59 protein-coding genes (1 of these 59 running past the window's edge) are annotated in these 55034 nt (G+C 71.2%); 31 read left to right on the top strand and 28 right to left on the bottom strand.

Annotated elements, in window-relative coordinates:
• From GTY47_RS06255 to GTY47_RS06245, 3 genes are all read left to right on the top strand, one after another.
• Window positions 1-734, top strand: the final stretch of a protein-coding gene (locus GTY47_RS06255) for an ABC-F family ATP-binding cassette domain-containing protein (RefSeq protein WP_010037792.1). 865 nt of this gene lie to the left of the window's left edge; the window shows 734 of its 1599 coding nt (coding positions 866-1599); its start codon lies beyond the left edge, outside the window; its stop codon occupies window positions 732-734.
• A 334-nt stretch (window positions 735-1068) separates the two neighbouring features.
• Entirely contained in the window at window positions 1069-1287 is a 219-nt protein-coding gene (locus GTY47_RS06250; RefSeq protein ID WP_010037790.1) for a helix-turn-helix domain-containing protein, read from the top strand.
• Between the two features lie 108 nt (window positions 1288-1395).
• Complete coding sequence (locus GTY47_RS06245; RefSeq protein ID WP_010037787.1) at window positions 1396-2199, top strand: enoyl-CoA hydratase/isomerase family protein; 804 nt, start codon at window positions 1396-1398, stop codon at window positions 2197-2199.
• A 65-nt stretch (window positions 2200-2264) separates the two neighbouring features.
• Here the strand turns inward: GTY47_RS06245 and GTY47_RS06240 are convergent, their stop codons facing one another.
• Complete coding sequence (locus tag GTY47_RS06240) at window positions 2265-2981, bottom strand: hypothetical protein (protein WP_010037785.1); 717 nt, start codon at window positions 2979-2981, stop codon at window positions 2265-2267.
• 87 nt (window positions 2982-3068) lie between these two features.
• Between GTY47_RS06240 and GTY47_RS06235 the strand changes: the two genes are divergently transcribed.
• Genes GTY47_RS06235 through amaP form a run of 5 tightly spaced genes read left to right on the top strand, consistent with a single transcriptional unit; the run spans window position 3069 to window position 5427 of the window.
• Window positions 3069-3542 (top strand): Asp23/Gls24 family envelope stress response protein, encoded by a 474-nt coding sequence (locus GTY47_RS06235; protein ID WP_010037783.1) that lies wholly within the window; start codon window positions 3069-3071, stop codon window positions 3540-3542.
• A gap of 46 nt (window positions 3543-3588) precedes the next feature.
• Window positions 3589-3771, top strand: coding sequence for a hypothetical protein (locus GTY47_RS06230; RefSeq protein WP_010037781.1), 183 nt, complete (start codon window positions 3589-3591; stop codon window positions 3769-3771).
• Window positions 3768-4151, top strand: a complete 384-nt coding sequence (locus tag GTY47_RS06225) for a hypothetical protein (RefSeq protein ID WP_010037780.1) — start codon at window positions 3768-3770, stop codon at window positions 4149-4151. Before GTY47_RS06230 ends, GTY47_RS06225 begins: the two co-directional genes overlap by 4 nt.
• Window positions 4148-4843 carry a DUF6286 domain-containing protein gene (locus GTY47_RS06220; protein WP_010037779.1) on the top strand — a complete coding sequence of 232 codons (696 nt, stop codon included), beginning with the start codon at window positions 4148-4150 and terminating at the stop codon, window positions 4841-4843. The genes GTY47_RS06225 and GTY47_RS06220 overlap by 4 nt, the downstream gene beginning before the upstream one ends.
• Window positions 4840-5427, top strand: coding sequence for an alkaline shock response membrane anchor protein AmaP (gene amaP / locus GTY47_RS06215; protein ID WP_029181024.1), 588 nt, complete (start codon window positions 4840-4842; stop codon window positions 5425-5427). The genes GTY47_RS06220 and amaP overlap by 4 nt, the downstream gene beginning before the upstream one ends.
• Window positions 5428-5447: 20 nt before the next feature.
• Here the strand turns inward: amaP and GTY47_RS06210 are convergent, their stop codons facing one another.
• From GTY47_RS06210 to GTY47_RS06190, 5 genes are read right to left on the bottom strand one after another with little or no spacing between them, the layout of a single operon-like run.
• Window positions 5448-6203 (bottom strand): SDR family oxidoreductase, encoded by a 756-nt coding sequence (locus tag GTY47_RS06210; protein ID WP_010037775.1) that lies wholly within the window; start codon window positions 6201-6203, stop codon window positions 5448-5450.
• Between the two features lie 5 nt (window positions 6204-6208).
• Entirely contained in the window at window positions 6209-8002 is a 1794-nt protein-coding gene (locus tag GTY47_RS06205) for a glycoside hydrolase family 15 protein (protein WP_010037773.1), read from the bottom strand.
• A gap of 33 nt (window positions 8003-8035) precedes the next feature.
• Window positions 8036-8368, bottom strand: a complete 333-nt coding sequence (locus GTY47_RS06200) for a hypothetical protein (protein WP_010037770.1) — start codon at window positions 8366-8368, stop codon at window positions 8036-8038.
• Window positions 8365-8994, bottom strand: coding sequence for a sigma-70 family RNA polymerase sigma factor (locus tag GTY47_RS06195; protein ID WP_010037768.1), 630 nt, complete (start codon window positions 8992-8994; stop codon window positions 8365-8367). Before GTY47_RS06195 ends, GTY47_RS06200 begins: the two co-directional genes overlap by 4 nt.
• Window positions 8991-10538 carry a sodium:solute symporter gene (locus GTY47_RS06190; protein ID WP_010037767.1) on the bottom strand — a complete coding sequence of 516 codons (1548 nt, stop codon included), beginning with the start codon at window positions 10536-10538 and terminating at the stop codon, window positions 8991-8993. The genes GTY47_RS06195 and GTY47_RS06190 overlap by 4 nt, the downstream gene beginning before the upstream one ends.
• A 236-nt stretch (window positions 10539-10774) precedes the next feature.
• Between GTY47_RS06190 and GTY47_RS06185 the strand changes: the two genes are divergently transcribed.
• Both GTY47_RS06185 and GTY47_RS06180 read left to right on the top strand, forming a co-directional pair.
• A complete protein-coding gene (locus GTY47_RS06185) occupies window positions 10775-12928 on the top strand; it encodes a carbon starvation CstA family protein (RefSeq protein WP_010037766.1) in 2154 nt (717 codons plus the stop codon).
• Window positions 12925-13113: a YbdD/YjiX family protein gene (locus tag GTY47_RS06180; RefSeq protein ID WP_029181023.1), complete on the top strand. Its 189-nt coding sequence runs from the start codon at window positions 12925-12927 to the stop codon at window positions 13111-13113. The genes GTY47_RS06185 and GTY47_RS06180 overlap by 4 nt, the downstream gene beginning before the upstream one ends.
• A gap of 78 nt (window positions 13114-13191) precedes the next feature.
• Here the strand turns inward: GTY47_RS06180 and GTY47_RS06175 are convergent, their stop codons facing one another.
• The 3 genes from GTY47_RS06175 to GTY47_RS06165 all read right to left on the bottom strand — a co-directional run bounded on the left by GTY47_RS06175 (window position 13192) and on the right by GTY47_RS06165 (window position 15375).
• Entirely contained in the window at window positions 13192-13989 is a 798-nt protein-coding gene (locus GTY47_RS06175; protein ID WP_029181022.1) for an SURF1 family cytochrome oxidase biogenesis protein, read from the bottom strand.
• 49 nt (window positions 13990-14038) lie between these two features.
• Window positions 14039-14272 (bottom strand): hypothetical protein, encoded by a 234-nt coding sequence (locus tag GTY47_RS06170; RefSeq protein ID WP_003989324.1) that lies wholly within the window; start codon window positions 14270-14272, stop codon window positions 14039-14041.
• Between the two features lie 107 nt (window positions 14273-14379).
• Window positions 14380-15375: a DEDDh family exonuclease gene (locus GTY47_RS06165; protein WP_010037761.1), complete on the bottom strand. Its 996-nt coding sequence runs from the start codon at window positions 15373-15375 to the stop codon at window positions 14380-14382.
• 268 nt (window positions 15376-15643) lie between these two features.
• Here GTY47_RS06165 and GTY47_RS06160 point away from each other — a divergent pair, with 268 nt between their 5' ends.
• Together GTY47_RS06160 and GTY47_RS06155 are read left to right on the top strand one after the other, a co-directional pair.
• Window positions 15644-16528, top strand: coding sequence for a sterol desaturase family protein (locus GTY47_RS06160; RefSeq protein WP_010037759.1), 885 nt, complete (start codon window positions 15644-15646; stop codon window positions 16526-16528).
• Window positions 16525-17205 carry a lysoplasmalogenase gene (locus GTY47_RS06155; protein ID WP_010037757.1) on the top strand — a complete coding sequence of 227 codons (681 nt, stop codon included), beginning with the start codon at window positions 16525-16527 and terminating at the stop codon, window positions 17203-17205. Before GTY47_RS06160 ends, GTY47_RS06155 begins: the two co-directional genes overlap by 4 nt.
• Before the next feature lie 3 nt (window positions 17206-17208).
• Here the strand turns inward: GTY47_RS06155 and GTY47_RS06150 are convergent, their stop codons facing one another.
• The 4 genes from GTY47_RS06150 to GTY47_RS06135 form a co-directional block, all read right to left on the bottom strand.
• Window positions 17209-18183 (bottom strand): CopD family protein, encoded by a 975-nt coding sequence (locus tag GTY47_RS06150; RefSeq protein ID WP_010037755.1) that lies wholly within the window; start codon window positions 18181-18183, stop codon window positions 17209-17211.
• A 52-nt stretch (window positions 18184-18235) separates the two neighbouring features.
• On the bottom strand, window positions 18236-18766 hold the full coding sequence (locus GTY47_RS06145; RefSeq protein ID WP_010037753.1) for a hypothetical protein: 531 nt from the start codon (window positions 18764-18766) through the stop codon (window positions 18236-18238).
• Between the two features lie 77 nt (window positions 18767-18843).
• Window positions 18844-20364 (bottom strand): S8 family serine peptidase, encoded by a 1521-nt coding sequence (locus GTY47_RS06140; protein ID WP_010037751.1) that lies wholly within the window; start codon window positions 20362-20364, stop codon window positions 18844-18846.
• Between the two features lie 59 nt (window positions 20365-20423).
• Window positions 20424-21953, bottom strand: a complete 1530-nt coding sequence (locus GTY47_RS06135) for a S8 family serine peptidase (protein WP_029181019.1) — start codon at window positions 21951-21953, stop codon at window positions 20424-20426.
• Between the two features lie 256 nt (window positions 21954-22209).
• On the opposite strand from GTY47_RS06135, the gene GTY47_RS06130 reads away from it, so the two are divergent.
• From GTY47_RS06130 to moaA, 3 genes are all read left to right on the top strand, one after another.
• Entirely contained in the window at window positions 22210-22566 is a 357-nt protein-coding gene (locus tag GTY47_RS06130; protein WP_010037747.1) for a DUF485 domain-containing protein, read from the top strand.
• Window positions 22563-24188: a cation acetate symporter gene (locus GTY47_RS06125; RefSeq protein WP_010037746.1), complete on the top strand. Its 1626-nt coding sequence runs from the start codon at window positions 22563-22565 to the stop codon at window positions 24186-24188. Before GTY47_RS06130 ends, GTY47_RS06125 begins: the two co-directional genes overlap by 4 nt.
• 171 nt (window positions 24189-24359) lie before the next feature.
• Complete coding sequence (gene moaA / locus GTY47_RS06120; protein WP_010037743.1) at window positions 24360-25349, top strand: GTP 3',8-cyclase MoaA; 990 nt, start codon at window positions 24360-24362, stop codon at window positions 25347-25349.
• On the opposite strand, the gene GTY47_RS06115 is transcribed toward moaA, so the two are convergent.
• Together GTY47_RS06115 and GTY47_RS06110 are read right to left on the bottom strand one after the other, a co-directional pair.
• Window positions 25346-25567 carry a hypothetical protein gene (locus GTY47_RS06115; RefSeq protein WP_029181018.1) on the bottom strand — a complete coding sequence of 74 codons (222 nt, stop codon included), beginning with the start codon at window positions 25565-25567 and terminating at the stop codon, window positions 25346-25348. The genes moaA and GTY47_RS06115 overlap by 4 nt on opposite strands.
• Before the next feature lie 216 nt (window positions 25568-25783).
• Entirely contained in the window at window positions 25784-26179 is a 396-nt protein-coding gene (locus GTY47_RS06110; RefSeq protein WP_010037741.1) for a DUF3099 domain-containing protein, read from the bottom strand.
• A gap of 245 nt (window positions 26180-26424) precedes the next feature.
• On the opposite strand from GTY47_RS06110, the gene GTY47_RS06105 reads away from it, so the two are divergent.
• Window positions 26425-26700: a GlsB/YeaQ/YmgE family stress response membrane protein gene (locus GTY47_RS06105; protein ID WP_010037740.1), complete on the top strand. Its 276-nt coding sequence runs from the start codon at window positions 26425-26427 to the stop codon at window positions 26698-26700.
• A 60-nt stretch (window positions 26701-26760) separates the two neighbouring features.
• On the opposite strand, the gene tyrS is transcribed toward GTY47_RS06105, so the two are convergent.
• From tyrS to GTY47_RS06090, 3 genes are read right to left on the bottom strand one after another with little or no spacing between them, the layout of a single operon-like run.
• The gene (tyrS, locus tag GTY47_RS06100; protein WP_010037739.1) at window positions 26761-28029 is read right to left on the bottom strand and encodes a tyrosine--tRNA ligase; all 1269 of its coding nucleotides are present in this window, start codon (window positions 28027-28029) and stop codon (window positions 26761-26763) included.
• 56 nt (window positions 28030-28085) lie between these two features.
• Window positions 28086-29480, bottom strand: a complete 1395-nt coding sequence (locus GTY47_RS06095) for a metallopeptidase TldD-related protein (protein WP_010037738.1) — start codon at window positions 29478-29480, stop codon at window positions 28086-28088.
• Entirely contained in the window at window positions 29477-31000 is a 1524-nt protein-coding gene (locus GTY47_RS06090) for a TldD/PmbA family protein (protein WP_010037737.1), read from the bottom strand. The genes GTY47_RS06095 and GTY47_RS06090 overlap by 4 nt, the downstream gene beginning before the upstream one ends.
• Before the next feature lie 271 nt (window positions 31001-31271).
• Between GTY47_RS06090 and fabG the strand changes: the two genes are divergently transcribed.
• From fabG to GTY47_RS06075, 3 genes are all read left to right on the top strand, one after another.
• A complete protein-coding gene (fabG, locus tag GTY47_RS06085; protein ID WP_010037735.1) occupies window positions 31272-31991 on the top strand; it encodes a 3-oxoacyl-[acyl-carrier-protein] reductase in 720 nt (239 codons plus the stop codon).
• Between the two features lie 5 nt (window positions 31992-31996).
• The gene (gene fabI / locus GTY47_RS06080; protein ID WP_010037733.1) at window positions 31997-32764 is read left to right on the top strand and encodes an enoyl-ACP reductase FabI; all 768 of its coding nucleotides are present in this window, start codon (window positions 31997-31999) and stop codon (window positions 32762-32764) included.
• A 161-nt stretch (window positions 32765-32925) separates the two neighbouring features.
• A complete protein-coding gene (locus GTY47_RS06075; protein ID WP_010037730.1) occupies window positions 32926-33282 on the top strand; it encodes a hypothetical protein in 357 nt (118 codons plus the stop codon).
• On the opposite strand, the gene GTY47_RS06070 is transcribed toward GTY47_RS06075, so the two are convergent.
• A complete protein-coding gene (locus GTY47_RS06070) occupies window positions 33260-33952 on the bottom strand; it encodes a FadR/GntR family transcriptional regulator (RefSeq protein WP_010037725.1) in 693 nt (230 codons plus the stop codon). The genes GTY47_RS06075 and GTY47_RS06070 overlap by 23 nt on opposite strands.
• A gap of 79 nt (window positions 33953-34031) precedes the next feature.
• Between GTY47_RS06070 and GTY47_RS06065 the strand changes: the two genes are divergently transcribed.
• From GTY47_RS06065 to GTY47_RS06055, 4 genes are all read left to right on the top strand, one after another.
• On the top strand, window positions 34032-35429 hold the full coding sequence (locus tag GTY47_RS06065; RefSeq protein WP_040902901.1) for a CynX/NimT family MFS transporter: 1398 nt from the start codon (window positions 34032-34034) through the stop codon (window positions 35427-35429).
• Window positions 35430-35497: 68 nt separating this feature from the next.
• Complete coding sequence (locus tag GTY47_RS41570) at window positions 35498-35614, top strand: SGM_5486 family transporter-associated protein (protein ID WP_086012488.1); 117 nt, start codon at window positions 35498-35500, stop codon at window positions 35612-35614.
• Between the two features lie 166 nt (window positions 35615-35780).
• A complete protein-coding gene (locus GTY47_RS06060; RefSeq protein ID WP_010037722.1) occupies window positions 35781-35987 on the top strand; it encodes a hypothetical protein in 207 nt (68 codons plus the stop codon).
• A gap of 65 nt (window positions 35988-36052) precedes the next feature.
• Entirely contained in the window at window positions 36053-36571 is a 519-nt protein-coding gene (locus tag GTY47_RS06055) for a histidine phosphatase family protein (RefSeq protein WP_010037720.1), read from the top strand.
• A 56-nt stretch (window positions 36572-36627) separates the two neighbouring features.
• Here GTY47_RS06055 and serB read toward each other — a convergent pair whose 3' ends face one another.
• Both serB and GTY47_RS06045 read right to left on the bottom strand, forming a co-directional pair.
• Window positions 36628-37842: a phosphoserine phosphatase SerB gene (gene serB / locus GTY47_RS06050; protein WP_010037719.1), complete on the bottom strand. Its 1215-nt coding sequence runs from the start codon at window positions 37840-37842 to the stop codon at window positions 36628-36630.
• 131 nt (window positions 37843-37973) lie between these two features.
• Complete coding sequence (locus tag GTY47_RS06045) at window positions 37974-40007, bottom strand: streptophobe family protein (protein WP_029181016.1); 2034 nt, start codon at window positions 40005-40007, stop codon at window positions 37974-37976.
• Between the two features lie 241 nt (window positions 40008-40248).
• Between GTY47_RS06045 and GTY47_RS06040 the strand changes: the two genes are divergently transcribed.
• Window positions 40249-42777, top strand: a complete 2529-nt coding sequence (locus GTY47_RS06040; RefSeq protein ID WP_010037715.1) for an FHA domain-containing protein — start codon at window positions 40249-40251, stop codon at window positions 42775-42777.
• 92 nt (window positions 42778-42869) lie between these two features.
• Here the strand turns inward: GTY47_RS06040 and GTY47_RS06035 are convergent, their stop codons facing one another.
• From GTY47_RS06035 to GTY47_RS06025, 3 genes are all read right to left on the bottom strand, one after another.
• On the bottom strand, window positions 42870-43622 hold the full coding sequence (locus tag GTY47_RS06035; RefSeq protein ID WP_010037710.1) for a transglycosylase SLT domain-containing protein: 753 nt from the start codon (window positions 43620-43622) through the stop codon (window positions 42870-42872).
• 366 nt (window positions 43623-43988) lie between these two features.
• Window positions 43989-45068, bottom strand: coding sequence for an S-adenosylmethionine:tRNA ribosyltransferase-isomerase (locus GTY47_RS06030; protein ID WP_010037709.1), 1080 nt, complete (start codon window positions 45066-45068; stop codon window positions 43989-43991).
• Entirely contained in the window at window positions 45065-45763 is a 699-nt protein-coding gene (locus tag GTY47_RS06025) for an SDR family oxidoreductase (protein ID WP_010037708.1), read from the bottom strand. Before GTY47_RS06025 ends, GTY47_RS06030 begins: the two co-directional genes overlap by 4 nt.
• A gap of 236 nt (window positions 45764-45999) precedes the next feature.
• On the opposite strand from GTY47_RS06025, the gene GTY47_RS06020 reads away from it, so the two are divergent.
• From GTY47_RS06020 to GTY47_RS06010, 3 genes are all read left to right on the top strand, one after another.
• Window positions 46000-47145 carry a GAF domain-containing sensor histidine kinase gene (locus GTY47_RS06020; protein WP_010037707.1) on the top strand — a complete coding sequence of 382 codons (1146 nt, stop codon included), beginning with the start codon at window positions 46000-46002 and terminating at the stop codon, window positions 47143-47145.
• On the top strand, window positions 47138-47779 hold the full coding sequence (locus GTY47_RS06015) for a response regulator transcription factor (RefSeq protein WP_010037706.1): 642 nt from the start codon (window positions 47138-47140) through the stop codon (window positions 47777-47779). The genes GTY47_RS06020 and GTY47_RS06015 overlap by 8 nt, the downstream gene beginning before the upstream one ends.
• Before the next feature lie 156 nt (window positions 47780-47935).
• On the top strand, window positions 47936-48178 hold the full coding sequence (locus GTY47_RS06010; protein WP_010037704.1) for a chaplin: 243 nt from the start codon (window positions 47936-47938) through the stop codon (window positions 48176-48178).
• Between the two features lie 234 nt (window positions 48179-48412).
• Here GTY47_RS06010 and GTY47_RS06005 read toward each other — a convergent pair whose 3' ends face one another.
• Window positions 48413-49198 carry a hypothetical protein gene (locus GTY47_RS06005; protein WP_040902894.1) on the bottom strand — a complete coding sequence of 262 codons (786 nt, stop codon included), beginning with the start codon at window positions 49196-49198 and terminating at the stop codon, window positions 48413-48415.
• A gap of 161 nt (window positions 49199-49359) precedes the next feature.
• Between GTY47_RS06005 and GTY47_RS06000 the strand changes: the two genes are divergently transcribed.
• The 3 genes from GTY47_RS06000 to GTY47_RS05990 all read left to right on the top strand — a co-directional run bounded on the left by GTY47_RS06000 (window position 49360) and on the right by GTY47_RS05990 (window position 51774).
• The gene (locus GTY47_RS06000; protein WP_010037699.1) at window positions 49360-50157 is read left to right on the top strand and encodes an ABC transporter ATP-binding protein; all 798 of its coding nucleotides are present in this window, start codon (window positions 49360-49362) and stop codon (window positions 50155-50157) included.
• A 94-nt stretch (window positions 50158-50251) separates the two neighbouring features.
• The gene (locus GTY47_RS05995; RefSeq protein ID WP_010037694.1) at window positions 50252-50683 is read left to right on the top strand and encodes an NfeD family protein; all 432 of its coding nucleotides are present in this window, start codon (window positions 50252-50254) and stop codon (window positions 50681-50683) included.
• Between the two features lie 131 nt (window positions 50684-50814).
• On the top strand, window positions 50815-51774 hold the full coding sequence (locus GTY47_RS05990; protein WP_010037690.1) for an SPFH domain-containing protein: 960 nt from the start codon (window positions 50815-50817) through the stop codon (window positions 51772-51774).
• 79 nt (window positions 51775-51853) lie between these two features.
• Here the strand turns inward: GTY47_RS05990 and GTY47_RS05985 are convergent, their stop codons facing one another.
• The 3 genes from GTY47_RS05985 to GTY47_RS05975 form a co-directional block, all read right to left on the bottom strand.
• Window positions 51854-52360, bottom strand: coding sequence for an HNH endonuclease (locus GTY47_RS05985; protein ID WP_010037688.1), 507 nt, complete (start codon window positions 52358-52360; stop codon window positions 51854-51856).
• Window positions 52361-52570: 210 nt separating this feature from the next.
• A complete protein-coding gene (locus tag GTY47_RS05980; protein ID WP_010037686.1) occupies window positions 52571-53110 on the bottom strand; it encodes a YbhB/YbcL family Raf kinase inhibitor-like protein in 540 nt (179 codons plus the stop codon).
• Window positions 53111-53162: 52 nt separating this feature from the next.
• Window positions 53163-53945 (bottom strand): sporulation protein, encoded by a 783-nt coding sequence (locus GTY47_RS05975; protein ID WP_010037685.1) that lies wholly within the window; start codon window positions 53943-53945, stop codon window positions 53163-53165.
• 145 nt (window positions 53946-54090) lie between these two features.
• On the opposite strand from GTY47_RS05975, the gene GTY47_RS05970 reads away from it, so the two are divergent.
• Entirely contained in the window at window positions 54091-54741 is a 651-nt protein-coding gene (locus GTY47_RS05970; protein WP_010037683.1) for a DNA-3-methyladenine glycosylase, read from the top strand.
• Window positions 54742-55034 lie beyond the last annotated feature (293 nt).

Genomic DNA, 55034 nt, shown 5'->3' with positions numbered 1-55034 from the left:
ACATGGCCCGCCGCGCGGACAAGCTGCTGTCCGGCCTGGAGGCGGTACGCCAGTCCGACAAGGTCGCCAAGCTGCGCTTCCCGGAGCCCGCCCCCTGCGGCAAGACCCCGCTGATGGCCGAGGGCCTGTCGAAGTCGTACGGCTCGCTGGAGATCTTCACCGACGTCGACCTGGCCATCGACAAGGGCAGCCGTGTCGTCATCCTGGGCCTCAACGGCGCAGGCAAGACGACCCTGCTGCGGCTGCTGGGCGGCGTCGAGCAGCCCGACACGGGTGCCGTGGTCCCCGGCCACGGCCTGAAGCTCGGCTACTACGCGCAGGAGCACGAGACCCTCGACCCCGACCGCACGGTCCTGGAGAACATGCGCTCCGCCGCGCCCGACATGGACCTCGTCGAGGTCCGCAAGGTGCTCGGCTCGTTCCTGTTCTCCGGTGACGACGTCGACAAGCCGGCCGGTGTCCTCTCCGGCGGCGAGAAGACCCGCCTGGCGCTCGCCACCCTGGTGGTCTCCTCGGCGAACGTGTTGCTCCTCGACGAGCCGACCAACAACCTCGACCCGGCCAGCCGCGAGGAGATCCTCGGCGCGCTGCGCACGTACAAGGGCGCGGTCGTCCTCGTCACGCACGACGAGGGCGCCGTCGAGGCGCTCCAGCCGGAGCGGATCATCCTGCTGCCGGACGGCGTCGAGGACCTGTGGGGCGCCGACTACGCGGATCTCGTCGCCCTGGCTTGATCGAATACGTGATCAACGGCGTATGGATCATTCGGCCTAGCGGTGATCCATCATCTGTGTGAGATCTCCTCGTACCGAGGTGTGTCCTACATCGATTTCGCGGCCGAGCCCCGATTCTTCCGGGCTCGGCCGCGACGCCTTTCTGACCTGGCGTTTCCCGGGGGAATCCGTTCGGCCGTACGGACGCCACACTTCGGAATTCCGTATTCCGTTTGTGGGGACGCGCTCCCGTCGTCACAACCTTGTCTCACGGACCTTGCCGAATGGGTGGCCATCAAGGCCCGGAGGGGTGATCATGAGGAGACCAGAGCGCACTTCCCATGAGGAGGCACGGGTGGCCGAGACTCTGAAGAAGGGCAGCCGGGTGACCGGCGCCGCGCGCGACAAGCTCGCGGCAGACCTGAAGAAGAAGTACGACGCCGGTGCGAGCATCCGGGCGTTGGCCGAGGAGACCGGCCGCTCGTATGGCTTCGTGCACCGCATGCTCAGTGAGTCGGGCGTCACGCTGCGAGGGCGTGGCGGGGCGACGCGGGGCAAGAAGGCCACGGCCTGATCCCCGGGTGGCCCCTCGGCTTCGATGGTGGCCACCCGGTCGGTCGGCTGATCGGCCGGGTGGTTACTGTGCAGTCACTTAGCTGACCGCACACATCGGAGGCGTCCCATGGCTTCGCCCGACAAGGACCTCGTTCCCGTACTCGACAAGGACGGCGTACGGCTCACCGTCGACGACGCGATCGCCACGGTGACGCTGACCAACCCGGCCAAGCGCAACGCGCAGAGCCCCGCTCTGTGGCGGGCGCTGACCGAGGCCGGGCGGCAGCTGCCGGGCTCCGTCCGCGTCGTGGTGCTGCGGGCCGAGGGCAAGTCCTTCTCGGCCGGTCTCGACCGGCAGGCGTTCACGCCCGAGGGCTTCGACGGGGAACCGTCGTTCATCGACCTCGCGCGTGGCAGCGACGCCGAGCTGGACGCGACCATCGCCGAGTACCAGGAGGCGTTCACCTGGTGGCGGCGCAGCGACATCGTCTCCGTCGCCGCCGTCCAGGGGCATGCCATCGGGGCGGGCTTCCAGCTCGCCCTCGCCTGCGATCTGCGCGTCGTCGCGGACGACGTGCAGTTCGCCATGCGCGAGACCAGCCTCGGACTCGTGCCCGACCTGACGGGCACGCACCCGCTGGTGGGACTCGTCGGATACGCCCGCGCGCTGGAGATCTGCGTGACCGGGCGCTTCGTCACGGCCGAGGAGGCCGTGAACACCGGGCTGGCCAATGTGGCCGTGCCCGTCGGCCAACTCGACGACACGGTCCGCGACCTCGCATCGGCCGTGCTCGCCGCGCCCCGCGACGCGGTCATCGAGACCAAGGCACTGCTGCGCGGCGCGCAGGACCGCACCTACGAGGACCAGCGCGGCGCGGAACGCCAGGCCCAGGCCCGACGCCTGCGGGACCTCGCCGGCGTCGGGGACTGAACCGGCCGGATCAGGGGATGGCCAGGGGAGTTGCCGCCGGCTGCGCGATGCCCCGCTGCCGCCCCTCAGCCGATCCCGCTCACCAGGACCGCCACCGTCGGGTGGTCCGCCAGTGACGTCCGCACTGCTGTGCGGACGCCTCGCGCCACGTCCCGGGCCCGGTGGTCCTCGCGCACCGCGAGTTCGATCCGGATGTGACGGTGCGCCAGCGCGGCGTCCCCCGGGAGCTCCTCGATGTGCACGGGGTGGCCCAGCGCGCCGGTCAGCCGGAGCACGCCCGGGACCTTCAGCGCGGCGGCGGCGACGCGACCCTCGTCGTCGCCCCCGGCCTGCGCGGCGGGCGGCGGCTCGGGGAGCGGCGCGGCGGGCCCGGGCGGTTCCGTCTCCTCGTCCAGCAGGCCGGTCACGCGCAGATCCACCTCCGTCACCGTCAGACCGAGCCGCTGCGTCGCGGCCGTCGCCAGCGTCGCCCGCAGCAGGGACGCCGTCGTCGGGAGCGGCTGCGAGGCCGTGGCGGCGAACTGAGCCGTCACCCGCAGCGGTCCGGGCGGCAGACCGCTCGGCGGGGCCGGCACGGCCGGGCTCCCGGTGTCCGCCGGATCGGCGAGCGCGACACGGAGCGCGTCGAGGCGCACACCCGGAGCGTCCCCCGCCGCGTGCCGTAGCACCGCCTCGGCCGCCCGCTCGGCGATCCACGCGCCGTCCCGCGCGTCACCCAGCGGCAGGAGCCTGCCGAGGCCCAGCTGATGTCTCACTGCCTGCGTCCACCGGTCGGCCGTCATTCCTCCAGCCTGCCGTATCAGAGGCGCGTATCCACGCAACCGTGCTTACGGTGGTCGAAGGACGACGACCGAAAAGGACGTACGGCGATGACTGACATGACCGAGAACCGGGGCGGGGAGACCGAAACGTCGGCGGCGCGCAGGAGTCCGCTGGCCAAGCGCGGCGGGGGAGACCCCGGATCCCGCGGGCGGACGACCATCGCCGACGGCGTCGTGGAGAAGATCGCCGGACTCGCCGCACGCGACGTGGACGGCGTGCACGCCATGGGCAGCGGCCTGTCGCGCACCTTCGGAGCCGTGCGCGACCGCGTGCCCGGCGGCGCGAAGTCGGTGACGCGCGGTGTGAAGGCCGAGGTCGGCGAGGTGCAGGCCGCCCTCGACCTGGAGATCGTGGTCGTCTACGGCGTGGCGATCGCCGATGTGGCCCGGGACGTACGGGAGAACGTCATCACCGCCGTCGAGCGGATGACGGGCCTTGAGGTCGTCGAGGTCAACATCGCGGTGAGCGACGTGAAGCTGCCGGACGAGGAGGAAGAGGAACCGGAGCGCCGGATCCAGTGAGGCACCTGCCACCGAGCGCAGCGACAGAGAAGCTGAGGAGCGCAGCATGAGCATGGCCGTCGTCGGCATGATCGCCGGCATGGCACTGGCATTCGCCGGGTATTTCGGCGGATTCGGCGCCTTCCTGCTGGTGGCGGCGCTGGGCGCCGTCGGCCTTGTCGTCGGCCGGTTCCTGGAGGGGGACATGGACTTCGGCGACTTCTTCCGTTCCCGTGAACGGCGGCGGTGACGACCGTGAGCGCGGGGGCCGGTGAGCTCGACAGACCCCTGACCGTCGTCCCGCCGGGCGAGCGGGGTGCCACCCGGATCGCCGACCGGGTCGTCGCGAAGATCGCCTCGCAGGCGGCCCGCGAGGCCGTCGGGCCGCTCCCGCCCGGCGCCGCCCGGCCGTCCGCCACCGTCGCGGTCCACCACGAGATCGCGCACGTCCGGGTCCACGTCGAACTCGACTACCCCTGCGACGTCGGCGCGCGCTGCCGCCAGGTGCGTCGCCGAGTCGTCGAGCGGGTGGGAGCCTTGGTGGGAATGCAGGTGCCGGAGGTCGTCGTCCAGGTGGAGCGGCTGCACCTGGCCGTCGGGACCGGCACGCCACAGGGGAGGACGCGATGAGCGAACCCCGCGGCACCGAACCGCCCGAGCCCGAGGCCACCACACAGCGGCTGCCCGTCGTCGAGAAGTCGCAGACCGGCACCGGCGACGACCGGTCCGCGCCGGCGGCCGGCAACGGAACGCCGCCCGTACCCGAGAGCGACGGCGGCCGCGAAGGCCGCTTCTGGTCGGCACGCCGCGTCCCGGCGGGCATCGTCGCCCTGCTGCTCCTGGGACTTGCCGGACTGTTCCTCTACGACATCGTGTCCGTGCGCGCCGACCGGCCCGTCATGAGCTGGCGCCGGGAGCTCGCCCGGCAACTCGCCGGACGGCCCCTCGACGACACCTGGGTGCTCGTCGGGGCCGGGGTCGCCGCCGCCCTCGGGCTCTGGCTGCTGGTCCTGGCGGCCACGCCCGGCCTGCGGCACGTGCTCCCGATGCGGCGTACGCACGCCGACGTACGCGCCGGACTGGACCGGGACGCCGCCGCGACCGCGTTGCGCGACCGGGCCATGGAGGTGGCCGGCGTGCAGTCGGTGCGGGTGCGGGTGCGCCGGAGGCGGGCGGACGCCCGCGCCGTGTCGCACTTCCGTGAACTGGACGAAGTGCGAACCGACTTGGACGCCGTGCTCACCGACGCGATCCGCGGACTGGGACTCTCCCGGCCACCCTCGCTGTCGGTGCGCGTCCGGCGGCCCGGCAGGAAGGAGTGACAGCGATGCTCAGGGTCGTCAACCGCGTGTTCCTGGGGCTCGTCGGCCTCGTCCTGCTGGTGCTGGGCGGCTCGGTACTGGCCGTCGGCCTCGGCGCTCCGGCGCCCTCGTGGTGGATCCACGACAGCCGCCACGACGTGCTGCTGAGCGACGCCGAGCGCACCCGCTGGCGGGACAGCGGCTGGTGGTGGCCGACCGTCATCGCCGTACTCGCCGTTCTGTTGCTGCTCGCCCTGTGGTGGCTGGTCGCGGTGCTCCGCCGGCGCCGCCTCGCCGAGGTCCTCGTGGACACCGGCGACGGCGAGGGCGCCCTGCTGCGCGGCCGGGCCCTGGAGAACGTCCTCACCCAGGAGGCGGCGCAGATCGACGGCGTCGACCGGGCCCACGCCCACTTGACGGGCCGCCGCAGCGCCCCCGAGGCCCGGGTGCGGCTCGCACTGGAACCGCACGTGGACCCGGGAACGGCCCTGCACGACCTGACGACCGACGCCCTGACCCACGCCAGGACATCGGCGGGCCTCGCGTCACTGCCGGCGGAGGTACGGCTGCGGGGTGTCAAGCACGGTGCGGAGAGGGTGAGCTGACCCGCGGACGGAAGCGGCGCTCAGAACCCGTGCCGTGCTCCGCCGTCCACCGGCACCATGACCCCGGTCAGATAAGAAGCCGCCGGAGACAGCAGGAACGCCGCCACCCGCCCGAACTCCTCGGGCGATCCGTACCGCCGCAGCGGAATGCGCGACTCCGACGCCGCCCTGGTCGCCTCGGGGTCCGCCGACAGCGCGTCCAGCTCGCGCACGCGATCCGTGTCGATGCGCCCGGGCAGCACACCTACCACCCGGACTCCCCGCGGCCCCAGTTCGTCGGACAGCGACTTGGCGAATCCGGCCAGCCCCGGCCGCAGCCCGTTCGAGATCGTCAGCCCCGGAATCGGTTCGTACACCGACCCGGACAGCACGAACCCGATGACACCCCCGGCCTCCAGCTCGGCCGACGCGGCGCGAGCCAACCGGACCGCTCCCAGGAACACCGACTCGAACGCCGTCTGCCACTGCTCGTCCGAGTTGTCGGCGACGAACCCGGCCGGCGGGCCGCCCACGCTGACGAGGACGCCGTCGAAGCGGCCGAAGTGCTCCCGCGCGGCCCCGATCAGCCGGGCCGGCGCTTCGGGGTCGGCGTTGTCGACGGCCACCCCGACCGCGTTCGGGCCCAGCGCGGCCGCCGCGTCGGCGACGCTCTTCTCGTCCCGCCCCGAGACGACCACCTTCGCCCCGTCCGCGACGAGCTCGCGCGCGGAGGCGTTGCCGAGGCCGCGGGTGGCCCCGGTGACGATGTACACCCGGTCCTTCAGTCCAAGATCCATGGCCCCTATCCTGCCCCGTCCTCCCCGAACAGGGCGAGGGCGGTGTTCACGAGGCCGATGTGGCTGAACGCCTGCGGGACGTTGCCGAGCTGCCGGCCGGTCACCGGGTCGAACTCCTCGGACAGCAGGCCGACGTCGTTGGCGAGTCCCGCCAGCTGCTCGAACAGCTCCCGGGCCTCCTTCGTACGGCCCGTCATGTGCAGGGCGTCCGCGAGCCAGAACGAGCACACCAGGAAGGCGCCCTCGGAGCCGGGCAGCCCGTCGACGGCCGCGTCGTCCGAGTCGTCGGTGGTGTAGCGGCGCAGGAAGCCGCCGTGGTCCAGCTCCTCGCGGACCGCGTCGATGGTGCCGATCACCCGTGGGTCGTCGGGCGGCAGGAAACCGACGCGCGGGATGAGCAGCAGCGCGGCGTCGAGTTCGCGCGAGCCGTAGGACTGCGTGAAGGTGTTGCGTCCCGGGTCGTAGCCCTTGTCGCACACCTCGCGGTGCACCTCGTCGCGCAGCGCGCGCCAGCCGTCCAGGTCGCCGTCCAGCTCCGGATGGCGCTCCAGGGTGCGTACGGCACGGTCGGCGGCGACCCACACCATCACCTTCGAGTGCACGAACTGGCGCCGGCCGCCACGCACCTCCCACAGCCCCTCGTCCGGCTGCCGCCAGTGGTCGCGCAGGAAGTCCATCAGGGCCCTCTGAAGCGCCCACACGTCCGGCTGGGCGGACAGGCCCGAGTCGCGGGCCAGCGACAGGGAGTCCATGACCTCGCCGTAGACGTCCAGCTGGAGCTGGTTCACGGCGTCGTTCCCGATGCGTACGGGGGTGGACTCGGCGAAGCCGGACAGCCACGGCAGTTCGAACTCGGGCAGCCGTCGCTCACCGGCCACGCCGTACATGATCTGAAGGTCCGCGGGGTCGCCCGCGACCGCGCGCAGCAGCCAGTTCCGCCAGGCCTCGGCCTCCTCCTGGTAGCCCGCGGCCAGCAGTGCGCCCAGGGTGAGGGTGGAGTCGCGCAGCCAGCAGTAGCGGTAGTCCCAGTTGCGCACCCCGCCCGGCTCCTCGGGCAGCGAGGTGGTGGCGGCCGCGACGATGCCGCCGGTCGGGGCGTAGGTGAGCGCCTTGAGGGTGATCAGGGAGCGGACGACGGCGTCCCGGTACGGTCCGTCGTAGCGGCAGCGCGACACCCAGGCCCGCCAGTCCTCGACGCTGTGGCGCAGCGACTCGTACGGGTCGACGAGCGGCGGGCGTTCCTCGTGGGAGGGGTGCCAGGTGAGGACGAACGCGACCTTCTCCCCCTTCCGGACCGTGAACTCCGCGTGCGTTCCGAAGTCCTCGCCCCAGCTGCGCACCTCCGGTTCGCTGCGCAGCCATGCGGAGTCGGGGCCGGCGACGGCGACGCGGTGGCCGTCGGCCCGGCGTACCCAGGGGACGATCGAGCCGTAGTCGAAGCGCAGCTTGAGCACGCTGTGGAGCGTCACCTCGCCGTCCAGGCCCTCGACGACGCGTACGAGGTCGGGGGCCTGGTCGCGCTGCGGCATCAGGTCGGTGACGCGGACCGTCCCCTGCTCGGTCTCCCACTCGGTGTCCAGGACGAGGGTGTCGCGGCGGTAGGCGCGCCGGGCGCACCGGTCCGCCCCCACGGGGGCGATGCGCCAGAAGCCGTTGTCCTCGTCGCCGAGCAGCTTGGCGAAGCAGGCGGCCGAGTCGAAGCGGGGCAGGCAGAGCCAGTCGACGGATCCGTCCGTGCCGACCAGGGCGGCGGTCTGTTCGTCGCCGATGAGGGCGTAGTCCTCGATTCGCGGGTGCACGAGGTGCGGGTTCCCGGCAACTGGCCCCGGCAATCAGGGGTGGAGCCGGGTGAGTGACATGCTCTCGGCAATGGGTGAGGAGGCGCCGGAGAAGATGACGCCGGGGTGCGCCGGGGCCTGGTTGAGCACCCACAGGCCGATCAGCGTGGCCAGGGTGAAGACGACCGCGATCAGCACGGCCAGCACGAGCCGCCGCCGGCGCTCGCGCCGCAGCCACTCACCCCGTGCCGTGCGGTACGCGTCGGGGTCGGGGAGCACCCCGCCCGCCAGTGCCTGAAGTGCCTCGCGCAGCTCACGCTCGGTGCGGTCGTGGCCGGTCCGGTCGGGGCCGGTGCCACGCGACTCAGTCGCGTCTCGATGCGTCATCGCCGGGCCTCCATCGCCTGGGTCAGGGCGGCGATACCGCGCGCCGTGTGCGTCTTGACGGAACCACTGGAGATGCCCATCGCGGCGGCTATCTCACTCTCCTTCAGCCCGAGCCAGTGGCGCAGCACCAGCGCCTCGCGCTGCCGCGCCGGCAACTGCTGGAGCGCGTCGATCAGCACCCGCTGGTCGTCGCGCAGCAGCGCGGTGTTCTCCGCGGAGGCCACCATCTCGTCGGACGGGTTCTCGGTGTGCCTGCGGGCGACCTGGAGGTGACGGATCCGCATCCGCGTCAGATTGCAGACGGTGGAGCGCAGATACGCCTCCGCCGCGGCCACGTCCCTCAGGCGGCGCCACTTGCGGTAGATCTGGTAGTAGGCCTCGGCCACCACGTTCTCCGGATCGTCGGCGCCGAGCAGGACGGCCAGGCGCAGCATCGCCGAGTAGTGCAGCTCGAAGAGGCGGGCCAGGCCGGCCTCCCGCTCCAGGTCGGCCGGATCGCCGACCGCGGGGGCGAGGGGCTCGGCGGCGGTCCGCGGCACGGCCGGGGGCGCGGCCGGCGGCACGGCCGCGGGCACGGCCGGAGGGACGGCCGGAGGGACGGTCGGGGAGTTCTGTCTGCGTCTCACGGGTTGTTGGCTCCCGTCTCCGGGCGGCGCCGGACGGTCAGGCGGGACGGCAGGTCGGTGGTGTCGGCGCCGCGCGGGACGCCGAGGCGGGTCAGCGCCGCGGTGCCGGCCACCGCGACGGTCAGGTTGAGCAGCAGGGCGGCGAGTCCGGCGTAGATCTCCAGCGGCTGGGCACCGGTGCCCAGCGGCACGATCGAGGAGAACCCCTCACGCACCACCAGGTACGTCCCCGACACCATGCCCACGGCCCACCCGGCGAGCAGTGCCCGCGGATGCAGTCGCCCGGTGAACAGGCCGACCGCGACGGCCGGGAAGACCTGCAGTATCCACACGCCGCCGAGCAGCTGGAGGTTGACGGCGTCCTGGTCGCGCAGCCCGAACACGAACGCCACGGCCCCCACCTTCGCGGTGAGCGACACCGCCTTGGCGATGCGCACCTGCCGTTTGGGCGTGGCCGTGGGATGGACGTACTCGACGTACACGTTGCGCACGAAACCCGTCGCCGCGGCGATCGACATCACGGCGGCCGGGACCAGGGCGCCCACGGCGATGGCCGCGAACACCAGCCCGGCCAGCGGGGCCGGCATCAGCCGGTCCACCAGCATCGGCACGGCCGCCTCGGCACCACCGCGGGGAGCCCGCACGCCCGCCGCGAGGGCGGCGATGCCGAGGAACCCGAACAGCGCCAGCAGCCCGGTCCAGGCGGGCAGCGCCACCGAGACCTTGCGCAGGGTCCGCGGCCCGTCGGCGGCGAAACCGGCGGTGAGCACGTGCGGGTACATCAGCAGGGCGAGGGCGGAGCCGAGGGCGAGGGTGGCGTAGGCGGGCTGCTGCGCCGGAGTGAGGAGCAGCGCCGGACCGCCCAGCCGCCGCGCCGCCCCGTCGAAGACCGGGCCCGGACCGCCGAACCGTTCCAGCACCAGCCAGGTCACGGCCGTGAGCGAGACGAACACCGCCACCGCCTTCAGCGCCGAGATGACCGCGGGCGCCCGCAGCCCGTGCCGGTACGTGGCCACCGCGAGCCCCGCGAACAGCGCCACCATCACCAGGTCCCCGGCCGCGCCGCGCGGATAGACGCCCCCGGCTGTCAGGACCGCCCGTATCCCCAGCAGTTGCAGCGCCAGGTACGGCATCGTCGCGAGGATCCCGGTCAGCGCGACCACCAGGGCCAGCGGCGGCGACCCGTACCGGCCCCGCACGAAGTCGGCGGCGGTGATGTAGCCGTGCCGGCGGGCCACGCTCCACAGGCGGCTCAGCAGGACGAAGGCGAGCGGGCTGACGATCACCGTGTACGGCACCGCGAAGAAGGCCGCCGCGCCGTTGCCGTACGCGAGCCCCGGCACGGCCGTGAAGGTGTACGCGGTGAAGATCGTGCCGCCGAGCAGCAGCCAGGTCCATCCGGGACCCAGGGCGCGGTCGGCCAGCGCCCAGCCCTCCAGAGAGGGCAGCCGGTCGACCGGACGCAGCCGCCGTGCGGTGACCGCGAGCAGCGACGCCCCGCCGATCACGGCGAGGAACGTCGCGGTCATGGCGCCGTCAGCCATGGGTCACCGTCCTTGGTGTGCCTGTGCCCTCGCGCGAGAGTTGCGCGGACGCCCCGTCCGGAGGACAGAAATCGGCGGGAAATCTTCTGGAAATGCCCTGTCAACCACTTCCGGCGGAAGCGCAACTCTTGCACAGACCGACAGCGAGCGGGAGAGGAGCGCAGGTCACAGACCGGCGACCGGACGAGTCCCCGCCTCAGTGCTGTCATCCACCACCGCCACGGTGAGGAGCCGCCATGCCTGTCTCAGCCCTGCCCGAAACCGATCGCCCCGCACCCGAGAAGACACGTACGTCCCTTCGGTCGGTCCTGCTCTGGAGCGCCGTCTCCCTGCTCGGCGCGGTCGCCTGGGGCGTCCTCGCCCTCGCCCGGGGCGAGCGGATCTCCGCGGTCTGGCTGGTCGTGGCCGCGCTCGGCTCGTACGCCATCGCCTACCGCTTCTACTCCCGCTTCCTCGTGCGGCGCGTACTCCGGCCCGACGACACCCGGGCCACCCCGGCCGAACGCCTGGAGGACGGTGTCGACTTCCACCCCACCGACCGCCGGGTGCTGCTCGGCCACCACTTCGCCGCCATCGCCGGCGCCGGGCCGCTGGTGGGGCCGGTGCTCGCGGCCCAGATGGGCTACCTGCCCGGAACCCTGTGGATCGTGGCGGGCGTGATCTTCGCGGGCGCGGTGCAGGACATGGTCGTGCTGTTCCTGTCGATGCGGCGGGACGGCCGCTCGCTCGGGCAGATGGCCCGTGACGAGATCGGCCGGGCCGGCGGGGCCGCCGCCCTCGTCGCGGTGTTCGCCATCATGATCATCCTGCTGGGCGTGCTGGCCCTGGTCGTCGTCAACGCGCTCGCGCACAGCCCCTGGGGCACCTTCTCCGTCGCCATGACCATCCCCATCGCCCTGTTCATGGGCTTCTGGCTGCACGTCATCCGCCCGGGCCGGGTCGTCGAGACCAGCCTGATCGGCGTGGCGCTGCTGCTGCTCGCGATCGTCGGCGGCAGCTGGATCCAGCAGTCCTCGCTGGCGTCCGCCTTCACGCTCAGCCCCACGACCCTCGTCTTCTGCCTGGTCGGCTACGGCTTCGTCGCCTCCGTCCTGCCGGTCTGGATGCTGCTCGCCCCGCGCGACTACCTCTCCACCTTCATGAAGATCGGCACCATCGCCCTGCTCGCGGTGGGCGTCGTCGTCGCGGCCCCCGTGCTGCGCGCGGACGCGGTGAGCGACTTCGCGCGGTCCGGTGCCGGGCCCGTCTTCGCCGGGGCGCTGTTCCCCTTCCTCTTCATCACCATCGCCTGCGGCGCGCTGTCCGGCTTCCACGCGCTGGTCGCCTCGGGGACCACCCCGAAGCTGATCAGGAAGGAGTCCGAGGTCCGGATGATCGGCTACGGGGCCATGCTGATGGAGTCGTTCGTCGCGATCATGGCCCTGATCGCCGCGGCCACCCTCGAACCCGGCCTGTACTACGCCATGAACGCCCCGGCGGGGCTCCTCGGCACGACGGCCGAGTCGGCGTCGCACGCGGTCGCGGGCCTCGGCTTCACCATCACGCCCGACCAGCTGACCCAGGCCGCCAAGGCGGTGGAGGAGCAGACCCTGATCGCCCGCTCCGGCGGTGCGCCGACCCTGGCCGTCGGCATGTCGGAGATCTTCTCCGGAGTCTTCGGCGGCACGGCCATGAAGGCCTTCTGGTACCACTTCGCGATCATGTTCGAGGCGTTGTTCATCCTGACCACGGTGGACGCGGGCACCCGGGTCGGCCGGTTCATGCTCCAGGACATGCTCGGCAACGTGTGGAAGCCCGTCGGCCGGGTCAACTGGAAGCCGGGCATCTGGCTGTGCAGCGCCCTCGTCGTGGCGGCCTGGGGCTACTTCCTCTACACCGGCGCCACCGACCCGCTCGGCGGGATCAACCAGCTCTTCCCGCTCTTCGGCATCGCCAACCAGCTCCTCGCCGCGATCGCCCTGGCCGTCTGCACCACCGTCCTGATCAAGTCGGGGCGGCTGCACTGGGCCTGGGTCACCGGCGTCCCGCTCGCCTGGGTCGTCGGGATCACCTTCACCGCGGGCTGGCAGAAGATCTTCTCCACCGACCCGAAGATCGGCTTCTTCGCCCAGCGCGCACGCTACGCCGACGCCATCGACGCCGGTCAGGTCCTGCCGCCCGCCAAGACCCCCGCCGACATGCACACCGTGGTCACCAACTCCACGGTCGACGGTGTGCTGATCGCCCTGTTCCTGCTGCTGGTCGCCGTGGTGCTGGTCAACGCGGCGGTGGTCTGCGCACGGGCGGTCCGCGCCCCGGGCCCGCTGCCCACCACCGAGGCGCCGTACGTCGAGTCCCGCATCGACGTGCCGGCGGAGCCGGCCGAGCCCCTGGCCGGAGCCCGCTCGTGAAAGTCCCCCGCTGGGCGTCGGCCGTGCGCTGGTACCTGAGGGAGCTGACCGGCGAGACGGAGTACGACCGCTACTGCGAGCACCACCGCCACCGGCACCCGCTCGCTCCGGTACCGACCAGGCGGGAGTACGAGGTGCTGCGCACGGCGCACCGGGAGGCGAATCCGCAGGGGCGGTGCTGCTGACCCGGGCGGATCGACCGGGCGGGGCCGGAGCGGCCGGACGGTCGCGCGGGGGCCGTCGGTCGCGCGGGGGCGGCGGTGCTACACCGCCGCCGGCTCGGCCTCCGCCGTGTCGGCCTTCTTCGCCGCCGCCTGGGTCCGCTCCCTGGCCTCGCGACGGGCGAGGACCACCCAGCCGACCGGGACGGCGGCGGAGAACAGCCACCACTGGATGGCGTAGGCGTAGTTCAGGGCGGCGTCCTCCTTGCCGGGGTCGCCCAGCAGTTCGGGCGTGTCGCCCTTGGGCTCGGGCGCCGTCTGCGCGATGTAGCCACCGAGCACCTGCGCGTCCAGGCGCCGGGCCTCCTGCTCGCTGTTGATCAGCATGACCTGCCGGTCCGGCAGGCCCTTGAGGTTCTTGATCCCGCTCGCCGCGGTCGTCTCACTCGGCATCAGCCGCCCCTCGACGGTCACCTCGCCGCTCGGCGGTGCGGGGACCTTCGGGAACGTGGTCTGGCTCGGGCCGTCGGAGGGGATCCAGCCCCGGTTGACCAGCAGGACCTTGCCGTCGTCGAGGACGAACGGCGTCAGGACGTGGTAGCCGACCTCGTCGTCGGAGTTGGTGCGGCGGCGGACGACGACCTCGTCCTCCGTGTCGAAGCGGCCCTTCGCGGTCACGGTCCGGTACCGCTCGGCGCTCGTGACGGTGTGCCCGGGCGCGGTCAGCTTCTCCACGGGCACCGGCTTCGCGGCCAGCGCGTCGGTGACCAGCTGGTTCCGGGCGGTGCGCTCCTCGTAGCGGTGCATCTGCCAGATGCCCAGCCTGATCATCGTGGGGATGAGAAGCAGGGCGATCAACGTCAGGATCACCCACTGCCGGGACAACAGGAAGCGGTACACCCCACGACCGTACAGCTCGGTCGTGGGGTGCATTCAGTCGGGTACGGGTTCAGACCTTGTCGACAATTCCCACCTTTCCCTCCGCGCGGGCGCAGTGGGCGCCGCAGTACCAGTGGCCGTCGACGTCGACGCCCTGGCCGATGATCTGGACCCGGCAGTGCTCGCAGATGGGGGCCATACGGTGGATCGCGCAGGCGAAGCAGTCGAAGACGTGCACCGCGCCCTGCGCGTGCACCTCGAAGGTCATTCCGTACTGATTGCCACATACCTCACAGGTCGCCATGCGCCACAGGGTGAGCCGTCACCCCGGCCCGGGCGAGCCGCCGCCGGGCGAGTCGCCCGCCAATCACCCGTCCGTACGGTCACCCCCCGGCACGGCCCCGCATCCGGTTACGCCCCCGAGGCCGGCTCCACGTCCGCGAGGAGCTGCCCGAACGCCGCCTCGTCCACGATCGGCGTGCCGAACTGACGGGCCTTGACCACCTTGGACGTGCCCGAGTCCGGGTCGTTCGTGACGAGGAGGCTGGTCAGCCGGGACAGGCTGGTGGCCACGTGCAGCCCGGCCTCGGTCGCCCGGTCCTCCAGCAGGTCGCGCTCGACCGAGGTGTCGCCGGAGAAGGCGACCCGCATGCCCTGCTTGAGCCGCCCGCCCGCCTCGAAGCGCCCCGGGTTGGGGTAGGGGCAGGCGGGCCGCTTCCGGGCGGGGCGCCAACTGCCCGTCCGGTACCCGCCGTAGCCCGCCTGCTGTCCGATGCGGGGCGCGGGAGGGCGGTCCGACCACTCGGTCAGCGGCCGGCACTCGTGCAGCGGCAGCCGTACGCCGTTCGCCGCCGCGGTCCTGAGACTGGGCCGGAACGCCTCCGCCAGCACGCGTGCGTCGTCCAGCGCGTGGTGCGCCTGCCGCTGGACGACGCCGAAGTGCGCGGCGAGGGACTCCAGCTTGTGGTTGGGCAGCGGAAGCCCGAGTTCCTTGGAGAGCGCGATGGTGCACAGGCGCTGGCGCACCGGTGCCTCGCGCTTCGCGCGCGCGTACTCCCGGGCGATCATCTGCCAGTCGAAGACGGCGTTGTGCGCGACGAGCACCCGGTCCCGGAGCCGGGCCGTGAACTCCTCGGCGATGTCCGCGAAGAGGGGCGCGCCCTCGAGTGCCTCGCTCGTCAGTCCGTGGATCCACACGGGGCCCGGGTCACGCTCCGGGTTGACCGTCGTGTACCAGTGGTCCTCGACCTCGCCGCGCGCGTCCAGCCGGTAGACGGCCGCCGAGATGATCCGGTCGTCCCGCGCCAGGCCCGTGGTCTCCACGTCAACGACCGCGTATCCCCGGGGATACGCGGCCGGCCACGACGTGGGGGAGAACGACGCTGCGGTCGTCAGGTCTTCGAGCATGGTTCCTGAGGATACGGGCCGCGACTGACACCACCGTCCGCCAGGTGCGCAGGCTCCGCCCTTCCGACGGCCCCTCAGGCGTCTTGTCCGCTCTGTCCGTTCGTGAGGCGTACGTCTGACCGAGGCTCAGGTGCTGTACGGGCGCGGGCCGGGCTCCGCCTCAGGGCACGGTTTGGCGGAGATCGCCAAGAAGCAAGCGCGTACCGTCGGTAATACTTGTGGGTAACAACGTCTGGTCGGGGCAGGACGGCCGCCCTACGGTTCAGGCATGCCGAACCTGCCCGATGTCGTGCTGTGGTCGATCCCCGCCTTTGTGCTGCTCACGGTGGTCGAGATGGTGAGCTACCGTCTCCACCCCGACGAGGACGCCGAGGGCTACGAGGCGAAGGACGCCGCGACGAGCATCGGCATGGGGCTCGGCAGTCTCGTCTTCGACTTCCTCTGGAAGATCCCGATCGTCGCCCTCTACACGGCCCTCTACGAACTCACGCCCCTGCGCGTGCCCGTCCTGTGGTGGACCGTCCCGCTGATGCTGCTCGCACAGGACTTCTTCTACTACTGGTCCCACCGCGGCCACCACGTCATCCGCATCCTGTGGGCCTGTCACGTCGTCCACCACTCCAGCCGGAAGTTCAACTTCACCACCGCGCTGCGCCAGCCCTGGACGTCCCTGACGGTGTGGCCGTTCTACGTCCCCCTCGTCGCAGCCGGAGTCCACCCGGCCGCGCTGGCGTTCTGCTCCTCCGCGAACCTCGTCTACCAGTTCTGGATCCACACCGAGCGGATCGACAAGATGCCCCGCTGGTTCGAGTTCGTCTTCAACACCCCCTCGCACCACCGGGTCCACCACGCCTCCCAGGGCTGTTACCTCGACCGCAACTTCGGCGGCATCCTCATCGTCTGGGACCGGCTGTTCGGATCGTTCGTCGCCGAGACCGTGCGGCCCCGGTACGGGCTGACCAAGAACATCGACACGTACAACCTGCTGAAGGTGGCGACACACGAATACGTTTCCATCGCGAGGGACCTGAAGGCGGCGCGCGACTGGCGCGAGCGCGCGGGGCGCGTGTTCCGCGGGCCGGGGTGGGGACCTGCGCCTGCGCCGGTGCCGGCCCCGGCGTCGTCGCCCGTCGGGAAGGGCACGTCGGCGTGAGCCACTCCCGACTCCTCCTCGGCGTCTTCGCTCTCGCCGTCGTCGTCGACCTGCTCTCCCTCGCGGTCGGCTTCGACGCCGGGCACGCCGTCACCAAGCCGCTGCTGATGCCGCTCCTGGCGCTGTGGGCCGTGCTGTGCCGGGCGCCCCGGCCGCTCGTGGCCGCCCTGCTGTGCGGCTGGGGCGGGGACGTGCTGCTGCTGTCCGACGCCGAGCCGGCCTTCCTCGCCGGCATGGGCTGCTTCGCGGCGGGACACGTCTGCTACCTCGTCCTGTTCGGGAGGTACGGGAGCCGGTACGCCGTCCCACGCGCGCGTGCGGCCCTCCTCGCCCTGGGCTACGCCACCGCCCTCGTCACGACCGTCGCGCTGCTGTGGCCGGACCTGCCCGCGGAGCTGCGCCTGCCCGTCGCCGAGTACAGCCTCCTGCTCACGGCCATGGCGTACCGCGCCGCCATCCGGCTCGGACTCTTCACCGGGCTCGGCGGTGCGCTCTTCCTGCTCTCCGACACGCTCATCGCGACCGGCGTCGCCGACTGGCCGCAGCCACCCGCGCCGGATTTCTGGATCATGCTCACGTACATCGCCGCACAGGCCCTCCTGGCCGGTGGCACGCTCGGGGCGCTGGGCGCGCGCAGGGCACCGGCCGCGACGTACGGCGAGATGCGCGCCGTCTGAGGCTCACCAGCGGATGGGCAGCGGAAGGGCCGTCAGCAGCCCGGACACGGCGACCACCAGGCCCAGCGCGACGACCTCCGCCCGCGCCGGCGCACAGGCGGTCAGCGGGTCGGCCGCCCGGCGCAGCCGCTGCCGTGCCCACAGGGCGAGAGCGGCGACGGCTGCCACGAGGAACACCTTGGCGAGCACGGCCCGCCCGTACGCCGTCGCCGTCAGCTGCACCAGGATCGTCTCCGGCGGCATCCGGCGCAGTGAACTCCACACGCCCGTCGCCGTGATGGCGGCGAGCAGAACGGTCGCCACGCGCGCGTAGAGACCCAGCAGGGCCGCGCCCGCCTCCGTGCCGTACCGGTTGCGCCACGGCCTCAGGGTCCGCAGCGCGTGCAGCAGCCCGCCCACCCACAGCGCCGCACACGTCAGGTGGACGAGCGTCAGCCCGGAGCCGGTCAGCGGGGTGTGCTCGGTCGCCGGGTGTGCGCGCAGGGCCTCGGCGATCACCACGGCGGCCAACGGCCACAGCTGCGTGGCCGGCCGGCGCGACACGGCACACAGCCCCGCCACGAGGAACGCGTTGACCTCCAGCAGGGCGAGCTTGCCGTCCCGCGACGCGTAGAGCCCGCCGGTGTCGATGTCCGACAGGCCGTCAGGGACGAGATTGCCCGTGGCCACGACCGAGGCGAGCCCGAGCGCGGCGACGAAACCGGCCCCGGCCGCGAACGGTGACCAGCTGCGCGGCACGACCGGATGGCCGGCGGCTGCCTCCGTGCCCGGCACGCAACGCGCCAGCCTGTTCACGAACAGCTCGCCGACCGGCACGCACAGGGCCGCGAACAGCACCGTGCGCAGCAGGGCTATGCCCCGGGCGCCGGGCGCGGCGGCCTCCCCGGTGCCGTGCAGCGCGGTGGCCGGGCCGAGCACCGGGATCAGCGCGGCCAGCGCCACCAGCACCAGGAAGGCGACGGGTCTTGTCAAGGTCACCCCGAGATCTTCACCAACCTTCACACGGCTGGGCAAATCCAGGAGAACGAACTCATGCACCGCTCGACGCGGCCGACCACCACAACCGGACTTCCTTGCCCACGTCCGTCGGCCGCAGCTCCCATCCCTGCGCGAGCGCGACCTCGGCGACGTACCACCCGCCGACGCCGCGGTAGGCGCGCAGCGGTATCGCACACTCCACCGGCGGCTTCGGCTTGTGCGGCTCGACCGGCGCGGAGGCCAGGGCGGTCCACTTCCCGACCGCCTTGTCCACGCGCGCCTTGTAGTACTCGGAGTCGCCCTCATGGCGCAGCTCGGGCCAGGACACGCACCAGGAGGCCAGCCGCCCGACGCGGTCCAGCGCCCCGCCCATGGCGTTCAGGTAGCGGTTTTCGAGCTTGCTGCTGAACGCCGTGATCACCTCGGCGAACATGCCGACGACGAGGAAAGCGGCCGCCACGCCCAGCCCCAGCGCACACACCACCGGAAACCACACCACGCTCCCCGCGAACCGCAGGGCCAACTGCCACTGAGGCCGCACCGGCCGGGCTGTCCAGGTCCAGTGATCTTCGTACACGTCCATGACAAGAAATCCTGCCGCAGACACGAAGCGGGCCGGGCGGGTGTCCCCGCCCGGCCCGGATCGCCTTCACACGAGCTCTACTTGGTCACCGCGTCCAGCGCGTCCGCGATGCCCCAGCCGTAGAAGCCGTTGCGGTTCTTCGAGCCCTCGCACACCGCGTCGATCTTGCCGTCGGCGTCGATGTCGTACGGGTCCGTGCACGCCTTGGCGTCGGCCTCCGCGTACAGCAGGGCCTTCACCAGGGCCGGAGAGGCGTACGGGTGCGTCGACTTGATGAGGGCGGCGACGCCCGCGACGTGCGGGGACGCCATCGACGTACCGGCCATGTAGCCCCACTTGCCGCCCGGCAGCGTGCCCAGGATCAGCCCGCTCGTGGCCGGCGGCTCCGGCTTCTGGTAGGCGGTCGAGTCGCCGCCCGGGGCGGCTATGTCGGCGACGCCCAGACCGTAGTTGGAGAAGGACGACTTGACGCCCTTCGCTCCCGTCGCCGCGACCGTGACGACGCCCGGCAGCTGGGTCGGGATGTCGAGGCACTCCGACGGGTCGACGACCCGGTCGCCCGGCGTGGTGTCGTTCGGCGACGACGGGTCGGTGATCTCGTCGGAGGCCAGGTCGTAGTTCTCGTTGCCGGCCGCCGCGACGTTGACCGCGCCCTTCTTCTCCGCGTACCGCGAGGCCCGGCCGACCGCGTCCAGCAGCGCCTTCTGGTCCGGGTCGTTCTTGCAGTTGAAGTACCAGGGGTCGGTGTAATAGCTGTTGTTCGTCACGTCGACCCCGTGCTCGGCCGCCCACACGAAGCCGCACACCACGGCCTCCGTGTAGAAGAAGCCGTCGGGGTTGGACACCTTGATGCCGGAGACCTTCACCCCGGGCGCGACACCGGTCATGCCGACGCCGTTCTTCGCGGCGGCTATCTCACCCGCCACGTGCGTCCCGTGCGGGCTCTCCGCGGCGCTCGGCCGCCAGGCCCCCTCGGACGTGTCCGGCTTGCCCGAGACGCAGTTGACCGAGGCACCACGGTCGAAGTTGGGCGCGATGTCGGGGTGGGTGTCGTCGACGCCGGTGTCGATCACCGCGACGGTGACCTTGCTGCTGCCCAGGGACTTCTCGTGCGCCTTGTCCGCCTTGATGGCGGGCAGGTCCCACTGCAGGCCCTCCAGCGGGTCCTGGCCGGCCGCCGCCTCGGCGTCGGCGACCTCGGCCGCGCTCAGCACCTTCGGCGCCCCCAGGTCGCCCGTCGCCGCCGAGGGCAGCGGTGCGGTGCGGGTGGCCCCGGCGGACTGCACCCCGCGCACCTTGCGGATGCTCTTGGCGAAGTCCGGGTTCGAGGAGTGGACGACGATGACGCCGATCTGGTCGTACGACGTCACGATCGTGCCGCCGGCCTGGCCGACGGCCTTCTTCACGTACGCCGAAGTGCCGTGGCCCGGCTTGACGTTGACGACGTAGCTGAGCGAGGTCGCGTCGGCCGAGACCGCCGCGGGCGCCTCGTCGGCGGCCGTGGCCGTGGTGTTCGGCAGGAACGCGAGGGCCGTGGCCATGGCCATCCCGGCCGGGATCGCGACGGCGCGGCGGTAGCGCGCGTGCGGCGCAGTCATGCTGTCTCCAGTTCGTTCGCGGTACGGGCGGACGGTGCGGGAAGTCTGAGGAGCGCGCGTCACTTGACGGCGCGCAGCGCGTTGACGATGCCGTACCCGTAGAAGCCGTTGACGCGCTTGCCGCCCTCGCACACCGCGTCCTGCGTGCCGTCACCGTCCTGGTCGTAGGACTCCGGGCAGGCCGTCCGGTCGGCCTGTGCCTTCAGCAGGGCCTGGAGCTGGGCCGGGGACGCCCCGGGGTGCTTGGACTTCAGCAGCGCGGCGACACCGGAGGCGTGCGGGGAGGCCATCGAGGTGCCCTGGAGGTAGCCCCACGCGCCGTTCGGCAGGGTGGACAGGATGCGGCCGTCCTTCGAGGGCGTGTCCGGGATCTGGTAGCGCCGGTCGCCGCCCGGCGCCGCGACGTCGACGACGCCCTTGCCGTACGTCGAGAAGTACGACTTCACGTTGTCGACGCCGGTCGAGCTCACCGTGACGACACCCGGGAGCTGGTTCGGCACGTCGAAGCACTCGTGCGGGTCGATGGTGCGCTCGACGGGGGTGGAGTCGTCCGGGCTGGAGTCGTCTACGATCGCGTCCGCGTCCAGGTCGTGGTTGGAGTTGCCCGCCGCGGCGACGTTGAGCGTTCCCTTCTTCTGCGCGTACAGCTGCGCCCTGTTGACCGCGTCGACGATGGCCCGCTGGTCCGGGTCGTCCATGCAGTTGTACAGCCACGGGTCGACGTAGTAGCTGTTGTTCGTGATCTCGACGCCGTGGTCGGCGGCGAACACGAAGGCGCACACCACGCTCTCCGGGTAGAAGAGGCCGTTCGCCCGGTCGGTCACGTTGATGCTGGAGACCTTCACACCCGGTGCGACGCCTGCCACGCCGATTCCGTTGCGGGCGGCGGCTATCTCACCGGCGACATGCGTGCCGTGGTAGTCCTCGGCGGTGTACGGCCGCCAGGCGCCCTGGCTGGTGTCGGGCTTGCCACCGGCGCAGTTGGCGGACTGGGACGCGGAGAAGTTCGGGGCGATGTCGGGGTGGGTGTCGTCCACGCCGGTGTCGATCACGGCGACGGTCACCTTGCTGCTGCCCGGGTTGATCTTCGCGGCCTCGTCGGCGCCGATCGTGCGCAGATCCCACTGGTCGGCCTCGAGGGGCTCGCTCTCGGGCGTCTTCGCCGAGGCGGCCTCGGTGCGCTTCGCCTGGGCGGCCGTCAGGTACTCGACCGCGCCCTCCTCCTTCGTCCCCGCGGCGGCCAGGGGCGTGGTACGCGTCGCGCCCGCCGACTGGACCCCGCGGGCCGTGCGTATGGTCTTGGCGAAGTCGGCGTTCGAGGAGTGGACGACGATCACGCCGATCCGCTCGTACGTGGCCACGACCGAGCCGCCGGCCTTCCCGATCGCCTTCTTCACGGACGCGATCGTGTGCCGGTCCACCTTGGTGTTGACGACGTACGCAAGCTTCGGCGCGTCCGCCGTCCGCGTGGCCGACTCCGCCTGCGGGGCCGCCGTTGCGGCGGCGGGCAGGAAGCCCAGCGAGGCCGTCAGGGACAGCACGACGGGCACGGCGAGGGCGAGCCGGCGTCTGGAACGCAAGTGAGACATGGGGTCTCCACATCCTCCGGAAACGAAACCGGCCCGAGGCACAGGTGGTGCTCGGGCAGGTACATGACGAGGTGGTGCAGGGCGAAGCTATCCCGCGCTCTCGCTGGCCAGCAACGTTTTGTCGAAACGACTTCGGAAAGAACGCCGCGCGGTTGAACCGGTTCTCGCGTGCCGCCGTGACGTTGGACAAGGAGCGCGAGGACACTCGCCTCCGTCCCCGTTCACAACCGCTTCCGTCATCGCGAGGAGACTCTCCGTGGCCACCGACGCACCGCCCCCCTCGAAAGAGCAACACAAACTCCCCTCACCCGAGGAGTTCAGCGAGGTGCAGGAGAGCGCGGAGTTCGGTGAACTGCGCCGCTCCTACCGCTCCTTCGCCTTCCCGCTGACCGTCGCCTTCATCGCCTGGTACCTGCTGTACGTCCTGCTGTCGAACTACGCGGGCGGCTTCATGGGCACCAAGCTGTTCGGCAACATCAACGTCGCCTTCATCCTCGGCGTCGCGCAGTTCATCACCACGTTCCTCATCGCCTGGTGGTACTCGCGGCACGCCGCCGCGAAGCTCGACCCCAAGGCCGAGGCCATCAAGTCCCGGATGGAGGGCGACGCATGAGCGCCGTACAGCAGACAGTCCTCGCCGCGAACGAGGCCAGCGAGCACCGCCCGCTGATCATCACCCTGTTCGCGCTGTTCGTCCTCGCCACCCTCGGCATCACCATCTGGGCGGGCCGCCAGACCAAGGACGCCGCGGACTTCTACGCCGGCGGACGCCAGTTCAGCGCCTTCCAGAACGGCCTCGCCGTCTCCGGCGACTACATGTCCGCCGCGTCGTTCCTCGGCATCGCCGGCGCGATCGCCATCTTCGGCTACGACGGCTTCCTCTACTCCATCGGCTTCCTGGTCGCCTGGCTGGTCGCGCTGCTCCTGGTGGCCGAGCCGCTGCGCAACTCCGGCCGCTACACCATGGGCGACGTGCTCGCGTACCGCATGCGCCAGCGCCCGGTCCGCACCGCCGCCGGTACGTCCACGATCGTCGTGTCGATCTTCTACCTGCTGGCCCAGATGGCCGGCGCGGGCGTCCTCGTCTCGCTGCTGCTCGGCATCACCTCCGACGCCGGCAAGATCCTCATCGTCGCCCTCGTCGGCATCCTGATGATCGTGTACGTCTCCATCGGCGGCATGAAGGGCACCACCTGGGTCCAGATGGTCAAGGCCGTGCTGCTCATCGGCGGCACCCTCCTGATCACCTTCCTGGTGCTGCTGAAGTTCAACTTCAACATCTCCGACCTGCTCGGCACGGCCGCCGAGAACAGCGGCAAGGGCGCCGCCTTCCTGGAGCCCGGCCTCCAGTACGGCGCGACCGGCACCTCCAAGCTGGACTTCATCTCCCTCGGCATCGCCCTGGTGCTCGGCACCGCCGGTCTGCCGCACATCCTGATCCGCTTCTACACGGTGCCCGACGCCAAGGCCGCCCGTAAGTCCGTGAACTGGGCCATCGGCATCATCGGCGGCTTCTACCTGATGACGATCGCGCTGGGCTTCGGCGCCGCCGCGCTCATCTCGCAGGAAGAGATCATCGCCTCCAACCCGTCCGGCAACACGGCGGCACCCCTGCTCGCCCTGCACCTGGGCGGTGTCGACTCGACCTGGGGCGCGATCCTGCTCGCCACGATCTCGGCGGTGGCCTTCGCGACGATCCTCGCCGTCGTCGCCGGCCTCACCCTCGCCTCCTCGTCCTCCTTCGCGCACGACATCTACGCCAACGTCATCCGCAAGGGGAAGGCCTCCGGCGCCGAGGAGGTCCGCGCGGCCCGCTGGGCGACGGTCTTCATCGGCGTGATCTCCATCGGCCTCGGCGCCCTGGCCCGCGACCTGAACGTGGCCGGCCTGGTCGCGCTCGCCTTCGCGGTCGCGGCCTCCGCCAACCTGCCGACGATCCTCTACAGCCTGTTCTGGAAGCGGTTCACCACCCAGGGCGCCCTGTGGTCGATCTACGGCGGTCTGATCGTCGCCGTCGGCCTGGTGCTGTTCTCACCCGTCGTCTCCGGCGACCCCAAGGCGATGTTCCCCGAGGTCGACTTCGCCTGGTTCCCGCTGAAGAACCCGGGCATCATCTCGATCCCGTTCGGCTTCCTCATGGGCTGGCTCGGCACGGTCCTGTCCAAGGAGGAGCCGGACGCCAAGAAGTACGCGGAGCTGGAGGTCCGGTCCCTGACCGGCACCGGCGCCCACTGAGCACGAACCCCCTCGCGCGGCCGCGTCGTAGGAACCTCCAGGTCCCTGCGGCGCGGCCGCGCCCCGCGTCGTGGGATCGGGCCTGTGGTGATGTCAGTGGGGTCACGTAGGCTCTCAAGTGTCGGAGAGGAAGTGCTCCGGGCACGATCCGCATCGAGGGAGGGGGCCCACGTGCTCATCGACACCTACGGCCGAGTGGCCACCGACCTGAGGGTCTCGCTGACCGACCGGTGCAACCTGCGCTGCACGTACTGCATGCCCGAGGAGGGCTTGCAGTGGCTGGCCAAGCCTGACCTGCTCACGGACGACGAGATCGTCCGCCTGATCGACATCGCGGTCACCTCCCTCGGGATCGAGGAGGTCCGCTTCACCGGCGGCGAGCCCCTGCTGCGACCCGGCCTGGTCGGCATCGTCGAGCGCGTCGCGGCCCTCGAACCGCGCCCCCAGATGTCCCTCACCACCAACGGCATCGGCCTCAAGCGCACGGCGGCGGCCCTGAAGGCGGCAGGCCTGGACCGGGTCAACGTCTCGCTCGACACGCTCCGCCCGGACGTCTTCAAGACCCTCACCCGCCGCGACCGCCACAAGGACGTCATCGAGGGCCTGCACGCCGCGCGCGACGCCGGCCTCACCCCGGTCAAGGTCAACTCGGTTCTGATGCCGGGGCTCAACGACGACGAGGCCCCCGACCTCCTCGCCTGGGCCGTGGAGCACGACTACGAGCTGCGCTTCATCGAGCAGATGCCCCTGGACGCCCAGCACGGCTGGAAGCGCGACGGCATGATCACGGCAGGCGACATCCTGGCCTCCCTGCGCACGCGCTTCGAGCTGACCGCCGAGGGCGAGGAGGCACGCGGTTCGGCACCGGCGGAGCGCTGGCTGGTGGACGGCGGCCCGCATGTCGTCGGCGTGATCGCCTCCGTCACGCGCCCCTTCTGCGCGGCCTGCGACCGCACCCGCCTCACCGCCGACGGACAGATCCGCACGTGCCTGTTCGCCCAGGAGGAGACCGACCTGCGCGCCGCACTCCGCTCGGACGCCCCGGACGAGGAGATCGCCCGCATCTGGCGCCTGGCGATGTGGGGCAAGAAGGCGGGAGCGGGCCTGGACGACCCCTCCTTCGTCCAGCCGGACCGTCCGATGTCGGCGATCGGCGGCTAGGGCTGCTTCTGCGAGGGCTCCCATTCCTTCAGCAGGACCACGTCCTTCAGGAAACCCCGCACCCCGAGGAACTGCGACAGATGCTCGCGATGCTCCTCACAGGCCAGCCACGTCTTGCGCCGCTCCGGCGTATGGATCTTCGGGTTGTTCCACGCCAGCACCCACACGGCATCCGCACGGCAGCCCTTCGCGGAACAGATGGGCGTCTCGTCACTCACAGCTTCGTCTCACCACTGCACACAGAAAAGGCGACGCCGAGCAGCCACGGGGGGAGCTGCCCGGCGTCGGTCCGTCGCTCCGACGGGGGATGCGGAGCGCGTACGAAGTATGTCACGGGTAACCCCGAGCCCGGCACCGGAACAACATGATTGATCTGAGCTTTTCTTGAGCTTGGCGGGAAGATGACGTCCGTCCGTGACCGCCTGCGAACGCCCCTACCGCTCCTGCGACTCGCTCCGCGCCCCCGGCACCGTCCCCGACACGGCATCTTCCGCGACGGATTCCGCGGGTCCGTCCTGCGTCCCCGACGGCGCGATCATCGGCCGCACCGGCGGCACCACGAACGTGGACGGCAGAGACGGCGCGTTCTCGCGCCCGGCGTTCGCGATCACCACCGCGATGTACGGCAGCACCAGCCCGAGCACCAACGCCACGACGGCGACGTGCCGTTCGACGTTCCACAGCGTGGCCGCGAGGATCACGGAGATCGTGCGGACCGTCATCGAGATCACGTACCGGCGCTGCCGCCCGCGAACGTCCTCCTGAAGCCCGGCCCGGGCGCCGGTGATCCGGAAAACCTGGACGTGTCCGCCGCCATGCTGCTTCCGCATCGCATTCCACCATCCGCCCGTATCGCCACTCTCCCCGCCCCGTAGCCGCCCTCGGCCGGTCGGGGACCCTGCCCAGGGCAGCTTCCACGTTACGCCGCGCCTGCGCCGGCCACGAGACCGGGGCCGGTCCGGCCCGCGCGAACGGCCTGAGCCGTGATACGTACGGCCATCCCTGGCATGCGGCGTAGGGCACCTGGGCCGACACTGGGCGTAGTGCTCACGTCGAGCCGTACGAGGAGGCAGCGATGGGCTGGTTGTGGGCGATCATCGTGGGACTGGTACTCGGTCTGCTCGCCAAGGCGATCATTCCGGGCAGGCAGCACATCCCCCTGTGGCTGACCGTCATCCTGGGCATGATCGGCGGCATCGCCGGCAACGCCATCGCCCGGGCGGCCGGTGTCGACGCCACAGCGGGCATCGACTGGTGGCGGCACGTCTTCCAACTGGTGATGGCGATCATCCTCGTCGGTCTCGGCGACCGGGCCTGGACGGCGGCCAGGGGAAGCAGAGGAAGGGCATAACGGGGCACACGGCGAAGGGGACGGCCTCCGGCACCGGAAACCGCCCCCTTCCTCGCGCACTCAGGCGCCGGTGACCTCCACCGCCGCCAGGTTCTTCTTGCCCCGGCGCAGCACCAGCCAGCGGCCGTGCAGCAGGTCCTCCTTGGCGGGGACCGCGTCCTCACCGGCGACCTTGACGTTGTTCACGTAGGCACCGCCCTCCTTGACCGTGCGGCGCGCGGCCGACTTGCTGGCCACCAGGCCGACCTCGGCGAACAGGTCGACGACCGGGCCGAGCTCGGCGACCTGGATGTGCGGCACCTCCGCGAGGGCCGCGGCCAGCGTCCGCCCGTCGAGCTCCGCCAGCTCGCCCTGCCCGAAGAGGGCCTTGGACGCGGCGATCACGGCGGCCGTCTGGTCGGCGCCGTGCACCAGCGTCGTCAGCTCCTCGGCCAGCGCACGCTGCGCGGCACGGGCCTGCGGACGCTCCTCGGTCTGCTTCTCCAGCTCCTCCAGCTCCTCGCGGGAACGGAAGGACAGGATGCGCATGTACTTGGAGATGTCCCGGTCGTCCACGTTCAGCCAGAACTGGTAGAACGCGTACGGCGTCGTCATCTCCGGGTCGAGCCAGACCGCGCCGCCCTCGGTCTTGCCGAACTTGGTGCCGTCCGCCTTGGTCATCAGCGGCGTCGCCATGGCGTGCACCGTGGCGTCCGGCTCCAGCCGGTGGATCAGGTCCAGACCCGCCGTGAGGTTGCCCCACTGGTCGCTGCCGCCCTGCTGGAGCGTGCAGCCGTACCTCCGGTACAGCTGGAGGAAGTCCATGCCCTGGAGGAGCTGGTAGCTGAACTCCGTGTAGCTGATGCCCTCGGAGGACTCCAGGCGCCGGGCGACGGAGTCCTTGGTCAGCATCTTGTTGACGCGGAAGTGCTTGCCGATGTCCCGCAGGAACTCGATCGCGGAGAGGTTCTCCGTCCAGTCGAGGTTGTTGACCATGACGGCGGCGTTCGCGCCCTCGAAGTCCAGGAACGGCTCGATCTGGGAGCGCAGCTTGCCGACCCAGCCGGCGACCGTCTCCGGGTCGTTCAGCGTGCGCTCCGCGGTCGGACGCGGGTCGCCGATCAGGCCCGTGGCACCGCCGACCAGCGCCAGCGGCCGGTGACCGGCCTGCTGGAGCCGGCGCACGGTCAGCACCTGCACCAGGTGCCCCACGTGCAGGGACGGCGCCGTCGGGTCGAAGCCGCAATAGAACGTGACGGGACCGTCCGCGAGCGCCTTGCGCAAAGCGTCCTCGTCAGTGGACAGGGCGAACAGCCCGCGCCACTTCAGCTCGTCGACGATGTCCGTCACGGTTCTCGTGTCTCCTTGATGATCTTCGGGCAGTCGGGTGACAGCCGACTACGAGGTTATACGCCCTGACTGACAGAGCTCATATTGAAATCCGGTACGCGCAGCGCCGGCATCGCGGCCCTGGTGAACCAGTCGCTCCACTCCCTGGGCAGCGTCTTCTCGGTCCGCCCCGCCTCCGTGGCCCGGCCCAGCACGCCGACCGGTGACTCGTTGAACCGGAAGTTGTTCACCTCGCCGGTCACCTCGCCGTTCTCGACGAGGTAGACACCGTCCCGGGTCAGGCCGGTGAGCAGCAGCGTCGCCGGATCGACCTCCCGGATGTACCACAGGCAGGTCAGCAGCAGCCCGCGCTCGGTGTTCGCGACCATCTCGTCCAGGGAGCGGTCGTCGCCCCCGTCCAGGATCAGGTTCTCGATGCCCGGCGCCACCGGCAGGCCGGTCAGCCCGGCACTGTGCCTGCTGGTCGTGAGGTGCCGCAGCTCGCCCCGGCTCATCCACTCGGTGGCCGCGAGCGGCAGCCCGTTGTCGAACACCGACTGATCGCCCCCGGAGGAGTGCGCGATCACGAAGGGCGCCGACTCCAGACCGGGCTCGTTCGGGTCGCTGCGCAGCGTCAGCGGCAGCTCGGTGAGCTGCTCGCCGACCCGCGTACCGCCGCCCGGCTTGGAGAACACCGTGCGGCCCTCCACCGCGTCCCGGCCCGACGCCGACCACATCTGGTAGATCAGCAGGTCCGCGACGGCCGTCGGCGGCAGCAGCGTCTCGTACCGGCCCGCGGGCAGCTCCACGCGCCGCTCGGCCCACCCCAGGCGCACGGCGAGCTCCGCGTCCAGCGCCGCCGGGTCGACGTCCTTGAAGTCCCGGGTGGAGCGACCGGCCCAGGCGGACCGGGTCCGGTCCGGCGACTTGGCGTTCAGCTCCAGCGTCCCGTTCGGCTGGTCGTGCCGCAGCCGCAGCCCCGTGGACGTCCCCACGTACGTCGACACCATTTCGTGGTTGGCGAAGCCGTACAGCTCCCGGCCGCCCGCACGCGCGCGTGCGAAGGCCTCGCCGAGCGCCGGAGCGAAGTCGGCGAACACGGCGGAGGAGGTTTCGGCGGGCGCCTCCGTGAACTCCGGCGCCAGCGGCACACCGGTGACCAGCGGCTGCGCGTCCTCGGCGGGCCCGGCGCCGCGCGCGGCGGCCTCGGCGGCCCGCACCAGGGGCTCCAGCTCGTCGGCCGTCACGGCGGACCGTGACACGACCCCCGAGGCCGTGCCCTCCTTGCCGTCGAAGGTGGCGACGACGGTGAGCGTGCGTCCGCGCGTGACCCCGTTCGTGGTCAGCGCGTTGCCCGCCCAGCGCAGGTTGGCGGTGGACTGCTCGTCGGCGATGACGACACACCCGTCCGCCCGGGACAGTTCGAGGGCGCGCTCGACGACCTCGTGCGGCTTGCTCGTGCGCGCGCTCATCGACCCGCCTCCTGCGTGGTGTTCAGAATGTTGACGCCCTTGAAGAGGGCCGACGGGCAGCCGTGCGACACGGCCGCGACCTGGCCCGGCTGGGCCTTGCCGCAGTTGAAGGCGCCGCCCAGGACGTAGGTCTGCGGACCGCCCACAGCGGCCATCGAGCCCCAGAAGTCGGTCGTCGTCGCCTGGTAGGCCACGTCCCGCAGCTGCCCGGCGAGCCGCCCGTTCTCGATCCGGTAGAAGCGCTGCCCGGTGAACTGGAAGTTGTACCTCTGCATGTCGATCGACCAGGACCGGTCGCCGACGACGTAGATGCCCCGCTCCACGCCTCCGATCAGGTCCTCGGTGGACATCCCGGCCGGGTCCGGCCGCAACGACACGTTGGCCATGCGCTGCACCGGCACGTGCCCGGGGGAGTCGGCGTAGGCGCAGCCGTTGGACCGCTCGAAGCCGGTCAGTCTCGCGATCCGCCGGTCCAGCTGGTAGCCGACGAGCCTGCCGTCCCTCACCAGGTCCCAGGACTGCGCCGCGACGCCCTCGTCGTCGTACCCGATGGTGGCGAGCCCGTGCTCGGCGGTGCGGTCGCCGGTGACGTTCATCAGCTCCGAGCCGTAGCGCAACTTGTTCAGCTGGTCGAAGGTGGCGAAGGAGGTGCCGGCGTAGGCGGCCTCGTAACCGAGCGCCCGGTCCAGCTCGGTGGCGTGCCCGATGGACTCGTGGATGGTCAGCCACAGGTTGGACGGGTCGACGACCAGGTCGTACAGGCCCGCCTCGACGCTCGGCGCGCGCATCTTCTCGGCGAGCAGCCCGGGGATCTGCTCCAGCTCGCTCTCCCAGTCCCAGCCGGTGCCCCGCAGGTACTCCCAGCCGCGTCCCACGGGCGGCGCGAGGGTGCGCATGGAGTCGAACTCGCCGCTCGACTCGTCCACCGACACGGCGTTGAACACCGGGTGCAGCCGCACCCGCTGCTGTGTGGTCACGGTCCCGGCGGTATCGGCGTAGAACTTGTTCTCGTGGACGGTGAGCAGTGAGGCGTCGACATGGTCGACCCCGTCGGCCGCCAGCAGCCGCGCGCTCCAGTCCCCGATCAGCCCGGCCTTCTCCTCGTCGGGCACGGTGAACGGGTCGATCTCGTACGACGAGATCCAGGTCTTCTCGGCGTGCACCGGCTCGTCGGCCAGCTCCACCCGCTCGTCCGATCCGGCCGCCTTGATCACCTGCGCGGACAGCTTCGCCATGGCCACCGCCTGCCCGGCGACCTTGGCGGCGGCGTCCAGGGAGAGGTCGACACCGGACGCGAAGCCCCACGTACCGCCGTGCACGACGCGCACCGCGTACCCGAGGTCGGTGGTGTCCGACGACCCGGCGGGCTTGGCGTCCCGGAACCGCCAGGAGGCGCTGCGCACCCGCTCGAACCGGAAGTCCGCGTGCTCGGCGCCCAGCGCACGCGCGCGGGCGAGGGCCGCGTCGGCGAGGGGGCGTAGGGGGAGGGCCGTGAAGGCCTCGTCGATGGTATGAGGCACCGCCGTCTCTTTCTGTCGAGGTGACCGTGGTTGCCGTACGTCGTGACTGCTCCGATCATGTCGTCTCAGCCCGCGCGCGGGCCACGAGTTTCGCGACCCGGACGCGCGGTTTCTGTAGGGACCCGACAGTGAGTCCCCTACGCCACTGTCGGTGCCCGATTGTCCGCGGGCGTGCCCGGACCGATAGGTTTTCGAGGAAGCCGCCTGTCATCGCCGCCTGTCGTCCAGGCGCCCGGGCGGGGTATCAGACCGCTACCGAAAGGGTGATCCGTTGAGCCGCTCGGTTCTCGTCACCGGAGGCAACCGGGGCATCGGCCTCGCCATCGCCCGCGCTTTCGCCGATGCAGGCGACAAGGTCGCCATCACGTACCGCTCGGGTGAGCCCCCGGCGGCCCTGACAGATCTGGGCTGCCTCGCCGTCAAGTGCGACATCACCGACGCCGAGCAGGTGGAGCAGGCCTACAAGGAGATCGAGGAGACCCACGGCCCCGTCGAGGTGCTGGTCGCCAACGCCGGTGTCACCAAGGACCAGCTCCTGATGCGCATGTCCGAGGAGGACTTCACGTCCGTTCTCGACACCAACCTCACCGGCACCTTCCGCGTGGTCAAGCGCGCCAACCGCGGCATGCTGCGCGCCAAGAAGGGCCGCGTCGTCCTGATCTCGTCGGTCGTCGGACTGCTCGGCTCGGCGGGGCAGGCCAACTACGCCGCCTCAAAGGCCGGCCTCGTCGGCTTCGCGCGCTCCCTCGCCCGCGAGCTCGGCTCGCGCAACATCACCTTCAACGTCGTCGCGCCCGGCTTCGTCGAGACCGACATGACCGCGGTGCTCTCCGAGGAGCAGCGCGCCGGCATCGTGAAGCAGGTCCCGCTCGGCCGGTACGCGCAGCCGGAGGAGATCGCCGCGACGGTGCGGTTCCTCGCCTCGGACGACGCCTCGTACATCACTGGAGCCGTCATCCCCGTTGACGGCGGACTGGGAATGGGTCACTGATCACCATGAGCGGAATTCTCGAGGGCAAGCGCGTCCTGATCACCGGTGTGCTGATGGAGTCCTCCATCGCCTTCCACGCCGCCAAGCTGGCCCAGGAGCAGGGCGCCGAGATCATCCTGACCGCGTTCCCGCGGCCCACGCTGACCGAGCGCATCGCCCGGAAGCTGCCCAAGCCCACCAAGGTCATCGAGCTCGACGTGACCAACGACGAGCACCTCGGGCGCCTGGCCGACATCGTCGGCGAGGAGCTCGGCGGCCTCGACGGCGTCGTCCACTCCATCGGCTTCGCCCCGCAGGACGCGCTCGGCGGCAACTTCCTCAACACGCCGTTCGAGTCTGTCGCCACGGCCATGCACGTCTCGGCGTACTCCCTGAAGTCGCTCACCATGGCCTGCCTGCCGCTGATGCAGAACGGCGGCTCCGTCGTGGGTCTGACCTTCGACGCGCAGTACGCCTGGCCGCAGTACGACTGGATGGGCCCGGCCAAGGCCGCCCTGGAGGCGACCAGCCGCTACATGGCCCGTGACCTGGGCAAGCAGAACATCCGCTGCAACCTGATCTCGGCGGGCCCGATCGGTTCCATGGCCGCGAAGTCCATTCCGGGCTTCGGCGAGCTCGCCTCCGTGTGGGACTCCCGCTCCCCGCTGGAGTGGGACCTGAAGGACCCCGAGCCGGCCGGCCGCGGCATCGTCGCCCTGCTGAGCGACTGGTTCCCTAAGACCACCGGCGAGATCATCCACGTGGACGGCGGTCTGCACGCCATCGGAGCCTGACTCCCGTACGTCGTCGGCGCCCCGTTTCCCGCAGCGCGCGGGGAGCGGGGCGTCACCCGTTCGGCTCATCCGGCCGGGCGGGGGAGGCTCACAACCGGGCACCCTGGAGTACGCGTTCACCACGCGATCCCCCTCCCCAGCACGGCCGAGGAGGTCCCCTTGTGCGCTTGTCCCGCCGAACGGCCTCACTGTCCCTCGCCGTCGCAGTCGCCCTCGCCCTGACCCTGGTGTACGAAGCGGTGCCCCACGCGCGCGTGCCGGCCGGCGAGCACGAGTCGGCCGACCCCTTCGGCGCCGCGTGCCGGATCCGCGTCACCGGCTCCGAGGCGACCGTGTACTGCCACAACCCGTACCCCGAGGCCGACCGCGTGAGCCTGCACGTCGAGTGCGCCCGCTGGTGGGACATCGACACCGACAGCTCCCCGGTGGAGGCCGGGCCCGCGCAGACCGTGCGGCTGACGGGACGCTGCTGGAAGGAAGTCGGCGACGTGTGGATCAGTCACCGGCGGGCGAGCTGATCCCGCCCAGGCGGCACAGGAACGGATAGCGGGCGGCCTCCGCCGCCGCCCGCGCCGCGTCACCCGTGCGGATCGCGTCGAGCAGCCGCCCGTGCTCCATGTACGTCTCCGGTGTCAGCTCCTCGCCGACGTCCTCGCGCAGCCAGTCCCGCAGCACCTCGCCCAGGTCCGCGTACATGGCGGTCATCACGTCGTTGTGGGAGGCGGCCACGACGGCCAGGTGGAAGGTCGCGTCCGCCGTCACGAACGCCTCCGCGTCACCCGACTCCCAGGCCTCCTCACGCCGCAGCAGCAGCGCGTCGAGCTGCTTGAGGTCCTTCTCCGTACGCCGCTGTGCGGCCAGCCTGGCCGCGGCCGACTCCAGCGTGGAACGCAGCTCGGCGATGTGCCGGGGATCGGCACCGGCGAACCGCCGCTGCATCACCCCCGCCAGCTCACTCGTCGCCACGACGTACGTGCCGGAGCCCTGGCGGATGTCCAGCAGGCCGTTGTGCGACAGCGCGCGGACGGCCTCGCGGACCGTGTTGCGGGCGACACCCAGCTGCTCGACCAGTTCGGGCTCGGTCGGGATGCGGGAGCCGACCGGCCACTCGCCGGAGGTGATCTGGGCCCGCAGGGCGGCGATGACCTGCTCGGAGAGCGCCGAACGTCGGGGATGGCTCAGGGGCATGGCACACCTTCGCACGACCGGGGCGCCGGAGCGCCGCCGTGGATGAGACGGAGTGGACAGTCAATCATCCTATGATTCTATGATGGGTCCCATGGCTAGCGAGGAAACCCGGACGATGACGCCCCCGACCGTACGCAGTTCGGCCGCGCAGGAGACCCGGGAACCCGGCGGTTCCGCCACGCGCGCGTGGACCATGCGGTTGCTCGTCCTCGGCATCGTGCTGTCCGCGCTGAACCTCCGCCCCGCCATCACCAGCCTCGGCGCCCTCCTGGAGGAGGTCCGCGACGGCCTCGGCATGAGCGGCAGCGTGGCCGGACTGCTCACCTCCGTGCCGCCGCTGTGTTTCGCCGTCTTCGGTGTCATGGCTCCGCGGCTCGCCCGTCGCTTCGGAGCCGGCGCCGTGGTGTGCGCCGGCATGGCCGCCATCGCCACCGGCCTGGCGATCCGGCCGTACGCCGGCGGCACGGCCGGCTTCCTGGCCGCCAGCGCCCTCGCCCTCATGGGCATCGCGGTCAGCAACGTCCTGATGCCGGTCATCGTCAAGCACTGGTTCCCCGACCGCGTCGGCTCCATGACCGGCCTTTACTCCATGGCGCTCGCCCTGGGCACGGCCCTCGCGGCCGCGGTCACGGTGCCCCTGACCGACACCCTGGGCGGCAGCTGGCAGTCGGGCCTGGCCCTCTGGGCGGGTCTGGCCGTGGCGGCGGTCCTGCCGTGGCTGCCGTTCGTACGGGGGCGGGCGGCGGCGCCCGGGGCGGGGGACCGGGGCGGAGACCGGCCCGCGCCCGCCGGGGACGCCGGGGCGGAAACGCCGGCTCCCGGGACGGAATCCGCGCGCGAGGAGACCTCTGCCCCCGCCTCGACGGAACCCGCGCGCGAGGAGGCTCCACGGCTGCGGATCACCCGGAGCCGCACCGCCTGGGCCCTGGCCGTCTTCTTCGGGCTCCAGGCGACCGCGGCCTACATCACGATGGGCTGGATGGCGCAGATCTTCCGGGACGCCGGCGTGCCCGCGGGCACCGCGGGGCTGCTCCTCGCGGTCACCATGGTGATGGGCGTGCCCCTGGCGTTCGTCATACCGCGTCTGGCCACGCGGCTGCCGCACCAGGGCCCGATCGTGCTCGCCCTGGGCGTCTGCGGCCTCGCCGGCTACGCCGGGCTGTACCTCGCGCCGGCCGCCGGCGCCTGGGCCTGGGCCCTGCTGCTCGGCGTCGCCAACTGTGCCTTCCCGCTCGCCCTCACCATGGTCGGCATGCGGGCCAGGACCGGCCCGGGCGTGGCCCAGTTGTCGGCGTTCGCGCAGAGCACCGGCTACCTGATCTCCATCCCGGGGCCGCTCCTGGTGGGCGTCCTCTACCAGCACAGCGGCGGCTGGGGCCTGCCGATCGCGCTGATGAGCGCCCTGATGATCCCGCAGATGGCGGTCGGCGTCCTGGCGGGCCGGGACCGCACGGTCGAGGACGAGGCCGGACGCTGAGCCCGCCCCGCAGCCGCTGATCTCACCCCGGGGCGTCCGGTGCCCGCGGTGGGTGCGAGACTTGCCCCATGCCAGTGCTCGACCCGAATCCCCAGCATGGTCAGAAGAAGATGCTGCTCGTGTTCGGAGCCTTCTTCGCGATCTTCATCATCATCGGCGTCATCGCGACCATCGCCTCGCCATGACCGGCCCTCGCCCGCCCATGGTGGGGCTAGCACCCCTGTCCCCTAGGGGGTGAGGGTCAGGGTCAAGTGGGTGGATCACCGGATGGGTCGGCCGCCTCGGATTCCGTAACTTCGACGTGTGACCGCAGGACGCGGGCCACGGACCATTCGAAGAGCGGAGGCACCCATGTCGGCTCCTACGCACACCCGGCCCCATCCGGCGACCCGGGCCGGCGCCGACAGCCGGCTGCCCTGGTGGGCCCTCGCCCTGCCCACGCTCGCCTTCGTCGCGCTGCTCGTGCTGATCCTGAACCCGTCCGACGCCCAGGCGGCCACCGGTGACCCCCTGATCACCCACCTCTTCGAGCGGGTCCGGCAGCTGACAGCCCGCTGAGCACGGCAGAAGCCGGTGGTCAACTCCCTGCGCCCGATGGCCTGTTTCGTGCGAAGCTGGATCTCATGAGCGTCGCAGAACCCCGCAGGATTGTCCTCTTCCGCCATGCGAAAGCCGACTGGCCACAGGTGAGCGATCACGAGCGTCCGCTCGCCGACCGGGGCCGAAAAGAAGCGGCGGAGGCCGGGCGCAGGCTGGCCGACACCGGCATCCCCTTCGACCTGGCCCTGTGCTCCACCGCGGTCCGGACCCGGGAGACCTGGAAGCTCGCCGTCCAGGAGTTCCCGCAGCGGCCGAAAACCGTCTACGAGGAGCGGATCTACGAGGCCTCGCCGGGCGAACTGATCGCCGTGCTCAACGAGACCCCCGACGACGCGCAGAACATCCTCGTGATCGGCCACAACCCGGGCGTCCAGGGCCTCGCCGACATCCTGGCGGGCACGGCCGAGGGCGACGCCCGCGACCGGATGAGCAGCCGTGGGTTCCCGGCCGCCGCCTTCGCCCTCCTGTCCTTCACCGGCTCCTGGAAGAGCCTTGAGCCGGGCGTGGCCACGCTGCGGGACTACTGGGCGCCCACCGAGTGACCGACTCCACGTGACAGGGCCCGGCACCGGCGCGGTGCCGGGCTCACCCGGCCGGTTCAGGCCGTGTCGAGGGTGTCCGCCGCCTCGACCTCTTCGCGCGTGATGCCCAGCAGGTACAGCACGGTGTCCAGGAACGGGAAGTTCACCGCCGTGTGCGCGGCCTGGCGCACCACCGGCTTGGCGTTGAAGGCGACGCCCAGACCGGCCGCGTTCAGCATGTCCAGGTCGTTGGCACCGTCACCGATCGCCACGGTCTGCGACAGCGGCACGCCCGCCTCGGCGGCGAACCGGCGCAGCAGCCGGGCCTTGCCGGCACGGTCGACGATCTCGCCCGTGACCTTGCCCGTCAGCTTCCCGTCGACGATCTCCAGCGTGTTGGCTTGGGCGAAGTCCAGCCCCAGCCGCTCCTTCAGATCGTCGGTGACCTGGGTGAAACCGCCGGAGACGACGCCGACTTGGTAGCCGAGCCGCTTCAGCGTGCGGATCAGGGTGCGGGCGCCCGGCGTCAGCCGCACCTCGCTGCGCACCTTGTCCACGACCGAGGCGTCCAGCCCCTCCAGCAGCGCCACGCGCGCGTGCAGGGACTGCTCGAAGTCCAGCTCGCCGCGCATCGCGGCCGCCGTCACTTCGGCGACCTCGTCCTCGCAGCCGGCGTGCGCGGCGAACAACTCGATGACCTCGTCCTGGATGAGCGTCGAGTCGACGTCCATGACGACCAGGCGCTGCGCGCGCCGGTACAGACCCGCGGCGACGACCGCCACGTCGATGCCGAGCTTCGCCGCGTCGGGCGCCAGGGCGGTGCGCAGCGGCTCCGTCTCCACGCCGGACACGGCGAACTCGACGGCGGTCACGGGGTACTTGGCGAGCCGGAAGATACGGTCGATGTTGCCACCGGTCTTGGTGATCCGCGCGGCGATCGCCGCCGTCGCCTCCGCGGTGAGCGGATGCCCGAGCACGGTGACCAGGGAGCGGCCCAGTCCGCGCGGCCGGTTGTCGCCGAGGCCGGAGATGATCTCCGCCTGCATCTTCATCGACTCCGCCCAGCTGTGGACGGTCGCCCGCAGATCGCCCTCGAGCCCCTTCGGCGGCTCGGTCACGAGCGCGCACAGCACCATTCGGCCACGGGTGACGACCTGCTCGATGTCGACGACGTCGACGGAGTAGGCGGCGAGGGTGTCGAAGAGGCCGGCCGTGATGCCCGGACTGTCCTTGCCGAAGATCTTGACAAGGAGGGTGGGGACGTCGGAGGACGAGGTCTGCGAAGCGCTCATGGTGGTTCCACCGTATCCGGCGGGCAGGTCGCACCGCCCGTGAGGTCCGCCTGGCGGACAGCGAACACTGGGTGACGTGCGGGTGGCGCGAACCTTGCGTCCCCTGTCCTCCCGGGGGGCTCCCGGGGGGCCTACTTCCCCCCGCGCGGCTTCCGCGGCGGTGGGGGAGGCGGCGGAGGCGGTGGCCCGTCGTCCGGCCGGCCCGGCGGCCGGTTCCCACTCTTCGGCCCGGGCGGCTGCCGGGGCCCACGCGGCGGCGGCCCGACCGGCCGCGCCACGGTGGGCGCGCCGTACACGTCCCCGTCCCGGTGAGCGGCCGGGTCAGTTCCCGACTGCGGTTCGTGAGGCGCCCCGGGTTCGCCGGGGCGTGGCCGCGCGTCCTCCGGCTCTCGCAGCTCGTCCGGCACCCGGAGGTACGGATTGGTGGCCGGGTTCGGCGGCCGGTACGGCACTCCCGGCGCGTACGGCCCGGTCTCCTCCCCGTACGACGACGCCCGCCCGGCGCCGTCCCCGCCCCAGCCCCTGGACCGCCCGGCGGGGGTGTCGTTTCCGGCCTGTCCTGTACCGGCTCCTGGCCTTGCTTGCCCGGTGTGGGCGTCGTATCCGGGCTGTCCTGTTCCGGCTCCTGGCCTTGCTTGCCCGGCGTGGGCGTCGTATCCGGCCTGCCCTGTTCCGGCTCCCGCCCCCGCCGCATGCCCCGCACCGGCGACGTGTCCGGCCTGCCCCCTGCTTGCCCCTGGTCCGGCCGCCCCCTCTCCCCGAGCCAAAGCCGTAGCCGACCGCCCCGCGGCCCCGCTCGCCCAGGCGAGCAACGCCCCCACCGCCCCGGCCCCCGCACCCCACACCGCGCCCAGCAGCAGGGCCATGCCGAGGTGGCCGTGCAGTTCGATGCCCGCGCCGAACGCGTCGAAGCCGAGCACGGACAGGGACGCGGTCACGGACACGTCCGTCAGCCGGACCAGCAGCGGCAGGGCCAGCGCGGTCGCGACTCCCAGCCGCAGCGCACACCGCCCCGCGAAACCCAGAGCCCCCGAACCCCGTACGTCCCCAGGACCCGGCACCGGCGTCCGCACCGCCGCCAACACCCCCGCCAGCAGCATCATCGACGCCGCAGCCACCCCCAGCAGCCACACCCGCCCGTCCAGCTCGGCAAGCCGCCCCAGTGTCACCTGCTGGTCGGAGCGGACCGCGAGCAGGTCGTCCAGGGGGTCCGGCAGGAGACGGGCCAGTTCACCCGTCGCCCGGCCGTCCCACGGCACGAGCAGGCCGATCGGGACGCCCAGCCACACCCCGTTCGGTGCCCCGAGCAGCGCCGTGCCGGCGATGCGCCGGGGGTGGTCGTCCCCGGTCGCCGCGTACGCCGCCGCCGCGAGCCCCGCCGCCACCGCTACCAGCAGCACGGTCACCACCGCCGAAACGGCGGGCCGCACGACCCGGTGCACGGCCTCCCACCCCCGCGGCAGCGGCGTGCTGCGCGAGGCCAGCAGGGCGATGAGGAGGATCCCGGCCGACCAGCCGAGCCCGCCGAGCAGCGTGGGCACGGTGTCGACCGTGAAGCCGACCGCCGCCCGCGCGTCGACCAGGTCGCCGATCCGGTCCGGCAGCAGCCCGCCGATGTCCCCGACGTCCCCGAGCCCGGGGATCTCCACGCCTCCGCCCCCGCCGCCCCCGGCCAGGTCGTCCAACCCCAGCGCGCCGCCGTCGATCGTGATGACATCGTGCCCCGCCCAGGCCAGTCCGCCCAGCATCGCCACGAACAGCGCGACCACCACGCCCGCACGCGCGAGGAGTTCGGCCGTCGATATCACAACTCCCGCCGCCCGCAAGGACCGTAGGAAGAAGTACGACAGCAGCACCGCCCCGACCAGGCTCACCCCCAGTGGCGTGATCTCGATGGCGGTGTCCGCCTCCGCACCCGTGAGTCCGAACGCCGACACGTCACCGGACGGCGTGACCGAACCACCCGCCCCAAGTGCCACCACCGCCGCGGTCATCGGCCCCAACGAGCCCGCCGCGTCCGCCTCCAGCAGCCGCAGACCCAGCGCAGCCGCACCCGCCATCCCGATCAACGCCCAGCTCACGGCGGCGACGGCGGACATCAGCACGTCACCCCACGGCACGCGCGTGCCGCCCCTCGCCGTCTCCACACCTGTACCGGCACCCATGGCAGACCCCCCGATCCGCTACGCGGCGGGAACACCGCGCATGCCCCCCTCGCGTCGAAATACCACTCTCCGGCCCGTTTTCAACCCCGTCAACGGAATCGGCTGATGCGTGCGTACGCGCTCTTCACAAGGCCCGACTTTCGGTCAGGCGGCCGCTCCTGAAATAGTTCCCCCCGATGTTCGACATCCCTAGACTCCCCATGTCGGGGGTAACTCGGGGGACAACTCAGTGGGGCATGGAGTGCCGGAACTCGTACTGGAATCAAACGGACGTACCTGGACGCTCGATCCGTCCAGGGCATACACCCTCGGACGTGATCCGCAGGGGGACGTCGTCTTCGACGACGCCAGGGTCTCCTGGCGTCACGCCACGGTCAGCTTCAACGGCCGCAGTTGGGTCATCGAGGACCACGGCAGCACCAACGGCACGTTCGTGCAGGGGCAGCGGATCCATCAGATGGAGCTCGGCCCGGGCTCGGCGGTCAACCTGGGCAACGCGACCGACGGCCCGCGCCTGAACCTCTCCGGCGCCGCCGCCTCCGTCGCCACGCCGCAGGCCCAGCCGCAGCAGCAGCCGTACGCCGCACAGGGCGCGAACCCCGGCTGGGCCCAGCAGGCACCCGCCCAGCAGGCACCCCACCAGCAGCAGGCCCAGGCCGGATGGCAGCAGCAGCCGCAGCAGCACGCGGCGAACATCCCGCAGCAGCAGGGCCCCGGCGGCGTCGCGGGGGCGCCGCCGGTCTACGGCGACCGCAGCCCGACCACGTTCCACCAGTTCTCCCTCGGCCGCGTGATGCGCATCGGCCGTGCCCTGGAGAACGAGCTGGTCGTCTCCGACCTCCAGGTCTCCCGGCACCACGCCGAGTTCCACTCGACGCCCGACGGGCGCATGGAGATCCGCGACCTGGGCTCGCACAACGGCACGTACGTCAACGGCCAGCCGATCCCCAAGGGCGGCACGCAACTGCTCGGCCCGGCCGACGTCGTCGGCGTCGGCCACTCGACGTTCCGGATCGTCGGCGACCGGCTCGAGGAGTTCGTCGACACCGGTGAGGTGTCCTTCTCCGCCCGCCACCTGACCGTCACGGTCGACGGCGGCAAGCAGATCCTCAAGGACGTCTCCTTCGGCGTCCCGGAGAAGTCGCTGATCGCGGTCATCGGCCCGTCCGGATCCGGCAAGTCCACCCTGCTCAAGGCGCTCACCGGCTACCGCCCGGCCGACCAGGGCGAGGTCCTCTACGACAACCGGAACCTCTACAAGCAGTTCGCCGAGCTGCGCCAGCGCATCGGTCTGGTTCCGCAGGACGACATCCTGCACAAGGAGCTGACCGTCAAGAAGGCCCTCAAGTACGCGGCCAAGCTCCGCTTCCCGGCCGACACCACGGCCGCCGAGCGCGACGCCCGTATCGACGAGGTGCTGCGCGAGCTGAAGCTGGACATCCACAAGGACAAGAAGGTCACGTCCCTGTCCGGCGGCCAGCGCAAGCGCGTCTCGGTGGCCCTGGAGCTGCTCACCAAGCCGTCGCTGATCTTCCTGGACGAGCCGACCTCCGGCCTCGACCCGGGCATGGACCGCGATGTGATGCAGCTGCTGCGCGGTCTCGCCGACGACGGCCGTACGGTCCTCGTCGTCACCCACTCCGTGGCCGAGCTGGCACTGTGTGACAAGCTGCTCGTGATGGCGCCCGGCGGCTCCGTGGCCTACTTCGGCCCGCCGGAGGAGGCGCTGAACTTCTTCGGCTACGACACCTGGGCCGACGTCTTCTCCGCCTTCGAGAACTACCGCGACTACGACTGGGCGGGCCGCTGGAAGGGCTCGCAGCACTACCAGATGTACGCCGCGGACATCGACGCCGTAGCGCCGCAGTCCGTACAGGTGCCGCCGATGCAGGCGATGAAGCCACCGAAGCCGCAGGGCTGGATGTCCCAGTTCGTCACGCTCGTGCGGCGCTATGTCTCGGTGATCGCGTCCGACAGGGGCTTCCTGGCGCTGATGGTGATCCTGCCGGCCGTGCTCGGCGCGGTGAGCCTGCTCATCGACGCGGACCGGGGCCTGCTGCCCAACCCGGCGAACCCGCAGACCGGCCGGATCATCCCGAACGGCACGGCCACCACGGTCCTGCTGATCCTCGCGGTCGGCGCCTGCTTCGCCGGCGCGGCGAACTCCGTCCGTGAGCTGATCAAGGAACGGGTCATCTACGAGCGGGAGCGCGCGACCGGCCTGTCGCGCTCCGCGTACCTGATGTCGAAGGTGTTCGTGCTCGGCATGATCACCGTCCTCCAGGGCCTGCTGGTCGGCGTCATCGGCTTCTCCAGCCGGGAGATCCCCGAGGAGGGCCTGGTCTTCGGCAGCGCCACGCTGCTGGAGCTGTCCGTGCCGATCATGGCCCTGGGCTTCACCTCGATGATGTTCGGTCTGATCATCTCGTCGCTGGTCAAGACCGCCGAGAAGACCATGCCGCTGCTGGTGATGTTCGCCATCATCCAGGTCGTCTTCACCGGCTGCCTGTTCACGCTGCACGGCTCGATCGGCGTCAACCAGTTCTCGTTCCTGATGCCGTCGCGCTGGGCGGTCGCCGCCTCCGGCGCCACGCTGGACTTCAACAAGATCAGCCCGCCCGAGACGCCCGGCGACACCGACCCGCTGTGGGAGCACACGGTCGGGGCCTGGGCCATGGACATGGGCGCTCTCCTCGCCCTCGGCGTCATCTGCGGCTTCTTCGTGGCCCGCTTCCTGCGCCGCCACGAGCCCGAGGTCATGCGCAAGTAGCCACCCGCTCCACCGAGCCCGAAGGGCGGCACCCCGTCAGGAGGGTGCCGCCCTTCGGCGTTCGTTCAGCGAAGCAGAGGTCCGCGCCAGCCTCAGTACGCGCTGTTGACGTTGTCCATCGAGCCGTACTTGTCGGCCGCGTAGTTGCAGGCGGCGGTGATGTTGGCGACCGGGTTGTAGATGTCCCAGGAGGTGCCGGGGACGTGGTACGCCTTGAAGGTCGGCGGGATGACCTGGAGCAGACCCTTCGAGGGGATGCCGTTGATGGCGTTGATGTCCCAGTTGTTGATCGCCTTCGGGTTACCCGAGGACTCCCGCATGATGTTGCGGTGGATGCCGTCGTAGGACGCCGGGATGTCGTGCTTCTTCAGGATGTCGAGCGACTCGCGGATCCAGCCGTCGAGGTTGTTCGGGTAGCTCTTCTTGGCGGCCTTCTTCGCCTCGGCGCGCTTGGCGTCGCGGCTCGCGGCCTCCTTGGCCTTGCGCGCGGCCTCGGCCTTCTTCTTCGCGGCCTCGGCGGCCTTCTTCTTGGCGGCCTCGGCGGCGGCCTTCTTCTTGGCGGCGGCCTCGGCGTCGGCCTTCTTCTTCGCCGCGATCTGCTCCGCCTTCAGGCTGGCACCGGCCATCTGGTCGGTGACGCTCGCCTTGACGTCCTTGATCTGCTCGGTGCTGAACGCCACCGCAGCCGGCTGAGCGGCCTCGGTCGTGGTCTTGGTCGACGCGCCGCTCGGCACCGCGGAGAAACCGATGGCGGCGGCGCCGAGGGTGGCGACACCCGCCATGGCGATCTTGTGGTGACGGGTCAGGGTGCGACTGCGGCCACGGCTGAAGATGTTCTTGGGCATGGTGGTGTGGACCTCTTCGAATAGCGCGGGAGTCGCTCGGCGTCCGGCGTTGGACTCGGTGTGTTTCCGACACGAACGCCGCGGAGGTGAACCCACGGCGCTGAGCGACGCCAGCAATTCTTAGCGGCCGCAAAATTGCGTGGCAAAGGTGTGACGTACGATGCCCGATAGTGGATCAGGGAGGGGCAAATCAGGGCAGACTGGACTGTCCGCGCCGCTCAAAAGGTGGGGCTTTGTCTCCTATGCACTTTCGTACGTGACGTGGGTCCTATGCGCGGGCTCACATCGCCCCGGGTGCGGTCTCACCGCTGGTTGCACAAGCGATGCTCTGCGTGAGGGCTCTGTCACGGCCCTGCACGGCCCCTGCTACGGCAGGACGAAGTGCACGTCCCCGAATTCGTGCCACAGGTAGCGGCCCCGCACCGCCGCCTCGTACCCGCGTCGGATCGCCTCCCGCCCCGCGACCGCCTCCAGCATCAGCAGATGCGAGGCCTCCGGCTCGTGCAGCCCGGTCAGCAGCCCGTCCACCACACGCACCCCGCGCTCCGGGGTCACCACGAGATCGGTCCACCCCGCCCGCGCCCCTACGACCCCGTCGGCTCCCGCCGCCGATTCCACGGCCCGCACGGCCGTCGTCCCGACCGCGACGATCCGGCCTCCACCGGCTCGCACCGCGTTGATCACCCGTGCGGAGGCCTCGGGCACGACGAAGCGCTCCGGGTACGGCGGCTCGTGCGCCTCCGCCGACGCCACCCCGGTGTGCAGCGTGACCGGTGCGAACTGCACGCCCCGGCTCACCAGCTCCGTCACCAGCCGCGCCGTGAAGGGCCGCGCCGCACTGGGCATCTCCGCACTGCCCGCCCCGTCCGCGGACGGCAGCGCGAACACCGTCTGGTAGACGGACAACGGCTGGTCGCGCTCCGTGTAGGAGTAGCGAATGGGCCGCCCGTGCTCCCGCAGCAGCCCCGGCACCCCCGGCCCGGTGACCCGCGCCCACCACAGCCGCCCGCTGCGCCCGCTCAGCGGCTCCTCCAGAACCAGCCACCCACCCCCCGGCAGGCACACCTCCGTACCCGCGGGCCCACCCGCCCGCGCGCGCGTGGTGCCCCGACCGTCGGGCTCCCGCAGCTCCACCGCCCAGCGGCCGTCGTCCCCGCGCGTCGAGAAATGCACCACCACGCGCGCGTGCCCGATCCACCCGTCCACGGCCGCCGCCAGCGTGGCCGACGTGTTGACCACGAGCAGGTCCCCGGCCCGCAACAGCCGCGGCAGCTCCGGGAACGTGTGATGCGCCACCTCGACGCCCCGGGACACCAGCATCCGCACGGCGTCCCGGTCCAGCCCGGGCCGCCGCTGCTCGACCGGCACCCGGGCCGACAGTTCCTCCGGCACGCTCGCCCACGCTCGAACGGGCTCGTGCGGGGGGACCCCCATCGCCAGCGTCATCGGACCCCGTCCACCAGAGCCGGAGCCCCGTACCGCCCGCTCGCCGGCCGCTCGTCCAGCAGCCGCAGGAACCCCGGCACCACAGCCCCCGGCTCCGGCCGCGGATCGTGATCATCCGGTACGGCCGCCGCATACAGGTCCGTGGCCATGTCCCCGGGATCCACCGCCCAGACCCGCAGCCCCGGCTCCTCCACGGCGAGCACCGCCAGCAACTGGTCCAGGGCCGCCTTGGACGCCCCGTAGCCGCCCCAGGTCTCGTACGCCTCGGCGGCCGCGTCCGAACTGACCGCCACGACGGTGCCCGCCCGCGAGGCCCGCAGCAGCGGCAGCGCCTCCTGGACCAGGCCCAGCCCCGCCACCAGGTTCACCTCCAGCGCCCGCCGCAGCCCTTCCAGGGGCAGCTCCTCGAGCCGCACCAGCGGCTCGGCGCCCAGCGCGCTCGCGTTGTGCACCAGAAGGTCGACGCCGCCGAGCCGCCACGCCGCCGACACCATCGCCGCACGGTGGGCGGCGTCCGTGACGTCCCCGGGCAGGACGGTCACGCGCGTGCCGTGCGCGGAGACGGCCTCCGCCGCGTCCGTCAGGGCCTCGGCTCCCCTGGCATCGAGCACCAGATCCCAGCCCCGCCCGGCCAGGGCCTCCGCGAGCGCCCGGCCCAGGCCCTTCGAGGCCCCGGTGATGATCGCAACCGGCATGATCGGCTCCTTCGCTGTGATCGTGTGCCCTCAACCTAGGAACAGGGACACAAGGACCGCCTCGGACGCGGGCCGCAGACCACCGGGTCCCTTCGCCCTACGTCACCGGCCCGGCGCCCCCGGTCCTACGCCGCGCCGCCCGGCTGCATCGGCCCCGCGACCTAGGCCCACCGGCCCGGGCGACCGCCGCCACCGGTCCGATCCGGGCTGTCACCGCCCGCCGGTACCGTGAGGACATGAGTCACGGTCCCCGGTCCGGCCTCGCAGCGGTGAGCTCCGCGTTGCTGGCCATGAGCAGGCATCTCGAGGTGCGCGACGTCCTCAAGACGATCGTCGCCTCGGCCCGCGAGCTGCTCGACGCGCAGTACGCCGCGCTCGGTGTCCCTGACGACCACGGCGGCTTCGCCCAGTTCGTGGTCGACGGCGTCAGCGAGGAGCAGTGGAAGGCCATCGGCCCGCTCCCGCGCCAGCACGGCATCCTCGCCGCGATGCTCCACGAGGCCAGGGCCGAGCGCCTCGCCGACGTCCGCAGGGACCCCCGCTTCGAGGGCTGGCCGAGCGCCCACCCCGACCTGGTCGACTTCCTGGGCCTGCCCATCCGCGACGGCGACGAGGTCATCGGCGCGTTGTTCCTGGCGAACAAGAACTGCCCCAAGCCGGAAGGGGGTTGCGGCTTCACGCAGGACGACGAGGAACTGCTCGGCATCCTCGCCCAGCACGCCGCGATCGCCCTCACCAACGCCCGCCTCTACGAGCGCAGCCGCGAACTCACCATCGCCGAGGAACGCTCCCGCCTCGCCCACGAACTGCACGACGCGGTCAGCCAGAAGCTGTTCTCCCTCCGCCTGACCGCCCAGGCCGCGGCACGCCTCGTGGACCGGGACCCCTCCCGCGCCAAGGGCGAGCTCCACCAGGTGGCGGCCCTCGCCGCCGAGGCCGCCGACGAACTGCGCGCGGCCGTCGTGGAGCTGCGCCCCGCCGCCCTCGACGAGGACGGCCTCGTGGCCACCCTCCGGACGCAGGTCCAGGTGCTCGACCGCGCCCACTCCGCCCGCGTCACCTTCACCGGCCGCGGCGTGAAGGCCCTGCCCGCCTCCCAGGAGGAGGCCGTCCTGCGCGTCGCCCAGGAGGCCCTGCACAACGCCCTGCGCCACTCCGGCGCCGACCACGTCGACGTGACCCTGGACCGCCGCGGCGGCGGAGCCGTCCTGCGCGTCTCGGACGACGGCAGCGGCTTCGACCCGCAAGCGGTCCGCCGCGCGGGGCGCCATCTGGGCCTGGTCTCGATGCGGGACCGGGCGAGCGGGGCCGGCGGCACGCTGACCGTGGAATCGGCGCCCGGCAAGGGCACCACGATCGAGATGGAGGTCCCCGGTGGCTGACGCAATCAAGGTGCTGCTCGTCGACGACCACCAGGTCGTCCGCCGGGGCCTGCGCACGTTCCTGGAGGTGCAGGACGACATCGAGGTCGTCGGCGAGGCGGCCGACGGCGCCGAGGGAGTCGACCGCGCGGAAGAGCTGCGGCCCGACGTCATCCTCATGGACGTCAAGATGCCGGGCATGGACGGTGTCGACGCCCTGCGCAGACTCCGCGAACTGGACAACGCCGCGCGCGTGCTGATCGTCACCAGCTTCACCGAGCAGCGCACGGTGGTCCCGGCGCTGCGCGCGGGCGCCGCCGGCTACGTCTACAAGGACGTCGACCCCGACGCCCTCGCCGGAGCCATCCGCTCCGTCCACGCCGGGCACATCCTCCTCCAGCCGGAGGTCGCCGACGCCCTGCTGTCCCAGGAGGAGACCAACTCGGGCCCGGGACGGGCAGGTTCGCTCACCGACCGGGAGCGCGAGGTGCTCGGCCTGATAGCGGACGGCCGCTCCAACCGGGAGATCGCCCGCGCGCTCGTCCTCTCCGAGAAGACCGTCAAGACCCACGTCTCGAACATCCTGATGAAGCTCGACCTGTCCGACCGAACCCAGGCCGCACTGTGGGCCGTTCGCCATGGAGTGACCGGCTGACACGCTCACCCCACGGCAACACGGAGGGTTCCATTCCGGACCGAGATTCATACTGTCGTGGGAACGTCCCTCATATGGCGCAACCCCGGCGGATCTCCGCCGTTCTCCAGTGCGTGCTGCGGCGCCTGCCGCGGCAATCGCAAGGAGGGCTCAGAAGTGAAGAACCTGAAGAAGGCCGCTGCCGTGACGATGGTGACCGGTGGCCTGCTGGCCGCGGGCGCGGGCATCGCCTCCGCCACCAGCGCGCACGCCGACGGCCAGGCCGTGAACTCCCCGGGCGTCGGCTCGGGCAACGTCGTCCAGGCCCCGGTGCACGTCCCGGTCAACGTCTCCGGCAACAGCGTGAACGTCGTGGGCGCCCTGAACCCCGCCTTCGGCAACCTCGCCGTCAACCACTGACGCCCACCTCCGTCTCCGAGCCGGAGGTGACCACCGGCCTCCCGGGCACGCCCGGGAGGCCGGTCAGGCGTGTACCGAGCCTGCGGGCGTGCGTGCCGCCCGGGCCGGCACGGGTGGGCGATGGGGGTGCCCCCTGCTGGAGCGAAGCCGAGAGCTTGTGGGAGGCACCCCGCTACGCCGGGCTGCGGACGCCCCGACCTCAGCCACAACGCCGAGCACCAGCACAACCGACACTCATCGCACCCCCCGCTCCCGCTCCTCCACAACGGAGTTGTACGCCGCGACCTGCGCCCTCCGAGCCGTCCGCTCCACCGGCCGCAACGCCTCCCTCCGCGCGGAGATCTCAGACGCACTCACCGCACCCCCGTGCCCGCTCTCCGTCGCCACGGCGATGATCGTCCCCACCCGCTGAGCCAACTCCAGCACCCGCACCGCCCGAGCCGGATACCCGGGCGCCAACACCTCCCGCCCCCGCTCGGCCCGCGCCCGATACGCATCGACCGCCGCATCCGCCACCGGCCCCGCCCCGGCCACATCCAGCCGCGTCAGCGCGTCGGTCGCGTCCCTGAGCGCCTCCGCCAGCTCCCGCTCGGCCTCACCCAGCGACGGCACATCCGCGGGCGGCGCCTCCCGTACGGGCAGCACATGCCACACCACTTCGACCTGCACACCCTCGGGGCCGGCCTCGTACACGTCCGGCACCAGCCCGAGGGCGGCCCCGTAACAGACCACCGCCTCCTCGGCCTCCAGCGCCCGCGCGTTGAACTCCGGCGGCCCGCTCAGCCCCAGCGGATGCCCCGGCGCGGGCAGTGCCACGCGCAGCCCGGTCACCCCGAGCGTCCGCAGCCGCCCCAGCGCGAGCGTGAGCCCGACCTGGCCCGACTCACCCGGCAGCCCCTCCACCCGATGCACCGCGTCCTCGCCGACGATGGCGAGCACAGCGTCATCCGGTGAGACAAGTCCGGCCAAAAGGGCATTTCCCCATGCTGCGAGACGTCCAGCGCGCGGTTCCGTGAGCATGTCCCCACCCTAGGACCCTCCAAGGACCGGACCGAGGGAATGTCCGGGTCGACCGGTGGCGTAGATTTCATGGAGGGCTGCGCCCACAGGCGCGGCGGACCGAGCCACAGGCTTACGCGACAGCCGAGACCGGCCACACTGCAAGGGGAGACAACGCGCTCATGAGCGATGTTCTGGAGCTTCAGGACGTATCCGTGGTCCGCGAGGGCCGGGCTCTGGTGGACCAGGTCTCCTGGTCGGTCAAGGAGGGCGAGCGCTGGGTCATCCTGGGCCCGAACGGCGCCGGCAAGACCACCCTCCTCAACCTCGCTTCCACCTACCTCTTCCCCAGCTCGGGCACCGCCGCCATCCTCGGCGAGACCCTCGGCAGGCCCGGCACCGACGTCTTCGAGCTGCGCCCGCGCATCGGCATGGCCGGCATCGCCATGACCGAGAAGCTCCCCAAGCGCCAGACGGTCCTGGAGACGGTGCTGACCGCCGCGTACGGCATGACCGCCACCTGGCACGAGGACTACGAGGAGATCGACGAACAGCGCGCCCGCGCCTTCCTCGACCGCCTCGGCATGAGCGAGTACCTGGAGCGCAAGTTCGGCACCCTCTCCGAGGGCGAGCGCAAGCGCACCCTCATCGCCCGTGCCCTGATGACCGACCCCGAACTGCTGCTCCTCGACGAGCCCGCCGCCGGCCTCGACCTCGGCGGCCGCGAGGACCTCGTCCGCCGCCTCGGCCGCCTCGCCCGCGACCCGATCGCCCCCTCGATGCTCATGGTCACCCACCACGTCGAGGAGATCCCCCCGGGCTTCACGCACGTCCTCATGATCCGCCAGGGCAAGGTCCTCGCCGCCGGCCCGATGGAGCTCGAACTCACCTCCCGCAACCTCTCCCTCTGCTTCGGCCTCCCGCTCGTCGTCGAACAGGCGGGCGAGCGCTGGACGGCACAGGGCCTCCCGCTGTCCTGACCCGGCCCTCGCCACCCAAATCCCAAAGTGAGGACGGCATTTCACACGCCGGGCGCCCTGTCGGCGACAGGGCCCTCGGACCTACCATGACCATGTGGAAATCGACGCATGGCTGTGGTGGCTGATCGGCGCGACAGCGCTCGGCATAGCGCTCGTGGTCACCGCGATGCCCGAACTCGGCATGCTCGCGGTGGGCGCCATCGGCGCCGCGGTGGTCAACGGCCTCTTCGGCGGCGGCGCCGTCGCCCAGGTCGTCGTCTTCGCCGTCATCTCGACCGCGGGCATCGCCGTCGTACGGCCCATCGCGAACCGGCATCGCGCCCAGCGGCCCCAACTCGCCACCGGCGTGGACGCGTTGAAAGGCAGACGAGCCGTCGTCCTGGAACGCGTCGACGCCTCCGGCGGCCGGATCAAGCTGGCCGGAGAGGTCTGGTCGGCCCGCGCCCTCGACACCGACCGCGCGTACGAAGTAGGCGAGGAAGTGGACGTCGTGGACATCGAGGGAGCCACTGCGATCGTCATGTGACCTCGCAAGACGTAACTGGAGTGAACTCCTCGCCAGCTACGCGACGGTCTGACAGACTCGACCAGCAAGATCTTCGACAACCATAAGATCTGCCGAAGTCGCCGAGGCGGAGAAGGGTACGGGGAACGACGATGGAACCGGTCATCATCGTCCTGATCATTCTGGTGGTGTTGGTCTTCATCGCCCTGATCAAGACGATCCAAGTCATCCCACAGGCCAGCGCGGCCATCGTCGAGCGCTTCGGCCGCTACACGCGGACGCTGAACGCCGGCCTCAACATCGTCGTCCCGTTCATCGACACCATCCGCAACCGCATCGACCTGCGTGAACAGGTCGTGCCCTTCCCGCCGCAGCCGGTGATCACCCAGGACAACCTGGTGGTCAACATCGACACGGTCATCTACTACCAGGTGACCGACGCCCGCGCCGCGACGTACGAGGTCGCCAGCTACATCCAGGCGATCGAGCAGCTCACCGTCACCACGCTCCGCAACATCATCGGTGGCATGGACCTGGAGCGGACCCTGACCTCCCGCGAGGAGATCAACGCGGCCCTGCGCGGCGTCCTCGACGAGGCCACCGGCAAGTGGGGCATCCGCGTAAACCGCGTCGAACTCAAGGCGATCGAGCCGCCCACCTCCATCCAGGACTCGATGGAGAAGCAGATGCGCGCCGACCGCGACAAGCGCGCCGCCATCCTCCAGGCCGAAGGTGTCCGGCAGTCCGAGATCCTGCGCGCCGAAGGTGAGAAGCAGTCCCAGATCCTGCGCGCCGAAGGTGAGGCCAAGGCCGCCGCCCTGCGCGCCGAGGGTGAGGCCCAGGCCGTCCGTACGGTCTTCGAGGCCATCCACGCCGGCGACCCGGACCAGAAGCTGCTCTCCTACCAGTACCTCCAGATGCTCCCCAAGATCGCCGAGGGCGACGCCAACAAGCTCTGGATCGTCCCCAGCGAAATCGGCGACGCCCTCAAGGGCCTCTCCGGCGCCATGGGCAACTTCGGTGGCATGGGCGGCGGTTCCGGCGGCAACGGAGGCACCTCCGGAGGCGTCGTCCCCGCCCAGGAACGCCGCGAGAAGCCGTCCATCGACTGACCTCACACGCACGAACGACCCCACGCGCACGAAGGGGGCCCGCTTCCCAGGGAAGCGGGCCCCCTTCGCATGACGACGACTAGGCCGCGGGCTGGGCCAGCCACTCCGGCAGCGCGTCGAAGTCGTCCTGCCCCAGCGCCAGCAGCATCGCGTCCGCCGGAGTCGGCTCGAACGGTTGCCGCAGCAGCGGCATCCCCGCCTCCTCCGGAGTCCGGTTCGCCTTACGGTGATTGTCCTGCGCACACGAGGCCACCGTGTTCAGCCACGTGTCCTGACCCCCCTGCGACCGCGGCACCACGTGGTCGACGGTCGTCGCCCGCCTTCCGCAGTACGCGCACCGGTGCCGGTCCCGGACCAGCACGCCCCGCCTCGACCACGGCGCTCGTCTTCGGAAGGGCACCCGTACGTACTGGCAGAGCCTGATCACACGGGGCGCCGGTATGTCGACCGCGGCTCCCCGCATCCGCAGTTCGGGGTGGGCCTGCTCGACGACGGCCTTGTCCTGAAGCACCAGAACGACGGCTCGGTTCAGCGTCACCGTCGACAGCGGCTCGAAGCTCGCGTTGAGTACCAGCGTGTCCCGCATACCAGCCCACCTCCCGTGTGCACCGGCCCACCCCCTGGCGGGCTGGGATCAACTCTGGCCGGGCACGCCGAGATGGACAACGCAATATCTGCTGCTCCCACGGGGGGTGACCCCCGCGGCCCCCGGCAACAAAAATGCCCGCTCCTGATCAATTCCAAGACCAGGAGCGGGCAAACGTTCCGTGAACGCTGGGATCGCAGGGGCGGCCCGTCAGCCCTCGGCGGGCACCTCGTACTCACCGATCAACTGAGCTCGCCCGATCGTGTGGAACCGCAGGTTGAAGCCCACTGCGGCAGGCGAAGCCTCAGCGTCAGGACCGAGCTTCTCCTGGTCCACGGCGTACACCGTGAACACGTACCGGTGCGGCCCGTCCCCGGGCGGCGGCGCGGCCCCACCGAACTCCTTGCTGCCGTAGTCGTTACGAGCGTGGATCGCACCCTCGGGCAGACCCTCGAACTTGCCGCTGCCCGCGCCCACCGGCAACTCGGTCACCGACGCCGGGATGTCGAACAGCACCCAGTGCCAGAAACCGCTGCCCGTCGGGGCATCGGGGTCGTAGCAGGTCACGGCGAAGCTCTTGGTCTCGGGCGGGAAGCCCTCCCACCGCAGCTGCGGCGACGTGTTGCCGGCCGCGTAGACCTGAGCGTCCTTGAGCGTGGCGCCCTCCTGGACGTCCTCGCTCGTCACCGTGAACGACGGCACGGGCGGGTGGAAGTCGTGGGGGAGCGGCCGCCGCTTGAGCTCGGTCACCTCGGTACCTCCTGATCGGTTCTTGCTGTTGATCCCGAGCCTAGGGCCTCCCCTAGAACCAGTTGCGCTTGCTGCCCACCTCGGAGAGCCACTGGTTGAGGTACGCGGCCCAGTCGGTCCCCTGGTAGTCGTTGAGACCCACCTGGAAGGACCGGAAGGTGTCGCTCCCCTCGCTGAACAGACCCGGCCTCTTGTCCATCTCGAGCACCACGTCCATGGCGTGCGCGTCGGCCACGAAGCTCAGCTCGACCTGGTTCAGCCCCCGGTACTGCTGCGGCGGGTAGAACTCGATCTCCTGGTAGAACGGCAGCTTCTGCCGCGTGCCCCGGATGACCCCGCGCTCCATGTCCGCGTTCTTGAACCGGAAGCCCAGCTGGATGAAGGCGTCCAGGATCGCCTTCTGCGCCGGCAGCGGGTGCACCTTGATCGGGTCCAGGTCACCGGAGTCCACCGCCCGCGCGATCTCCAGCTCCGTGGAGACCCCGATATGCATCGAGCGCAGCTCCTGCCCGTCGATCGTCGTGATCGGCGTCTCCCACGGAATCTCCAGACCGAACTGCACCGCGTGCACCGCGTTCGCCTGAAGCTCGAACGCCCCGCCCAGCCGCGACTTCGTGAACTCGATGTCCTGCTTGTACTCCTGGTCGCCGCTCTCCACCTCGACCTTGGCCTGGAGCCCGACCGAGAGCCCCTCGATCTGCTGGTTCACCGACCCGCCCTGGATCCGCACCTCACCCTGGACGACACCGCCCGGGACGACGTTGACCTCGTGCAGCACCGTCTCGACCGAAGCCCCGCCGGCCCCCAGGCTCGCGAGCAGCTTCTTGAACGCCATGTCTCTCCCTCTCGCCCACTACGGGTGGATCCTTGATCCATACAAACGCGATCCGGCCGTGGCCGGTTCCACGCCCTCACCCTGGCAAGGCCGGTGCCCTGAGGCCACCCCGCCGTACCACCCGTCTCCAGTACCCTCGGACGGCATGATCGCGACCCCCGACCGTACGCCCCTGTCCAGGGAGTTCTTCGACCGGCCCGTCCTCGATGTCGCCCCCGACCTCCTCGGCCGCATCCTGGTACGCACCACCCCGGACGGTCCGATCGCCCTCCGCCTCACAGAGGTAGAGGCCTACGACGGCGAGAACGACCCCGGCTCCCACGCCTATCGCGGCCGCACGGCCCGCAACGGCGTGATGTTCGGTCCTCCCGGGCACGTCTACGTCTACTTCACCTACGGCATGTGGTTCTGCATGAACCTGGTGTGCGGTCCCGAGGGCAAGGCGAGCGCGGTCCTGCTCCGCGCCGGCGAGATCGTCGAGGGCGCCGAACTGGCCCGCACCCGTCGACTCTCGGCCCGCAACGACAAGGAACTGGCCAAAGGCCCGGCCCGTCTGGCAACGGCCCTCGGCGTGGACCGCTCCCTGGACGGCACGGACGCCTGCACCTCCGGTGCCACACCCCTGAAGGTCTTCACGGGCACGCCCGTACCCCGTGACCAGGTACGCAATGGCCCACGCACCGGAGTGGCGGGCGACGGCGGCAACGGCGACATCCACCCCTGGCGCTTCTGGATCGCCAACGACCCGACGGTGAGCCCCTATCGGGCCCATGTCCCGAGGCGCCGCCGAAGTTGACGCGTCCCCGCAAGATGCGTAATGTAGCCCGAGCCGCTTGACCCGGGTACGGCATTCGCCAGCAGCCGGAAGCGGCCAACCCACTACCTAGCGACTCCCCTCAGCGGGGGCGAATTCGGCGTGCCTGCATGCCTGAATTCGACGCCGACGGACTCGATTATGAGTTGGACGGGGAATCGGTTAGCGTAGTGAATGTCGAAAGGCCGACGAGCGAAAGCCAAGGCCCACCCGGCAAATCCCGCCGACAGGGAATCGGATCGAGAAAAGGATCTGATAGAGTCGGAAACGCAAGA

The sequence above is a fragment of the Streptomyces sp. SID5464 genome (genome assembly GCF_009862985.1).
GTDB classification, from domain to species: Bacteria; Actinomycetota; Actinomycetes; order Streptomycetales; family Streptomycetaceae; genus Streptomyces; species Streptomyces chartreusis_D.
This window is presented reverse-complemented; position numbering and strand designations above follow the sequence as displayed.

Excerpts from the sequence above, each read along its gene's own strand:
- GTY47_RS06245 (WP_010037787.1), top strand. The coding sequence starts at position 1,396 with ATGGCTTCGCCCGACAAGGACCTCGTTCCCGTACTCGACAAGGACGGC.
- GTY47_RS06240 (WP_010037785.1), bottom strand. The coding sequence starts at position 2,981 with ATGACGGCCGACCGGTGGACGCAGGCAGTGAGACATCAGCTGGGCCTC.
- GTY47_RS06235 (WP_010037783.1), top strand. The coding sequence starts at position 3,069 with ATGACTGACATGACCGAGAACCGGGGCGGGGAGACCGAAACGTCGGCG.
- GTY47_RS06230 (WP_010037781.1), top strand. The coding sequence starts at position 3,589 with ATGAGCATGGCCGTCGTCGGCATGATCGCCGGCATGGCACTGGCATTC.
- GTY47_RS06220 (WP_010037779.1), top strand. The coding sequence starts at position 4,148 with ATGAGCGAACCCCGCGGCACCGAACCGCCCGAGCCCGAGGCCACCACA.
- GTY47_RS06210 (WP_010037775.1), bottom strand. The coding sequence starts at position 6,203 with ATGGATCTTGGACTGAAGGACCGGGTGTACATCGTCACCGGGGCCACC.
- GTY47_RS06200 (WP_010037770.1), bottom strand. The coding sequence starts at position 8,368 with ATGACGCATCGAGACGCGACTGAGTCGCGTGGCACCGGCCCCGACCGG.
- GTY47_RS06190 (WP_010037767.1), bottom strand. The coding sequence starts at position 10,538 with ATGGCTGACGGCGCCATGACCGCGACGTTCCTCGCCGTGATCGGCGGG.
- GTY47_RS06185 (WP_010037766.1), top strand. The coding sequence starts at position 10,775 with ATGCCTGTCTCAGCCCTGCCCGAAACCGATCGCCCCGCACCCGAGAAG.
- GTY47_RS06170 (WP_003989324.1), bottom strand. The coding sequence starts at position 14,272 with ATGGCGACCTGTGAGGTATGTGGCAATCAGTACGGAATGACCTTCGAG.
- GTY47_RS06165 (WP_010037761.1), bottom strand. The coding sequence starts at position 15,375 with ATGCTCGAAGACCTGACGACCGCAGCGTCGTTCTCCCCCACGTCGTGG.
- GTY47_RS06160 (WP_010037759.1), top strand. The coding sequence starts at position 15,644 with ATGCCGAACCTGCCCGATGTCGTGCTGTGGTCGATCCCCGCCTTTGTG.
- GTY47_RS06145 (WP_010037753.1), bottom strand. The coding sequence starts at position 18,766 with ATGGACGTGTACGAAGATCACTGGACCTGGACAGCCCGGCCGGTGCGG.
- GTY47_RS06140 (WP_010037751.1), bottom strand. The coding sequence starts at position 20,364 with ATGACTGCGCCGCACGCGCGCTACCGCCGCGCCGTCGCGATCCCGGCC.
- GTY47_RS06135 (WP_029181019.1), bottom strand. The coding sequence starts at position 21,953 with ATGTCTCACTTGCGTTCCAGACGCCGGCTCGCCCTCGCCGTGCCCGTC.
- GTY47_RS06125 (WP_010037746.1), top strand. The coding sequence starts at position 22,563 with ATGAGCGCCGTACAGCAGACAGTCCTCGCCGCGAACGAGGCCAGCGAG.
- GTY47_RS06110 (WP_010037741.1), bottom strand. The coding sequence starts at position 26,179 with ATGCGGAAGCAGCATGGCGGCGGACACGTCCAGGTTTTCCGGATCACC.
- GTY47_RS06105 (WP_010037740.1), top strand. The coding sequence starts at position 26,425 with ATGGGCTGGTTGTGGGCGATCATCGTGGGACTGGTACTCGGTCTGCTC.
- GTY47_RS06095 (WP_010037738.1), bottom strand. The coding sequence starts at position 29,480 with ATGAGCGCGCGCACGAGCAAGCCGCACGAGGTCGTCGAGCGCGCCCTC.
- fabI (WP_010037733.1), top strand. The coding sequence starts at position 31,997 with ATGAGCGGAATTCTCGAGGGCAAGCGCGTCCTGATCACCGGTGTGCTG.
- GTY47_RS06070 (WP_010037725.1), bottom strand. The coding sequence starts at position 33,952 with ATGCCCCTGAGCCATCCCCGACGTTCGGCGCTCTCCGAGCAGGTCATC.
- GTY47_RS06065 (WP_040902901.1), top strand. The coding sequence starts at position 34,032 with ATGATGGGTCCCATGGCTAGCGAGGAAACCCGGACGATGACGCCCCCG.
- GTY47_RS41570 (WP_086012488.1), top strand. The coding sequence starts at position 35,498 with ATGCCAGTGCTCGACCCGAATCCCCAGCATGGTCAGAAGAAGATGCTG.
- GTY47_RS06060 (WP_010037722.1), top strand. The coding sequence starts at position 35,781 with ATGTCGGCTCCTACGCACACCCGGCCCCATCCGGCGACCCGGGCCGGC.
- GTY47_RS06055 (WP_010037720.1), top strand. The coding sequence starts at position 36,053 with ATGAGCGTCGCAGAACCCCGCAGGATTGTCCTCTTCCGCCATGCGAAA.
- serB (WP_010037719.1), bottom strand. The coding sequence starts at position 37,842 with ATGAGCGCTTCGCAGACCTCGTCCTCCGACGTCCCCACCCTCCTTGTC.
- GTY47_RS06045 (WP_029181016.1), bottom strand. The coding sequence starts at position 40,007 with ATGGGTGCCGGTACAGGTGTGGAGACGGCGAGGGGCGGCACGCGCGTG.
- GTY47_RS06035 (WP_010037710.1), bottom strand. The coding sequence starts at position 43,622 with ATGCCCAAGAACATCTTCAGCCGTGGCCGCAGTCGCACCCTGACCCGT.
- GTY47_RS06030 (WP_010037709.1), bottom strand. The coding sequence starts at position 45,068 with ATGACGCTGGCGATGGGGGTCCCCCCGCACGAGCCCGTTCGAGCGTGG.
- GTY47_RS06025 (WP_010037708.1), bottom strand. The coding sequence starts at position 45,763 with ATGCCGGTTGCGATCATCACCGGGGCCTCGAAGGGCCTGGGCCGGGCG.
- GTY47_RS06020 (WP_010037707.1), top strand. The coding sequence starts at position 46,000 with ATGAGTCACGGTCCCCGGTCCGGCCTCGCAGCGGTGAGCTCCGCGTTG.
- GTY47_RS06005 (WP_040902894.1), bottom strand. The coding sequence starts at position 49,198 with ATGCTCACGGAACCGCGCGCTGGACGTCTCGCAGCATGGGGAAATGCC.
- GTY47_RS06000 (WP_010037699.1), top strand. The coding sequence starts at position 49,360 with ATGAGCGATGTTCTGGAGCTTCAGGACGTATCCGTGGTCCGCGAGGGC.
- GTY47_RS05990 (WP_010037690.1), top strand. The coding sequence starts at position 50,815 with ATGGAACCGGTCATCATCGTCCTGATCATTCTGGTGGTGTTGGTCTTC.
- GTY47_RS05985 (WP_010037688.1), bottom strand. The coding sequence starts at position 52,360 with ATGCGGGACACGCTGGTACTCAACGCGAGCTTCGAGCCGCTGTCGACG.
- GTY47_RS05975 (WP_010037685.1), bottom strand. The coding sequence starts at position 53,945 with ATGGCGTTCAAGAAGCTGCTCGCGAGCCTGGGGGCCGGCGGGGCTTCG.
- GTY47_RS05970 (WP_010037683.1), top strand. The coding sequence starts at position 54,091 with ATGATCGCGACCCCCGACCGTACGCCCCTGTCCAGGGAGTTCTTCGAC.